Here is a 57,671-nt window from a genome sequence, read left to right as displayed (position 1 = left end):
ATGCGCGGTGGCCGGGTCCTCGGATTTCTTGGGGGCGCGTACCGCGGGAACAGCGCGTGCCGCGGTGCTTTCGGTGCTGGCGGCAGTTTCGGTGCCGGCGGCCCGCGTGCCACTTGCACCGGCCGCGCCCGTGGTTACCTCAGGTTTCTCGCTCATGCTGCCTGTCCTTCCATACGATCACCGGCCATGTAGCTCATGAGCTTTTCCTGGCTCGCGTCTTCGCGCGCGAAGCAGCCCGTGACTTTTCCGGCGTTGAGTGTGTAAATGCGGTCGCAGATTCCCAGCAATTCGGGAAGCTCGGAGGAAATCACCAGAACACCCTTGCCCTGGTCCGCTAGTTCGTTAATGATTTGGTAGATTTCGTATTTCGCACCGACGTCGATACCGCGCGTCGGTTCGTCCAAAATGAGGAGCTCCGGATCGGTGTACATCCACTTGGAGAGCACCACCTTTTGCTGGTTTCCACCCGAAAGTGAGGAGACCAGCGCCCGGTTCGAGGAGGTTTTAATCCGCATCGATTTTCGGTAGCCATCCACCACCCGGCTCTCTTCATGCTCATCGATCACGCCGCCCCGCACGAGTTTGCGCAGCGCAGCGGAGGTGACATTGAGCTGCACATCCTGGATGAGGTTGAGCCCTAAGCTCTTGCGGTCTTCGGGAACGTAGGCGATGCCCGCCTTGATCGCCTTGCCCACGGTGGAGGTGTCGACCTTCTGGCCGTGCATGCGCACCGTACCGGAGATCTTGGTTCCGTAGGAATGCCCGAAGAGGCTCATAGCTAGTTCGGTGCGCCCGGCTCCCATGAGCCCGGCAATGCCCACAATCTCCCCGGCCCGCACGTTAATCGCGGCGCCGTCCACCACTTTCCGCCCGGTGTCGAGAGGGTGGTAGGCGGTCCAGTCCTCCACTTCCAGAAGCATCTCCCCCACGTTCGGGGTGTGCTCCGGATAGCGGTTGGTCAGCTCGCGGCCCACCATATGACGAATAATATCCGCTTCGCTAATAGCGCCCTCGCCCTTCATGGGCCAGGTGCCCACCGCGTGCCCGTCGCGAATAATCGTGACGTTATCGGCAATGTCCGCGATCTCGTTGAGCTTATGGGAAATGATGATCTGGGAAACGCCCTGCGCTTGGAGCTGGCGCATGAGGTTGAGCAGGTGTTCGGAATCGTCATCATTGAGAGCCGCGGTGGGCTCGTCAAGGATGAGCAGCTTGACGTTCTTCGACAGCGCTTTAGCGATTTCGACCAGCTGCTGTTTACCTACGCCCAGGTCCACCACTTCGGTAGTGGGGTCGACGTCGAGGCCCACTTTGGCCAGCAGGATCGCGGCGCGATCATTCGTCTTATTCCAGTCAATGGCCCCGAAACGGGTAATTTCGGAACCGAGGAAAATATTTTCCGCCACCGAGAGGAAGGGCGATAGCGCCAGCTCCTGGTGGATAATCACGATTCCGGAACGCTCCGAATCCTTAATGGTGGAGAACTTGACCGGCTCGTGATCGTAAATAATTTCCCCCTCGTAGGTGCCGTGCGGCCACACACCGGAGAGTACCTTCATGAGGGTGGATTTCCCCGCGCCGTTCTCCCCGCAAATCGCGTGGATTTCCCCGCGTTTCACGTTGAGTGTCACGTCGTCGAGAGCGCGCACGCCGGAAAAATCCTTGACGATCCCGCGCATCTCCAAAATATTCTCGTCTGAATACATGGCGTCCTCCTACTCGAGGCCGATCTCGGCAGCCGAGTAGTATCCGGAATCCACCAGTTTCTCACGGGCGTTCTCCGCGTTAATTACCACCGGTTCGAGCAGGTAGGTGGGAACAACCATCATGCCGTTCTCATAGGTTTCGGTGTCATTAACTGTCACCTCTTCACCCTTGACGATCTGATCCACCATGAGGGCTGCCTGGTCGGCGAGCTTGCGGGTATCCTTCCACACCGTCATGGACTGGCGGCCCTTGACGATATTGGTGACATTGGCCTGGTCCGCGTCCTGCCCGGTAAGGACCGGCCAGGTGTCCTGCGTATAACCATCCGCGTCGAGGGCCTGGGTGATACCCAGCGCCAGTGCATCATTGGGGGCGAGCACCGCATCCACCCGCGTGCCGCCACGGTAGAAGGAGTTAAGGCGCGTTTCCATTTCGGCCTGTGCGGTGGGTGCCATCCACGCCTGGATACCGATGGACTGCCAATCGGCTACATTCGCGGGTGCTTTACCCGAGGGTACCTTGAGCTGTCCCTTATCAAGGTAGGGCTTGAGCTGGTCCCAGGCGCCTTCGAAGAAGTAACGCGCGTTATTATCGTCCGGGGAACCGGAGAAGGGCTCGAAATTGAAGGGGCCTTTGCCCTGGTCCAACCCGAGTTCCTTGACGATATATTCGCCCTGCATCTGCCCCACGCGGTAATTATCGAAAGTCACGTAGTAGGAAACCGCATCGGTATCACGGATGAGGCGGTCATACGCGATGACCTTAATACCGGCCTGCTTTGCCTGGGCAAGCACCGGAGCGAGGGCCGAACCGTCAATCGAAGCCACAATAATGACCGCGGGGCCTTCGTTAATCATATTTTGGATCTGGGAGATCTGCTGTTCCACCTTGTTATCGGCGTACTGCATCGAGGTTTTGTATCCCATATCCTGCAATTGCTTCTGGAGGTAGTCACCGTCACGCGACCAGCGTTCCAGGGACTTGGAGGGCATGGAAATGCCGATGGTGCCACCACCACTGCGACCGTAGTACTCATCGCTTCGCGTGGCGGAGCACCCGGCTGCGGTGGCAAGCACGAGGAACATCCCCGTGATCATCGCAGCTATTTTCTTCAGGGAAATCTTCACCGGAGCCTCCTTGCTCTGTGTGAGAAGTAGTGGGGAACGACGGCGCAGCTCGCGCTATCGTCAATGCGGCGCGCCTGTATATATGTCCGCGGTGGATTCAGGCGCGGGCGGCGTGCGAGCCCGGCAGGGCATGGCACGCCGGGGTAGCGTGGTCAATCTGCGCGGTGAGCCCGGCGTGCGGTGGGGGCGAGGTGCGGCTGCATCTCACCCCCACCAACCGGGGCACAGTGATAGCCAGGAGGTAGGCCGGGATAGCGCAGGCCTACTCCCCGCGGTTCTTAGCCAATAAGGTGGCGCATGGCCTGCTGGTAGAGCTCAACGTAGTGGTATTCGCGCGCGGCCAGCGCGGCGACGTCGAACTTCTCCGCCCGCACATCGTCCAGGCTCTCACCTTCCGCCACGGTCGGTTCGGCCAGTTCGGGAATCGAGGCAGCTTCCATGATTTCCTGGGTGCGCGGGTCGGCGCGGAAGGCCTTCGCCTTCTCCGCGAGCATGAGGTACATTTCCATATTCGCGGCCGCGGATTCCCACACACCTTCCATGCCTTCGGTGCGCGAGGGCTTGTAATCGAAGTGGATGGGGCCTTCGTAGCGCGGACCGCCGTTGGAAAAGCCGTTGACCAGCAAATCCACCGTGAAGAAAGCAGAGGCGAGATCACCGTGGCCGAAGCACTTGTCCTGGTCGTAGCGCGGACCAGCCTGGCCGTTGAGGTCGATATGGAAGAGCTTGCCGGCGTTGAGGGCCTGGGCTAGCCCGTGGGTGTAATTAAGACCGGCCATCTGCTCGTGCCCGGTTTCCGGGTTGAGGCCCACGATATCTCCATTATCTAGTTCGGCAATAATGCCCAGAGCGTGACCGATGGTGGGCAGGAAGATATCACCGCGCGGTTCGTTCGGCTTAGGTTCCAGACCGATCTTGAGATCGTAGCCCTTCTCCTTGATGTAGCCGGCTACCGTATCCAAGCCTTCCTTATAGCGTTCGAAAGCGGCATTGAGATCCTTGGAGGAATCGTATTCGGTTCCTTCGCGCCCGCCCCACATCACGAAGGTGGTGGCGCCAACTTCTGCGGCTAGATCCACATTGCGCAGAATTTTCTGGAGGCCGAAGCGCCGGATCGAGCGGTCGTTATTGGTGAAGCCACCGTCCTTGAAGATGGGATGGGAGAAGGTGTTTGTGGTGACCATTTCGATGGTCAAGCCGTTGGCATCGGCTGCTTCCTTGACTTTGCCCACCCGCTCGGCACGCTCAGCATCGCTGGCGTCAAAAGCGAAAACGTCATTGTCGTGGAAAGTAATGCCCCAGGCACCCAGCTCGGCAAGCTTTTCCGTGTAGACCCACGGATCTAGGGCCGGGCGGGAATCCCCGCCGAAGGGATCGGTTCCGGTCCACCCCACAGTCCACAGACCGAAGGAGAACTTATCTTCTTTTGTAGGCTTTCTCATTATTCCTCCTTGCTTAGCCGAACTCCTTTGTTCTACCTCTAAACTAAAGGCGCGAAAACGGTGCGTCAAGGGGGTGAAAATCAAGGCATTTTGATTTGGCTCAAAACAAAGCCTAAGTCAAGCGCGTTATGAGGCGATTCACATACGGCTTATGTGGCTAGATGCCAGGGAAACCACTCAGATCCTCTATCAAATCATTAAAAATCCATAGACAAGCGCCTATTGCCGCCGATATCTCACCCTTTCGATTCACGATGAGTTCAATATCTTTCCAATGCGACGAAAGCACACGGTACTTCAATTCAGCTTTAAGAATCGTCTCGAAACATGGATATAAATCTACGAAAGTCCCGCCAAAGAAAACCGTGTCCAGATCAAGAAGATTTAGCGTATTTGCGAGCGCTAGCCCTAGGGCGAGAGCTCCGGCGTCCATCGCATCCCGAGCAGTTTCACTTCCCTCTCGGAAAAGCTCAATTAGCTTCGACAGTTCGGTACCTTCAGGAAGACCTGCATTTCGCACTAATCCCGATTCGCCAACATACTGTTCTAAACAACCATTAGAACCGCAGTTGCATTTCGGTCCTGATCGGTCAACGCAAACATGTCCAAATTCCCCAGCCCAACCATGAGAGCCACCCAGACGCCGGCCTTTTTCATACACCGCAGCACCAACACCGACCTCACCGGAAACATAAAGGAAATCCCTATAGCTTGACACTTTTCCGGGAGCTGTGTGGAGAACAGAGTATCCCGCAGCATCAGCCTCGTTAAAAAGGCGGAATCCCTCAAAACATCTTGGCTGGGCAAAGGATAATTCTTTCATCTGAACGCCCGTCCAGCCTAGGTTTGGGGCGGTCAATACCGTTGCACCATCATCGGCAATCAAGCCCGGAACACAAAGCCCGGCACCGAGAACTTTGACAGCTTTGGGCCGCTTCCATTGCCCGTAAATCTTCTCGAGTTCTTTCAATGCACCACTTGGACCTAAGTGACGTGTACTCATTTTTTTGATTTGCGAGTAGAGGAGTTTTCCGGAAAGGTCCATCACAGCAACAGACAAATAAGCCACATTGACTTCGCAACCAACGACAGCATGCCGCGCGGTACGGGGAACAAGAGGGGCTGCGGGACGCCCGATTGCGGATTTCACCGGTGGCAGTTCGCTAATAATGCCGTAATCAAGAAGTGAATCCACCAAGCGCGAGACCGTGGCGCGAGTTAGACCGGTGGAAGCTGAAACATCGGCACGGGATGGGGGGACTTTACTGGAGAGGATCGTCTTTAGGACAAGTTTAGTGTTATCCATACGGAGCGAGGTGGGCGTTTTGCCACTTTTCCCCATCAGCTACCCTCCCGTGTCGTTTTGACAAACTACTAGACAGCATAAACCGCCTGGCTGTTTTTTACGATCACCCCATTCCTAGCCAGTAGCCGTGCCCATGCCACACCCTCGCCATTCTTCGAATGTCTCAGTCCTCTTTCACCTCCTGCGGCGATGCAACAACCACTTTATTTATTATTTTCACGGCAACTACGAGCCCATGAGGCAATTCCTTGTTTCGGCGACATAAAAGGGTAAAGGGTTGCTTGATAAGCATGATAGAGGTCTGGTTGCCCTGGCCACGTGTAGGTTACAGGAGTATTGCTCCTGTCAACTTCATGGAACCACCCGCCACCGGGCCTGTCTACGATTGCCGAATCAATCCAACGCCAAATACGTTCATATAGGTTAGATAGCCCAGCGTCCGGACTTTCCTCGTATAGGAAGCGAGTAGCGCCAGCTCCTTCGGCGGGTGGCCACCAGAATTTTTCCGTAACCACAGGCGATCCATCCCAATCAACGGTGTAAACAAATCCGCCCTCTCGAGTCCACCCGTCTTCGAATGCTCCCTTCACAAGGTTTTTCGCCGCTGGGACCATCCAATCCTGCTCAATTCCCGCACCACGAATTTGCATAAGCAGTTTCGCCCACTCCAGCCAGTGTCCAGGTTGTGATCCGTAAGGACGGAACGCATGTCGCGGATCGTCACGGTTATAGTTACGCAACGGATGCCATTCTTCATCGAAATGCTCCGGGATGCGCCAACTTCCTTGTTCGCTAGATACGGCCTGCCCCACCGTATTCTCCGCAATACGACTAGCACGCTTGAGGAATTGCTTATCGTTTGTAGCCTCATATGCAGCTAGAAACGCTTCAGTCAGATGCATATTTGCATTTTGACCCCGATAGGGGTCAAGGTCTGTAAATGTCCGATCATAGGCTTCGACGCAGCGCCCCTCGTCGTCAAGCCAGTATTTCGTATCGATTAAGTCGATGGATTCTTCGAGTAGTTTTACCGCACCGGGTATGCCTGCAAGAGTTGCCGAGGCGGCAGCAAGCATAATATGGGCCTGACCGTATAGCTCTTTCCGATCCGATGGGGTATTACCTCCCACGGTGGCATACCACCCACCATATTCGCGATCCTTGCCCGGCCCATCTAAGTAAAAACGCACGCCTTGTTCAGCCAGTTTTTCCGCACCTTGCCGACCGAGCATTGCGGCGACCGCAAAACAGTGGATCATTCGCGCCCCAAGATACAGTTCAGCACCCCGTTCAGGCATAGGATTGCCGTCTCGATCCAGATAAGCGAACCCCAGATCCGATGACTGCCACACTCGCGGCTGGAAATGATCCAAAAGCCTCTCCCGCTCACATAAAAGGTACTCCTGGTGTGTTACATCAGAAAACGCTGGAGTTTCAGAGGAATTTAACTGAGATGAGAAAACAGGCATCGTGTCGACTTCCTTGTCCCTAACGACATTGACCTCTCTATTGTATTCCACTCTCGCCCCTGTCGGGCAAAAGACAAAAACATTAGTTCCCGGCGGCAACAAACACTGATAGACTGTTTCTTAGTTAAAGCTAACGTCACCCACAGAATAGTCAAAGGAGACATAGTGGCACTTGTAGCGGGTGTAGATTCTTCTACTCAGTCAACAAAAGTTCTCATTGTCAACACAGATAACGGCGCAATTGTTCGGGTGGGCACTTGTCCCCATCCTTCAGGAACCGAAGTAGATCCTAACGAATGGCTTACAGCTTTGAGAACAGCTATCCAAAAAGCTGGTGGAATAAGCGACGTATCTTCCATTTCCATCGCGGGCCAACAACATGGTCTGGTCGCATTGGATGCGAACGGCGATGTTATTCGGCCCGCGCTTCTCTGGAATGACACGCGTTCCGCGCCAGGCGCTGCCGCGCTTGTTGATGAGTTGGGGCCCGAATTTTGGGCAAAAGCGACCGGTTCCGTTCCCGTCGCTTCCTTGACGGTCTCCAAACTCCGTTTTCTCGCCGATAGCGAACCTCACAATGCCGCTCGGATCAAGGCGATATGCCTACCTCACGACTGGTTAACATGGAAATTATCTGGGTCAGCGAGGCTATCTGAACTTACAACTGACCGCAGCGATGCATCTGGGACAGGATATGTAGACTGCTTAACTGACGAATACCGCTATGATATCCTGGCGCATGCTCTACACATCACCACCGAAAAAGCTAAGGATATAATTCTTCCCCGAATTGTTCCCTATAACCAAAGCGTTGGAACTGTCGCGCAGGAATGGATAACCGACAAACCTTCCAGTCAACAAATTCTAATTGGCCCCGGAATGGGTGATAACGCCGGATCGGCATTTGGTCTTAACCTTCAAACTAACCAGGCATCAATCTCCATCGGAACCTCCGGCGTTATCGCGACGATTTCCGACACCCCTATTCAAGACCCTCGTTTCGGTGTTACCGGGTTTTCAGATGCCACGGACAAATGGCTACCGCTTGCCTGCACCCTTAATGGTGCCCTCATCCAGGACTACTTCCGAAAGATCCTAAACGTGAGCTTTGAAGAGTTAGGCACACTTGCCGAACGAGCACAACCAGGAGCCCAAGGCATTACCCTGGTTCCTTATTTCCAAGGAGAAAGAACACCCAATCTACCTTACGCAACCGCACAGATCGCGGGGCTTACCTCTCATAATTTCACACGTGAAAACCTCGCCCGTGCGGCCTACGAGGGTCTTGCTTGCCTAATGCGCGGGGCGCTCGAAGCTCTTCGCGGCGGAGGAATATCAGTCAATAGTGCCATGCTTATCGGCGGAGGCGCACAATCAGAAACGCTCAACCAGATTCTTGCGGATGTTCTTGAAATTCCTATTAGCGTTCCGCGAACTTCCGAATACGTCGCTAGGGGTGCAGCGCGGCAAGCCGCCGTGGTCGCGGGTATTCCTGAGAATACTAACTCCTGGTCCCCAGACATTACCCAAACATACAAACCTCGAGAGAATAAAAGCGTCTGGGAACGCTATCGAGCCGTCTCTGAGTCAATTCGTAAAAGCTACCCGACTTTTCGTCCTGAATCAGCCTAACTGTAAATCGCAATAGCGACCACACTAATTCATCCTTTATCAATACGGAGAACGTGGGACATGATTCTTTCTTACAATCGCACTTCCACACGCGGACAGGTTACGTTAAAAGTATCTACAATCGGCGCAACCCTTCTCAGCTATCAAATAGATGGGACCGAGTTTATAGACGGTTATCTCAGCGAAGATGAGTTGCAAACACAGGATGGTTTCAGATCTGCAGTGTTGGTGCCCTGGTCAGATCGACTTTGTGACGGACGATATTCTTCCACTATCTACAAGGACGATGGTGTAGGTGACCGTCCACGCATTGGTCAGAGCCCCGGCCCATTCACTGCTGATCACATTTTCTCGGCAAAAAACCCGAAGTATGAACCTGGCATTCACGGTCTTGTTTACGACAAAGATTTCAAGGTTGTCGAGAACAGCTCCGAATCTCTTAGGTTAGAGCTTCATCTGGAATCCGAGCCTGGATACCCCTTTGAACTACTAATCTCTGTAAGTTTCGACATAACACCCGACGGAGACCTCGTCACACGAATAAGCGCGCAGAATCAATCTCTGCTCGCCTGCCCAATCTTTATCGGTTGGCATCCATATTTTCTTCTTGACGGCCCTCTAGGGCAAGCCGACCTGCGCATATATGGATCTTCAGTAGTGGAAACCAACGACGACCTCATTCCACTTCCAGGAAACGCTGCATTTAAACCGATACAAAGTCCCGCGCCTGGGAAAGTCTCGACCTATGCGGACGCGGGGTACACCCACCTGAAAAATATCCAAGATATTGAGCACTGCAATCCCCCGACAGGTGCGATTGCATTCCTTGACGATAGGGCTTTGAGCGATTTTTCGGGTTATGCCCATCTAAACACTGGGAACCGCTCGATTCACATATACGTGGATTTCGGAGCCGATCTTCCGTTGCGCACATTCCATGTGTTCACCGGGCATAACCTCAAGCGAAATCCTCTTACCTCAATCGCCATCGAACCGTGTCAGGCTATTGTCAATGCCTTCAACCGGCATGATGTCGGAAATAAACTTGTACAACCAGGAGATAGCAGGCAAATGGGCACTCTTATCCAAGCCCAGATCCAAGGATCGTATACTACAACCGATCCGACGCGCAGCTAAATTCTCCCGCCGTCACGCTCAAACGTGGTCAGTGCCTCAATTGAGAGTGAATTATTCACCAACATCTCGGCTATTGAGAGCGAGATCGTGACATCATCTGCACCTGCTGCAAACGCCGCCGATACATCATCAAGCTTCCGAAGCGACGCCGCGAGGATACGGGTTTTTGTCTCAGATAGAATCCGAGCCATACGTTTGAGCTCCAATTCCGGATCTTTGCCGATGTCACGCATTCTGCAAAAATACGGAGCAAGTCCCCACAACCCTAATTCTCCAGCAATAGCAGCCTGTGTAGAGTCATAAACCGCAGTAAGCAGCACTTCATATCCTTCGTTGGTCACTTTAGCCGCAACAGCTAACCCCTCAAGTGTCGCCGGAATTTTAACCACAACGTCATCGCCAAGACTTAGAATTCGACGAGCAGACTCCTCAATCTCACTCTCGGTACACCCTGCGGTTTGGAAGAATAATCGATCAAAACCAAATTCTTGGAGAGTGCGATAAAGCTCTGGGATATCCTGCTGGCGCAATCCCTGCCGCGCCAAAATGGTAGGGTTCGATGTCACTCCAGAAAAAACTCCTGCTGATGCATACTTACGCATCTGCGCGCAATCGGCACTATCAAAATAGATCGCCATTTTATCTCTCTCATTCTTGATTGCTATCCGGACTGTTTTGGCGTATCGGCAAAGAACACTCGTGTCATAGTGAGCCACGCTCACTCAGAGACGTTACCTTTTATTCAACGACAATTAGCTTTTCTACTAGCTACCATGTCGAGATAACGCGAGAATCTGTCACTTCGCCCGCGCTCAGCTTTCGGGGTAAATGTAGATGAAATAGAAGGTCGAACCCGAGCCCGAACGGCATCAATCGAATCACCCGTCATCGCCGCCAACGCCTGGACACACGCGCCCCTAGCAGTTGCTTCTGTCAATTCTAGACGGGAGACCGGCTCACCCATAAAGTCTGCCAATAACTGACAGTAGACATCCGACTTTGCGCCTCCGCCCACGGCGACATTTACACCGTTGATACCCGAACCTAGAGCCCGTATTTTTCTTGATCCGGCATATAAACCCATTACAACGCCCTCGAAGGCAGAGAAGGCTAGATCCTCGCGTGTCGTACCGTTTGTTAGCCCCTCAAGCAATCCGGTTGCGTTCGGTATCGACGGAGAACGTTCACCATCAAAAAATGGAACCAGCAGTGGCGTATTACAAGAAACACCCATCGATTCCGCCAGGTTGCCTAACTCCTGAACGGACACTCCTAGCCATTTCGCCACCGTATCCGTCACTTTCGTCGAGTTGAGCGTGCACGTTAATGGCAACCAACCACCTGTGGCATTACAAACTCCGTCAACATCGCCAGAATAATCGCGAACCGGTGTAGGAGATGAACTAAAAGTGACTCCCGATGTGCCAATTGAAAAACACATATCGCCGTCGTCGAGACCTATGCCGACCGCGCCAAGATGCTGGTCGCCACCCCCAACCGCCACAATGACGTCGGAGGCAAGTCCTAGATCTACGGCCACTTCAGGAGATATTGAGCCTACAGCCTCCGACGGTTCGAGAACTTCGGGGAAAACGTCATGCCAAGATCGGGAAGGAATCCCCTTCCCTTCCTTCCCGAACGCGTTGCTTATAACGTCAGACACCAAGTCGAAGAGATAGACGTTTCTTACACCATCGAAATAACCAGTCCCAGAGGCTTCGCTCCGGTCTGTCACAAATTGACCAGTGAGACGATAGGTAAGGTAATCATGCGGAAGCAAGATTTTAGAAATCCGCTCCAACGTATCTAATTCATGACGCGCGAGCCAGAGTAACTTTGAAACCGTGTGCGCGGCATTCGGAACGAAACCGACTTTTTCTACCCAGAATTCTTTACCATACGTTTCAACGAGCATCTCTGCTTCAAGTGCAGAAGTCGTGTCATTCCACAGTTTCGCCGGTCGAATGACTGCGCATTCTCGATCTAAAGGCACAAGTCCATGGCACTGACCTGCAACTGAGATAGCTCCAATTTTGCGCACTTCAAGACCACGCGCATGAAGGAGACGCATCCCTTTTACTAGAGAGTCCCACCAGGTCTCCGGATTCTGTTCCGACACTGGTGGCTGAGTAGCCGGTAGCGGATTAGACACGCAATCAACTACGTGAAATGTCTCCACATCCCGCACTTCTAAGGTTACGGATTGGGTTGAACAGTCAATCCCAAGGACAAAGGACACTTTCATTGCTCCAATCTGTTGAGCTCTTCAGGTGCCGTCTGCATTTTTCCAACTGCGCCCGCCGGATGTATTTCAAGCGTCTCCTTCCATGATCTCTTACGTAAACGCATAAGCACATAAGCCAACGCATCACCCCACACCCCGGAAACCAGCGTTGATCCCATGGCGATAACGTTGCCTGGATCCGCTTGATCGGGCGTGTGTAAGAGGACCATTACATCAGCCAGTCCAGCAAGTTCCGAGGACTCATTCTCAGTCAACGCTACAATTTTCGTTCCCTTTTCTCGCAAAATCGAGCAGAGCTGATTAAGCTCGTCGGATCCGCCTCCTTTAGAAATCGCAAAAACGACATCGTCTTTGGTGATAGCTCCCATGGTGCCATGGAGACAGTCCATCGCGTGAAGGAAGACCGCTGGCGTGCCAGATACGGATAAAAGATGAGCCATTCGGCGACCGGCATGTCCAGAAGTTCCCGCTCCGGTAACTATAACTTTTCCTGTCATGCGCAAACATAAGTCTGCCGCCTCTATAAAAGAGTTGTTCAGCAACTGCGCTACTCCTGCAACTGCCCTAGCTTCCCGTTCAATTTGTTGACATGCAGCTTCCAAAACAGCCTGGTTTTTCATGTTTCATTCTTCCCTAAGTGAAGGTGGGGTGCGAGGGCCATGGTTGAGCAGCCTCGCACCCCACTATCTTTTGAACCTATTCAGAAATCTCTTGCCACGCCATCTCACGGAGTCGCGTAACGTTTAGATCTCCCGCAGGAACTCCCGATTGGACAACTCGGCCATGCGCGAAAACGGTCACATCATCGCAAAGCTCAAGAATCTCTTCTTCCTCGGACGATACGACCATGACAGCAAGACCCTCTTCATGCGCGAGTTCCCGGACGATTCGATGAATTTCAGCTTTGACACCAATATCCACGCCCTTTGTTGGTTCGTCTAGCATCAGAATCTGCGAGTCTTCCATTATGACTCGAGCTAGGAGGACTTTCTGCTGGTTACCTCCAGAAAGCGACTCTATCGACGCCTCGACATTACCTCGCACCTTTAAAGCGTCGAACTGTTGTTTCGATGCTTTCCGTGCCTTCCCGCGGTCGAGGAATCCAGGTTTAGAGTACCGGTCTGTAATTGGGAGTGTGGCATTTCGATAGCTATTTAACTGAGGAACAATCCCATCAAGTTTCCTTTCCTCTGTAAGATAAGAAAATCCAGCTTTCTGCGCGGTTTTCGGGTTCTTAGGCTTATACGAGTCCCCATTAACCGTAAATTCACCCGAATCATATTCGTCAGCCCCGTATATACAACGCATCGCCTCGGTCCGCCCAGATCCGATTAACCCATAGAACCCATGAACTCGACCCGGATAAACATCGAACGATACACCTTTATGGGCTGCTGAACGCAGATTCCGAACAGAAAGTGCAGGTACACCTTCCGGCACCTTCCCTTGCCGTTCACGAACAGTAGCGCTAGTTTCAACGGATACATCTGTACCCGCATTCACTTCACCGGCGATCGCGGTTACAACCTCTGCATGCGAAACTTCGTCCGCACTTCCCGAAATCCTGACTTTACCGTCAACGAGAGCAACGATTTTATCGGCTACGGCGTACAGCTCATCAAGTTTGTGGTTGACGAGTACAATCCCGATACCCTCTTTTTTAGAAAGATCACGCACCCACTCCAGGAAACTCTCTACCTGATCACCTTCGAGCGACGTTGTTGGCTCATCCAGGAGCAAATAGCGCGTGTTTCGAGTTGTAGCAATAGCAATCTCCATCAGTTGCCGAGTCGCAACGGGGTAGCTACCTACCTTACGATCAACATCAACATCAATTCCGTATTTCTCCATAAGAGACCTGGCGGATTTTCGCATAACTGACCGGTCGAGGTTAGGGCCTTTCCTAACTTCTCTCCCTAAGAACGTATTCTCGGTCACCGAGAGATTAGGAAGAAGGGAAAGCTCCTGGTAAACAGTAGCGACCCCGTGTGAAAGGGCATCCGAGGGAGAAGCAAAGGTTACTTTCTCCCCGTCCACTTCAAGGTAACCATCATCATTACGGTATGCACCTGAAAGTACTTTAAGCAGAGTTGATTTTCCCGCTCCGTTATGCCCGACGAGCCCCACGACTTCGCCAGGGTGAACCGTTAAAGAAACACCGGAGAGAGCGGGTGTACCCGCAAAAAGCTTCCAAATATCGACCGCCTTGAGGGACCGCTTGCTCCCCGGCGTTTCCAACGTTGTCATCTTTTACCCCAATTCTCCTTCACCAGGGGTTTGGCCCTTCTCGAACTGCTTAAGCGACTGCAATAGCTCACTCTCAACAGACTTACCTTGCTTATATTCTGCGATTTGTTGCACCAGGATGCGTCCGTACTCTTCAGGCTCTTGGGCGACACAACCAGGGTAAGCATCAGTGAGGGTTTCACCGGCGGCACAGAAACCGTAGACTTTAATGTCCTTACCAGATGCCTGGACAGCCTGCAGTGCGCCGTACGCGGCAGGCCCAGTCGACGCGAAAATTACGTTAATGTCAGGGTTACCCTGAATCATCGCGGATGTAACATTGAGTGAATCATCTGGTTTAACATTGCCGTCGACTTCCGCAACGTCCTTGGCATTCGGGTTACTCTTCATCTTTTCCCGGAAGCCTAGATCTCGCTGGACCACTGGCAATTCATCCGGTTCAGTAACGTACCCAATGTTCAGCTTCGCGTCGGCACCGAAATCGGCAAGAACTTTCTCTGCCATTTGGACGCCACCCTCGTGGTTGTTGGCTCCCACATACTGAACAACGCTCGCGCCTTGGGCGCTTAATGCATCAGGATCGACGATAATATTCACAGTGAACACCGGCACCCCGGCATCATTAGCTGCCTTCACGATTGCAGCCGCGGGTTCTGACTTCACTGGGTTAAGTGCCAGAGCACAGGGATTCTTCTGCAACATGGCCTGAGCTTGAGCAAGCTGGTTTGCATCGTCGTCATTGGCGATCTGGACCTCAACGTTGAATCCTTTAGCCTTGCCTTCTTCTTCGAATCCTCGCTTCATTGCGACGTAGTAAGGATTCTGTTGGTTAGGAAGCAACACTGCGAGGTATGGATTCTCAGCGTTACATGCTTCAGGAATCTGAATACTTGCCTTACCGGTTTCACCAGTGCCACCACTGTTTTCACCGGTTCCGGTATCGACTCCCCCGCAGGCACCCATTGTCGCAACAAGAGCTGTCGCGCCAAGAGTTGCATAGAGCTTCTTTCTCATGTTTTTCTCCTCTGTTTTCCTAGACCTCGTTGTCTCGGTCATGGGTTTGGATACTTTGCTCCCCACTGGACACTCCAGTAGGTTGTTTTTGTGAATGACTAATTTCGGAATTGGTCGTATCCGCAGATGCATGCGATGCCACCGACGTATCTTGCTGCTTCTTGCGGAACAGCTTCGAGAGAGACAGCTGCTGGCGATTAGTATCGAGAAGAACACCAACGAGAATAATTACGCCAATGACAAGCGGCTGCCAATAAGAATCCACTCCAATAACGTTCATTCCATTGGAAACTTCTGCGATCAAAATGGCACCAAGGAACGCTCCGAGAAGGGTACCGACGCCACCGAAAAGCGAAACGCCACCAACAACTGCCGAAGCGATTGAGTAGAACTGCTCAGTACCCGATCCGGCTGTCGGATAGCCGACCATAAGGCGCGATGTAACAATAATTCCGCCGAACCCTGAACAAATACCGGAGATTACGTACACCAGAATGATGATCTTTCCATTATTCACACCGGCGAGACGGGCCGTTTCTTTGTTGCCGCCAACCGCGTAAATATGGAGACCCGTTTTCGTCCGGTGCAAGAACCAAGCGAGAATAACCGCAGCAATAAGCACTAAAACCACCGGAATAGGGATGCCGAAAATACTCCCTCGGCCGAAGAATGCGAACATTGGATCAGCAACAGTTACTGACCGGGCTTGCGTCAGGATCTTCGGAATTGAAGCGGAAATCCCAAAGGTAGCAAACGTGACGATGAATGCTGGCATTTTCCCAAAATGAATAAAAACGCCGTTGAATACGCCAACGAGAGCACCAGTCACAATGGCCAGCAATGCGGCAAGCCACCAGGGGAGACCTCCCTGCATCGCCAGCGCTGCAATCATTCCAGTCAACGCGATATTTGATCCTACAGAAAGGTCAATACCACCAGTTAGGAGAACGAATGTCTGCCCCATTGCAAGGAAAAGCACGACCGTCCCATTGAGCAGGAGAACCTGCATGTTATTCATTGTTAGGAATGCTGGAGAGAGCAGCGCCATAATAGCACCCACTATCAGCACAACACCAAAGATTCCCGCCTCCTGCGGTACGCGGAATTTTTTCATTACATGCTCCTTTGCATGACTTCGCTTTTACAGATCGAGAGACCGGATGCCTAGCCAAAACTTTCCCGGATCTATTGAAGATAGACAGTCATCTGACCGTTGCAAGATATTTTTCTGCAACCTCCTCAAATCTCTCGATAATAAAAGAGTCGTGTTTCGCTTGGTACTGAGACCGGAGACGTGGAGTCCATGCCGGAGGATCGTCTCCTCCCATATAAGTCCATGCCGCCTGTCTTGCTGCGCCATCGGCTGAGTAAGCTGAATACTCAGGAACGCTCACAGGTAAACCGAGCACTGATGCAGCTATCCGGCGCATAGCTGGCGTACGCGACGCCCCACCTACCAGTGTTATACCGGTAACCTCCACACCAAGCCTTCGGAATGCGGAAAGACCTCGAGCTACACTCGCTACGATTCCTTCATATGCCGCACGCGCGAGATTTGGCGCCGTGAGGTTTCGTGACGACACTCCCAAAACCGCTCCCATTCCTTCCGGAAGCCGCGGATTTCGCTCTCCCGCGAAATATGGAATCACCACAAGGCCTTCCGCCCCAGGCGCGGCATTAAGTGCGGCACGTGAGAGTTCCTCTAGTGTCATTCCAAGTAGAAGTGCAACGTCATCGAGAACACGGCTTGCATTAAGCATCCCGACTAAAGGAAGATACCGTCCAGTCGCATCCGCAAAACCAGTAACCTGACCAGTCCTATCCTTAATCGGACTGTCCGAAACCAAGGAAGTAACACCAGAAGTTCCGATAGAAACACACACCTCACCTGGAGGCAAATCCAGCCCCAGCGCCGTGGCTGCGTTGTCAGCGCAGCCGGGACCCAAAACGATTGCCTCACCCTTAGCTTTCAGTTCTCCTACCGATTCTGCTTTTCCAACGACACGTGGCAAAACGAGTTTCTTAGATAATTCACTTCTTGCCGCCAAGTCAATTAGGTCGTTGCGGTACTCGTTCTTTTCCGCGCAGTAATAACCGGTACCCGAAGCCTCCGAGCGGTCTGTAACAAGTTCCCGAATATCCCGCTTTGTCTCTAGGCCGTCTCGGGAGCCGTCAGTACCCATAAGTTGCCACGTGAGCCAATCATGAGGCAATGCAATGGCACATAATCGTTTGAATAGCTGAGGCTCATGATCAACGAACCACCTCAGCTTCGAAACTGTCAACGACGAAACTGGCACGCTTCCGACACTGTCAGCCCACAGCTTACGCCCCTCAGAAACATCGCCTCGGCCTAATTCTCGAATCAGATCTTCGGCATCTTCTTTAGAGCGATTATCGTTCCAAAGAATCGCTTGACGCAGGACATTCCCGTCAGCGCCTAGACCAACGAAACCATGCTGTTGTCCGGCAACAGACATCGCCACTACATCATCTAATCCGCCAGCAAGTTCGACCGCTGAACTATAAGCCTCCATCCATGTCCGCGGATTGGTCTCTGTCTTAGTGCGGAAAGATGCAGTTGCGCCGCGAACCAGCTCACCCGTTTCCAGATCACGAATTACTACGTGGCAGGAACGTGTAGACAAGTCAATACCAGCGACATTGCTCTTTTTCATTGCACCTCCAACCCCAGCGTTAGATTTTGTTGCTGTTTGCAATATACCCGTCCAGTTGCATTAAATGCAACAATGCGCACGTCGACACTTCTGTGTCACGCACCACAAGCTCGGCTGATAGCATCCTCTATCATTAAGTGGTGACCACCCCTTTCGGAACATCTACGGAGACTTGCTGTGCGAAAAGCTGCTGAGACCTCTCATGGTGCTGTACGCAACCAAAATTTAGCTTCTTTAGCAAGTCGGATTATCTTCACTAATTCAGCCCCATCAAGGGCGGATCTAGCCCGCTCAACCGGATTGAATCGGTCCACTATTTCACGACTAGTTGACGAGCTTGTTAACCGAGATATCGTGCGGGAAAACGAAGTTGAAGTCTCTGGCCCTGGCAGGCCCGGGGCACCCTTAACGCCAGCCCCAAGAACATACTGCGCCCTCGGGATCAATGTTTCTGCTGAAGCGGTAGAGGCATCTCTAATAGATCTGACGGGAAACGTGCTGATTGAACGACTAATTGACATGCCCCCAGACTCAACCTCTCAAACCCTCGATGATATTGCCGCAATTCTGCGATCCGTATCAACGCAATGCAACGTTGCCGGGCTCTCACTTAAGCAAGTTGTAATCACGTTTCCTGGAATCGTAGATCCAGCCACCTCCACCGTAGTAAATTCCACCCCCCTTGGTTGGATAAACGTCGAATTATCTCGAATTGTCGAGGGAATAATTGATTGCAATATCGTCATTTCCAATTCCACAACGGCGGGAGCGAGCGCAGAAACGGTCTATCTTCATCGTAATGACGAGCAGCTTGACAATTTTCTTTACGTCAACCTCGATTCGGGCATCGGCGCCGTACATATATTGGACGGAGCACTTTCACCCGATAGCACCGGCTGGAGTGGGTCTTTAGGTCACATCTACGTTTCAGATCAAGCGCGCATTTGCACCTGCGGACAAAACGGCTGTCTTGAGGCATTTGCTACCAGATCTGCAATTATTGCAGCCAGCAACCTACCGGCTGAAACAACGATTGGAACCCTTGTTTCCTTGCTTAAGCGAAACGAAACCCCCGTTACCAAAGTGGTCAAGGAAGTAGCTACTCTAATTGGCCGGGCAGCTGCTAGCGCAATTAATCTGATCCACTCCCCTACTTTGATTTTTGGCGGGCAACTCGCCGATATTTATGATTTTTTGCTCCCTAATATCCAAAAGGAAATTAGTTCCCGCGTAATTTGGAGTGGTCAGACTCCTTTAGATATTCGGGCTACCCTCGCTCGGGGAGCACCTCTTTCCCGCGGCGCTGCCTGGTTAGCAATCGCCAACTTCTTAGGAAGGCCCGAAACCTGGAATAGGGAGCACACGGATCACGATAATCCGGTAGATGCCTCTTCACTGCCGGAAATCCAGTTAAAGATCGACACATAATCCATTTACTGAGTAAACTCCTGGCCCGCCTACCGGGCCTTGGCGGGTACCCTGGAGAACGTGGGCAGCTAAAGGAGGCGCCCGCGGCTGCGGCGTCGTCGTACCTGGGACTACGAGGAAGAAGGACCATGATCGTCACCACTGAACGCGAGTGCGCGGGCCGAACCGTTACGCTGCGCGCGGCCACCCGCGGCGCCACCCTGCTCAACTACCGCCTCGGCGATACCGAGATTATCGACGGCTACCGCGGCCCCGCTGAGCTGCGTGAGCTCAATGGTTTTCGCAGTGCCGTGCTGGTGCCGTGGTCCAATCGCATCCGCGCGGGGCGCTACCCGACCGCGCTCTATCATGGTGACGACGCCGCCGTGCGCACTCGCCTCCACGTCGAGGTTCCAGTAAGCGGCGTTCACAATGTGCCGGCGCCGCTTCCCGATACGGAACCGGGCCTGCACGGCCTGGTCACCACCCGGGAATTCGAGGTTATTCGCGCAGGCGACGGCGTTCTTGAGTTCGCCACCCGCGTGGATGCAAACGGTGTTTACCCCTTCGAGCTTGCCGTAAACATTGTTTACAGCATTGGTGCCGACGGCTCCTTGCACGTGCGTCTACGCGCCGAGAACCTCAGCGAAGTAGCGGCCCCGGTCGCTCTCGGCTGGCATCCGTATTTCCGGCTCGCCGGTCCGCTGGGGGAGGCACGCCTGAGCCTGGACTGCCGCGCGCGTATCGCCACCGATACCACGCTTATTCCGTACGACGGCGCCGGCGCTTTCGCGCCGTGCGAGCCGCTCGCGCACTCCCCCATCGACCCGGCCACGGATTGGGCCTACGCGCAGCTTGCCGATGACGCCGGACCGGATGCGGGTGCTGTCGGCGCTGGCGGAGGTGTGGACGGTAGTGCGGACGGTAGTGCGGACGGAAACGGTGGCGCCGGGACTAGCTGGAATGTGGCGCGCTTGCACACCGGTAACCGCGAGGTGGCGCTGTGGGCGCGCCTGGGTGACTGGCCCTCGAAGAATTTCCATATTTTTGCTGGCGCCGGGCTGGCGCGCGATCCCGGGCAGGCGGTAGCTATGGAGCCGTGCCAGGCGCTCCCTAATGCTTTCAACCGGGCCGAGGGCCGCGAAATGCTGCTGGAGCCGGGCGCCAGCCGAGAGCTCGAAGCGCGGGTTGTGGTGACGGAGGCGGGTACCGCGTAGCTGAGCCGACACAAGCTGTGGATGACACGCCGCTACGAGTCCTCCTGTGGATAGGCTCTGGGCGGATGCAACGCGACTGTTAACGTGGCGCCATGAACGTACTCATAACCGGGCGCCGTGCCGGAATTCTTGCCAGCCTCTGTTTCCTTCTCAGCAGCTGTGGGGCAGGGGCAGGCGCGCCTCCCCCTGGGCTCTCCCCCGGTAACTTTTCCGGAATGCCAGCAGCTAGCTCCGCCCCAGCCGCTGCGAACTCACCCTCGTCTACCATCAGTTCTGGCTCTGTCGCGCCCTCGGTTCCCCCATCCTCTCCCCCCACCTGGCCGGTCCAGATTCCAGTGCCCGCACCACCCGCTCAGATGTCCGAAGATTCCGTAGCGGGAGCCATCGCGGCCGGGCAGTATCTTTTCACCCTCCTCGATTACGCAACTATCACCGGCGATATCGCGCCCCTCTCCCCACTGGCCGGAGAACAATGCGATTGGTGCCAACACCAGATCGCGAAACGTGAAGAAACTGATTTCCGGCCCCGGCAAGCCACCGTTTTTAGTTTTAGCGATGCGCGGGGGCGCTGGAATGATCCCATAGCCGCTTATACCGTGCAGTTCTCCGTTTCCCATCCACCCAATCCAGTGATGAACCGCAAAGGCGCCGAAAAAACAGATCGTGCCGAAGAATTCTTTGTGACCATGCGGATTTTCCGCTCCGGTAGTAACTGGATCGTCGATGCGGTGGGGATGAACGATGACATTTTGGATGGAGGCGTGTGATGAGGCCATACACCAACCCCAGGTTCAGACCGCGCTGGTTCCTGCGCGCCTTCATCGTAGGCGTGGTCGCAGTGATATGCCTTGGCTCGTGCACGGTGAGCGCTCCTGCCCTCGCCCGCGAATATGCGGATGGTGAGGAACGCATTTACACCGCCCGCACCGATGCCGGCGGAGTGACCGTGGAAGGTCAGGTGAGTTACACCAGGCGTTCGCCCGGCGAGGCAGCCGGAGTGTCATCAAGCTCAGGTGCCCTTGCCAGCGGGAGCGCCGGACTCTCCAGCGGGCCTTATGGACTGCCGTGGTCACGCAGTGCACTAGTAGCCGCGGTGCGTGATGCGTCTCTACCGGGCCATGTGCGCGGCGCGGCAGGAATTCTCAGTTGGATACTGGGTAATGGCACTCCGCCGGCCGGCACTCAAACGGGAGCGCCTCCCACCCCCGCGCAGCTGGAAAGGCTTATCCATACGGAAAGTATCCGGATCGCGGTAGCGAGCGCTGAGGCGCGGATGGAACCGGCGCGCGGCTGGGTGGCGATCAACTACCCTGTTCGCCTGCATTATTCCGCTCCGGCTCAACGGCATCCGGTTGTAGTGCTCGGCGCGGAGGTTGTTATTGACCTGATTCCCGTGCGGGCAACTTGGGAGGTGCCCGGCGCGGAAAGCACGGCCGCAAGAAACTCCGGAAACGCCACGCCCAGCGGCTCGCTCCTCGCTCACTCAGCACAGCTCATCCCGGCCCGTCAGCCCTGTACAGAAGTCATCTACCGCCAGGCCAATAAGGAGGTGAAAGCCACGCTCGTCATGGAGTGGGAGGTGCACTACACCGTTGCCGGGCAGCGCCGCACGGTATCGGAGTTGCTCACTACCCGCTCCGAAACAGCCCCGGTGATAACGCGAGAGCTCGAAGCGCACCTGATCGGTTAGCTTCGAGCTCTCGGTATCAGCTATTCCTTGCTCGCGGCCCTAGCCGGTGCCTGAGCGTGGCCGCCCCTAATGTGGGTGGGGCTTTAGCTCGCGGCCCCGCTTGGGACGCAGCAATCCTAGTTCGCTGCGGCCAGGCCACCTCCGGAAGTCGGCGCGCCGGCACCGGCTACCGACCCGCCGCTGGGGCGAGTATTCACCCCGGAAGCCAGGCCTTCCATTTGCGCCGGTTCTTCGGCTTCGATCACACCATCCGGTAGCGGCTGGTCGGGCGACTGGCCGGTGAAGGTGAAGGACATCGGAATATTTTCCTTATCCACATCCACCACGATGATGTCCCCCTTGGCGAATTCGCCATAGAGCAGCTTCTCGGAGAGCACATCTTCCACGTCACGCTGGATGGCGCGGCGCAGCGGGCGTGCCCCGAGCACCGGATCGTAACCACGATCCGCCAAGAGTTCCTTCGCATCCTTCGTCAGGGCGATCGACAGGTTCTGATCCCGCAGGCGCTTATCCAGCTTGCCGATCATCAGATCCACAATCTGGAGGATTTCCGGGCGGCCCAGCTGCGGGAAGACGATAATATCATCCACGCGGTTGAGGAATTCGGGCCGGAAATTGTTCTTGAGTTCTTCCGCAACCTTCGTCTTCATGCGCTCGTAGGAAGACGTGGTATCGGCATCGAACTGGAAACCAGTTTGCACACCCTTCGCGATATCCTTCGTACCCAGATTGGTAGTCATGATGATGATGGTGTTCTTAAAGTCCACCACCCGACCTTGCGAGTCCGTGAGCCGCCCTTCTTCCAAGATTTGGAGAAGAGAATTGAAGAGATCCGCGTGGGCCTTTTCAATTTCGTCGAACAGCACCACGGAGAAGGGCTTGCGCCGCACTTTCTCAGTGAGCTGGCCTCCTTCTTCATAACCCACATATCCCGGAGGCGCACCAAAGAGCCGCGAAACGGTGTGCTTCTCCGAATATTCGGACATGTCCAAAGTGATCAGCGCGGATTCATCCCCGAAAAGGAATTCCGCGAGCGCCTTAGCGAGCTCGGTTTTCCCCACACCGGTAGGCCCGGCGAAAATGAAAGAGCCACCGGGGCGGTTCGGGTCCTTGAGTCCCGCGCGGGTACGGCGAATTGCCTGGGAAAGCGCGGTCACGGCTTCATGCTGGCCGATAACCCGCTTATGCAGCTCGTCTTCCATACGCAGCAACTTCGCGGACTCCGCTTCGGTGAGCTTGAAGACCGGGATACCGGTAGACATGGAGAGCACCTCGGTGATGAGATCTTCATCCACCACCGAGACGACATCCATATCCCCGTCCTTCCAAGCCTGCTCACGGGCATCGCGTTCTTCACCGAGCTTCTGCTCTTCATCACGCAGGCCAGCGGCCTTCTCAAAGTCCTGGGCGTCAATAGCCGCTTCCTTAGCGCGGCGCGTGGAGGCGATTTTATCGTCCAGCTCGCGCAGCTCCGGCGGCGCGGTCATCTTACGGATGGCCAGGCGCGCCCCCGCTTCGTCGATGAGGTCAATGGCCTTATCGGGAAGGAAGCGGTCGTTAATATACCGATCCGCCAGGGTGGCGGCCGCCTCCAGGGCGTCGTCGGTAATAGTCACGCGGTGGTAGGACTCGTACCGGTCCCGCAAACCACGCAAAATATCAATGGTTTGTTCCACGGTGGGTTGTTCCACCTGGATGGGCTGGAAGCGGCGCTCAAGCGCGGCATCCTTTTCAATGTACTTACGGTATTCATCGAGGGTGGTTGCCCCGATGACCTGGAGTTCCCCGCGGGCCAGCATCGGCTTGAGCAGCGAGGCGGCATCCAGGGCACCTTCCGCGGCACCCGCACCCACCAGGGTATGGATTTCGTCAATGAAAAGAATAATATCCCCGCGGGTATTAACTTCCTTGAGGATCTTCTTCATGCGTTCCTCGAAGTCGCCGCGGTAGCGCGAACCAGCCACGAGGGAACCCATATCCAGGGAATACAGCTGCTTATCCTTGAGGGTTTCCGGCACATTACCCGCGGCGATGGACTGGGCCAGGCCCTCGACCACCGCGGTTTTACCCACGCCGGGTTCCCCGATCAGCACCGGGTTATTCTTGGTGCGCCGGGAAAGCACCTGCATAACCCGCTCGGTTTCGGTATGCCGGCCGATCACGGGATCAAGCTTGTGATCGCGCGCGGCGGCCGTGAGGTTACGCCCGTACTGATCCAGAATCGTGGAGCCGGCCTTGGTGCCTTCACGCGGGCCCCCACCCACCCCAACGGCTTCCTTACCTTGGAAACCGGAGATGAGCTGGCTGACCTGGTTCCGCACGGTGGGCATATCCGCACCGAGCTTGATGAGGACCTGCGCGGCAACACCATCCGCTTCGCGGGTGAGACCGAGGAGGAGATGTTCGGTTCCGATATAGGAGTGGCCCATCTGCAGCCCCTCACGCATCGCGAACTCAATGACCTTCTTGGCGCGCGGCGTGAAGGGAATATGACCCGAGGGTGGTTCCTGGCCTTCGCCGATAATATCGATGACCTGCGTCCGGACGGACTCAAGCGTCACCCCCAGGGCTTCCAAGGCCTTTGCGGCCACCCCTTCGCCCTCGCGAATGAGGCCGAGCAAGATATGTTCGGTCCCCAGGTAGTTGTGCTTGAGGTTCCGTGCCTCTTCCTGCGCGAGCACGATGACTCGCCGGGCGCGGTCAGTGAACCTTTCGAACATAACTCTCCTTGCACTTGCAATCTTCTAAAAGAGTAACGGCCCGCGGCCCGGGAGCCGTCCCCTGTTCGCCAGTGGCATGAGTGTGTGGCTCACATTTTGCTGAGGGAAAAAGCCGAATTAGCGCGGAAATCGCTGTTCTTGATGAGATTTCTGAGCTTATTTCACTATCCCTAGGCCCTTAGACCTAGGAATATGGGGCGCCGCGGCGAGTTAGGCGCTGGCCGGTTCCACCTCAACCAGGAGCGTAAAGGGGCCGTCATTAACGAGCTCCACATCCATCATGGCCCCGAATTGCCCGGTGGCTACCTCCAGCCCGTAGGTCTCACGCAATTCGCGCACCACCGCCTCATAGAGCGGATCGGCAATTTCCCCGGGCGCGGCCTTGGACCACGAAGGCTTGCGACCCTTACGCACATCCGCGTACAGAGTGAATTGCGAAACGAGCAGCACAGGAGCCTGCGCTTCTTCCGCGCTGCGCCGACTATTCGGCTCATCGGTTCCATCCGCGGCGCGCAGTACTTTCAGCTGCGCGATTTTCCGCGCGATTTTCTCCACTTCCGGGGCGCCATCCCCGTGCGTTACGCCCAGGAGCACGCACAGTCCCGTGCCGATCTGCGAAATCACACTGCCGTCCACCGTGACGGATGCGCGCGTGACGCGCTGAATAACTGCTCGCATTCTTCCTCCTTCGTGGTGCGTGTAGTACGACGACGCAGCTAAGGGCCTGCGCTTACCCCGCTTTACCAGGACCCTTTCCCGCGCCCGCGCGAACTGCGGCGCGGCCCCATCCGCTGTTCTTCGGGACCCAGATAGTAGAGCGCGCCGTAAGCCGCCCCGAGCATGAGGAACGGCTGGAAAGGTAGGCGAATGGGTGTAAAAAGCACGATCCCCGTGACGAGAGCGCAGCCCAGCAGCACCCCGCTCCAGAACTTTTTATCCTTGCGGGCATAGCGAAAATCCGCATCCGGGCGGCGCAGGCAAGCCACCAGCGCCCACACCATAAACGCGAGAATCGCCAGCTGGATCACAAAAAATATCCCGTTGCAGATATCTGTGACGAGCCGCAAGGTTGTTAGGTTCATGGTTCTCCGTCCTCGTGGTGAGCGTGGTGCTCGCCCTCATTCTAGTCACGGCCTACGACACTTTTTTCGCCGCTTTCACGAATGGTCACCACAACGGGAGCGCGAGTAGGCAGAGGAATAGGTTCGACGCCGCAGCGGAATTCCCCTACCCGCACCGCGCCCAGCGCCGCTGGCTCCCTGATCAGCGCGAGGGCAAGCGGACCTTCTTCCCAATGCCGCACCGCCGACAGCACCAGGCCCACAGCCACCCCCTCGGGCTGATTCGTTTCCGTTTCGACCGCCGCAATCCCGCTCGCCCCACCCGCACTCACCGCATCGGACCGCTCCGCGAGTACCGGCGTGCCAGCCTCGGGTAAGTCGGCCGCGTCCGGGCCTTCCAAATATAAGCAGGCCAGGCTCCGGCCTGCACCGCCGAGCTGGCGGGTGCTCCCTTCTCCGGATCCGCGAGCGCTTACTTCCCGGGATGCGCAGCTGCCCGCTATCCCAGGTCCGTATATCTCAGTCGGGCCCGCCCCGGCGCGCGGGGGGGGGGGGGGGGGGGGGGGGCAGCCAACCCCCCCCCCCCCACGGGCGTCGTCGTACCACCTTTCCATCTTGCCCCGCACATCAACCTAAGGAAGAAAAATGCCTGAAAAGCCTCTCAACCCGCGCCGTGTGGCCCGCCCGCACGTTGGTGAGCTGCCCGAACGCAGCCGCTGCCCGATTCCGGGTGAACCCGTGGACGTGCAGTGGCGGCGCATGGTGGAAGGCCGGCTCTACCGCTGGGGGCCAACGCAAGCCCGGGTGCGCGAACGCGCCATCGCGCTGCTGGAAGAATTCAACGCCGAGGCCGCTTGGGGCAGCCCGCGCGCCACCGAAATCCTGGGCGAACTACTCGGTGAAATCGGGGCCGGCTCCCAGATCGTGCGCCCCTTCACCTGCGATTACGGCGTGAATATCAGCTTGGGGGAGGGCTCCTTCATTAATACCGGAGCGGTTATCCTCGACCTGTGCCCGGTGCGCATCGGCGCCGGGGTCCTCATTGCCCCGCACGTCACCATGTCCTGCGCGTCGCACCCCATCGACCCAGCTCTGCGCGCCACCCGCCTCGAATACGGCCGCCCCATCACCATCGAAAATAACGTTTGGATCGGCATGGGTGCCTCCATCGCGGGCGGCGTGACCATCGGTGAGAATTCCGTGGTGGGCGCCGGCGCCGTGGTGCTGCGCGACGTCCCGCCGGGGAGCGTTGTGGGTGGAGTTCCGGCCCGCGTGCTCCGTTCCATTAATTCCGACGACGCCGCCTTCGCGGCAGCACTCCTCGCTGACTACCAAGCGGACGTAAGCGAGGAGCCTCTTTTGCAGTAGCCCAGATGCGCGGGCGGCGCATTATCGCTACCCTGGAAAGGCGCCGAAGGAAGGAAGTTTTGTGCCGCATCGTCACCGTCGATCGCACCTGGCATCGCTCACCCTGCTCGCCGTCCTGGCCCTCGTTCTAGCTCTCGGTCTCAGCTCATGCAGCAGCGCCCCGAGCGCCCAAGAACGCGGTCCCATTGCCGTGCACCGCGCTCCAACGGCGGACCTGGTGCTCCCCGTCGCGGATATGGAAGGTGCCCTTGCCGCCTCCGCCACGCTTTTTGCCAGCGCCCGGCTCGCGGTAGTGAGCGGCCCGGACTCCGTGGAACAGGCCGGTGAGCTGGCCGAATCTCTCGGGGTGCCGGTTTTCCCGGTGGGGAATGCGCAAGCGCACGTCGCGCCTCTCGCGCCTCAAGGAGGGGCGCAGCCCGAAGCCCCGATTGCCGAGAGCGCCCTCGCCGCGGAATTTGAGCGGCTCGGAGTCACGCATACTCTCCTGGTTGGAACCGCGGCCCCGGCCTGGTTTAGCGGCACGGTCGAGGAGTATCGGTACCCGCTCACGCCGGCCGATTTCCACTACCTGCCGGCCACCACCACCGCGCCATTCCCCGTCATTACCGACGGTGCGAATTCCGCTACTCTGGCCACGGTGCGTGCGGCAGGTGGCGCCGTCGTCGAATCTGGGCCCGATCCGCGCGCACGCAGTGCAACTATCCGCGCGCTCGCGGGAAGCGAGGCGGCGGTGGCCAGCTTCGGCGTCGACCTTCCGAATCTTTCTTGGCAATTAGCGGCGGCGCGCACCGGAACGGAACTGCCCGGCGGCGGGCAGCTGGTGCTGGACGGCAAGCGCTACGTAGCGCTTTACGGTTCGCCGGTCACGGCCGCGCTGGGGGTGCTCGGCGAGCAGGGCGTGGAGGAAACCGTGGCGCGGGCCGCAGCGCATGCCCAGCCCTATCGCGCCCTCACGGAGGATGCCGTTATTCCCGCGTTGGAACTCATCGTGACGGTGGCGGCCGGGCAGGCCGGTGACGATGGTAATTATTCGCACGAATGGGATCCGGATATTTTCATCCCCTATATTGAGGAGGCCGCGCGGCACGGCCAGTACGTGGTCCTCGATTTCCAGCCCGGGCGTTCCAGCTTCCCGGAGCAGGTCAAACGCTACGAGAAGCTGTTGCGCTACCCGAATGTGGGTATCGCCTTGGATCCGGAATGGCGCCTGGGCCCGGATGATTTCCCGCTCGAGCGCATCGGCCACGTGGAGATCAGCGAGGTCAACGAAACCATTAATTGGCTCGCTGATTTTGTGCGGGAGAATCAGCTACCCCAGAAAGTCGTGATTCTGCACCAGTTCCAGGTGCAGATGCTGCGCGACGTCGATCAGCTCGACCGGTCCCGCGCCGAAGTCGCGCTGGTGATCCACGCCGACGGCCAGGGTAGCCAGGCCGCCAAGCAGGACACCTGGCACACCCTGCACAGCTACGCGCCCGCGGGTGTGGCGTGGGGCTGGAAGAACTTTTACGATGAGGACACCCCCATGCTCACGCCGGAGGAAACCTACACCCAGGTGGAGCCAACCCCGGCTTTTGTGAGCTACCAGTAAGCGCGGTCGAATCCGCGCGGGGCACGGGCCCGGAAACGAAAGGCGTGACATGCGGAGCAAGAACATGATGGCGGTTGCCGCGGGCGTGATGGCTGCGCTTTGCGGCGTGGCGGGCCTGGGCGGCTGCAGCGGTGATACGACGACGCCGCCACCGGCCACGCCCCTCCCCGGCGGCCCCGGGGATACCGAATCCGGTCCCGCTGCGGCTATTGCGCACGGGACCGGGGAAGTGAAAGTACGCGGCGGGGTGATTATTAGCGGCGGGGTGGCCACCATGTGTGAGGTGTTTATGGCGAGCTACCCGCCCCAATGCGGGGGAGCGCGGGTGACTATCGCCGGCCTGGAAAGCTATTCGCCCCAGCGGCTCGGCTTGCAAACCGTGGATCCGGCAGTGGTGACGCGCCCGGGTGAAACTCCCAAGCCGGCCAGCCCGGATCCGGCCTGGGGTGAGCTGGCCCTGACGATTGATATCACGGAGATCGCCAAGGATGGCCAGTCCGCCACCGCGCAGCTGGTGGAAATTCACGGGAAAGAAACGGTGAGCCACCGGTAGCGGGCGGTGTCGGCGGCGGGTGTGGCGGCGGGTGTGGCTGCGGTGATGCCGGCCGCGCGGCCCACCCGGAGCGCGCGCGAGTAGCGTACCGTGGAGATATGGCTATTCATCTGGACCTGGAAGCAGAGCTTCCCGCAGACCTTCTCACCATTGACGCGCTGGCCCTTGATTTGGACGGCACCCTGGCGCGCAATGACAAACACGTTTCCGATGCCACGATCACGGCACTGGCCCGGCTGCATGCCACCGGCGTCGCGATTATCGTAGCGACCGGCCGGGTATACCCGGCTACCGTGGGGATTTACGAGCGTGCCAATATTGACGGCCCGCTGATCGCGGCTAGTGGCGCTATGGCGGTGGCCTCCGTGCGGGATTATGCGCATGGTGAGGTAGGCGCGGCGTCGTACGAACCTATGGATGATGAACTCTACGAGCGCATCCTCGACTTTTGCCGCAAGCATGCCCTCCAGCTGGTTATTTTTGGACGCGACCACCTTTTCGCCAAGGAGGACGGCGAAGCGGTGCGGGTGCTCGCCGAACGCAACGAAGGCGAGCAGCCCATCGTGGCGGATCTGGAGGAGCTGCCCCGCGAAGACCGCCTCAAGGCCGCGCTTTTTGCTAACGACGCAGAGTATGAGCGTATCCGCGCTGATCTTGCGGCGGAATTCCCCAACGCGGCGCGCTCCTATGACGGCACTATTGAGGTGACCAGCCCGGCTACCGATAAATGGGTAGCGCTGCGCACCATCCTCGAGGGGCTCGGCGCCCCGGTTGCTCGCACCGCCGGCATCGGCGATTCCGCGAATGACCTGCCCTGGCTGCGCGAAGTGGGTGTGGCGATCTGCCCGTCGAATTCGGTAGCGGCGGTCAAGGACATTTCCGCCTATGAGATCGGCTCCAATGACGAGGATGCCGTGGCTGCGCTGTGCAATCGGATCGCGGAGGCGCGGGAGGCACGCTGACGGAGGTGTGGGAGTCGCGCGAAAGGCACGGAGGCGCGCTGATCAGCAAGCCTACGGACCTCCCGAAAAAGCTAATAAAGTGCGGGCGGCTTGATGAGTGCAGTCAAGCCGCCCGCGGTTATCGCAGCGGCGTTCCTTTGCTTAAGTGACCTTGACTCAAGTCCCGGAGCTGGCCCAGCGCCCTCGGTATACTATGCCCATACCCCCGCCTCTGTGACGCGATTCTTTGCGTGCTAACGGCGCGAGACGGTGGGCGAAGAGTGTGTTCATTGGATTCCAAGGAGTCGCCGTGGCCGTCACCGGTTCTCTGCTTAAGCGTCGTCGTGCTGCTTTGCGTGACGAGGTGTATTCCACCATACTCGATATGCTGCTGGGCGGCGTGTTCCAGCCGGAAGAATCTTTGAGCATTGACGGCCTGGCTCGTGATCTCGATGTCTCTCCTACCCCGGTACGCGAAGCCATGGTGGAAATGGAGCATACTGGCTTGGTGGAGCGTCTAGCTCGGCGCGGCTACCGGGTGGCGCCCCCCATCTCTACCGAGCAAATTCGCAAACTCATTGATGTCCGTAAGCTTCTGGAACTCCAGGCGGTTGACTGGGCTTATCCGCACGCCAAGCGACTTCTTCCGGAATTGCGCCAGGCCCACGCCGAACACGAAGTCGCGTGGCAGAATCTCGAACATGAAAAAGGGCACCTTGACCTCGCCCATATCCGCCACTATTTCGATGCTGATTGGAACTTCCACCGCGTTATTATTCGCTACGCCAATAATTCATACCTGGAATCGGCGGTGGATAACCTCGCTTTCCAGGCTCACCGCATTCGCCAAACCGTTGGGGAAGGAAGTTCTGACGGTGCGCAGGCCACTGCGGAGCATCATGCTATTTTGGAGGCTTTCGCCTCGGGTGCGCGCGAGGATGCACTAGCTGCTATGGAAGCCCATCTCAACGGGGTGCTGCGCCGATCAATTTCTGACGCGGAATAAATCGTTTATTAGCATCCACGGCCGGCTTGGCGAATGCGCCGCGCGGCAAGCGCGAGGCTGATAAAGATCCACGCAGGCCAAGCCCAGCAAGTAGCTAAGGCGAAGTAGGTGGTTCGCCGTGCGCCCCGATCCAGCTGCGAGTGGGGATCCTTTGCTGCGTGGCGCAATCCGCGTACCAGGTTAATAGCCCAGAGCACCGCGACACCTAGGTAGATAACAATCCCGACCGTGATGAGAATCTGCCCCATCGCTCCTCCTTCGGCATCGGTGTGACGGCTGAGAACGTCTCGCTTTTGTGTAGCTTCGGCATGTCACAGTACCGCGCGACCCTTGTCACAGAATCCTATACGATATAGGATATTGGAAACTTAGTAGCGCGCGTCACTGTCGATGTCGGTTTCAAAGCAGAAACGTCATCCCTACCACAGAAGTGCACTACCAGAAGGAAAGGTTGCTCGATGAGGAGTACAACGGTGAAGACCGATGGAGACCCTGGGATGCACCCACCCGGCGCGGTTTCTCCGAACACCACGGGTGCCACCACAAGCGCGCCGGCACAAGCCCAACGCCAGTGCGGAAATCGGGATATCGGCGCACTGGCTTTCCGCCTCGTTATTTTAGGTATCGGCATCTACGTCATTGTGTCGGGATGGAATTACGGACTATCAGAAACCAATGGCGAAGTTGGTGCCGGGCTCATGCCTTTCGTCGCCGGTTGCGTTATTGTCCTCGCCTCGATTTGGGATCTCATTCGCTCCAACATCACGAAGCCCGCGCCGGAAACTGACTCAGAAGATGACGAATCCGTCCAGCTGATGGAACAGTATGCGGCAGAAGAAACGCCCGCGGAAGGTGAACGCACCGAACGCCAGCGTCAGCTCGCGGTAGTCTACGTCTTCCTCGCAATGCTTGGCGCAATTATCCTCACCCGCGTGATCGGCCTGCTGTTTTCCGTCACGCTCATGGTCTTTGTCCTCGTTGTTTTCGTGGAACGGCGCAAATGGTGGCAGGGGCTCCTCGCTGCTATTCTCACCTTCCTCTTCGGCTACGTGGTTTTCTCTGTGCTTCTCCAAGTGCCGCTTCCTACCGGGATGCTTGACCTGGTGTAAGGGAGGAACGAACATATCATGATTGAGAATCTTCTACTCGGTTTCCAAACATCTCTCACCCCAGACAACCTGCTCTGGTGTTTCATCGGGGTACTTCTCGGTACCGTTATTGGGATGCTCCCCGGACTGGGGGCCACCACGGGCGTGGCAATTCTGCTGCCTCTTACCCTCACGATGGAACCGGTCACCGCGCTCATTATGCTCGCGGGTATTTACTACGGGTGCCAGTACGGCGGCACGATTGCTGCGGTCCTCATTGCCACTCCGGGAGATGCGAGCGCCGTCGCAACAGTTATAGACGGCTACTCTCTAGCCCGAAAAGGAAAAGCTGGTAAGGCGCTCGCGATTGCTGCCATCGGCTCCTTCTTCGCCGCCATTGTTTCCCTTATTCTGCTCTGCTTGGTGGCAGCTCCTATTGCTCAATTCGCGCTGCGTTTCGGCCCGGCTGAAATGCTCGCCATTATGATCATGGGCCTGCTCACCATCATCTCCTTCTCCGGCGATAACCTCGCCAAGGGCCTCATGATGGCCGGTATTGGCCTAGTGCTCTCCACCGTGGGAATGTCCTCGGCCTTCGCGGCTTCGCGCTTCACCTTTGGAAGCGTGAGTTTGCTGGGCGGCATTGATTTCGTCGTCGTTATGATCGGAGTATTCGCCATCGGTGAAGTAGTGTCCCAGATCGGTGCGGGCACCGCGAAACCGATTCGTGCCCGCATGCGTGACATGGTCATTAAGCCCTCCGATATTAAGCAGGCTTTTCCGGCCATTACTCGTGGTACCGGGCTTGGATTTGTACTCGGCTGCCTGCCCGGTGCGGGGTCCACTCTTGCCTCCCTGGTTGCCTACGGCGCGGAAAAGCAGGTCTCCAAGAACTCCCGCAACTTTGGTAAGGGCGCTATTGAAGGCGTAGCAGCCTCCGAATCTGCAAATAACGCCGCGGCCAATGCGAATTTCGTTCCGACTCTCGCGCTGGGCGTTCCCGGTGGTACGACGACGGCAGTTCTCCTCGGCGCATTTGTCATGTACGGGATCCAGCCGGGGCCCCTCCTCTTTGAGAATCAACCTACGTTGGTGTGGGGTTTGCTAACGTCTTTCTTCATCGGGAACGTTATCCTGCTCGTCCTCAACCTGCCCATGGCACCCGTCTTTGCCCAAGTTCTGCGCCTGCCTTACTCCTACCTCTATCCCCTCATTATCTTCTTCTCGATGTTTGGGGCATTTGCAGTAGAGAATGGTGTTTTCGCACTCACGGTTCTTTTCGTTGCTGGCTTGGCTGGGTTCTTCATCAAGAAATATAACTATCCGACGGCGCCGCTCATCCTGGGCATGGTGCTTGGGCCCATGGTGGAACGTTATCTGGTGCAGACTTCTGCTTTCAGTCAGGGCGATCTCACCATCGTATTCCGTCAGCCCCTAGCCTTGACCATCCTTGGCATCACCCTTGCCATCATGGTGGTCCCGGGCCTCCTCAAGCGTTTTTCACGTAAATCCAGCCGCAAATCCGCGGCGGCCGAAGTTCCCGCAGAAGCGACTTCCGCGATTGAGCCTGTGCCGTCCGTGGATGCTGCGCAACCTGCTGCCGTGGGGGAGTGCACCGGCTCGGCCGCGCGCGGAACCCGCGCTCTCGACACGACAACCACCCCACCGCCGGGTCTTGCGCTAGGCGGTGACATCCCCCAATCCGGATCAACGACGATCAACTCTAAGGAATAACAATGAAAATATCACGACTCATGAGCGGTATCGCCGCTGTTAGCTGCGCGCTCCTTGCCCTCTCCGGCTGTCAGGATAAGGGCGGGGGTTCCTCCGCGGGAGGAAGCGATTTCGATCCCGGCGCCCGTATCACCATGGTGGTACCTATGGCCCCCGGTGGTGGTTCCGATATGTCAGGCCGTGCCATCGCCTCCGGCCTGGAGAACGTCACAGGTAAGTCCATCTCGGTGGAGAATCGCCAGGGTGCCGGCGGCGCCGTCGGCTATGCTGCGTTCCTGGGCGAAGAAGGTGATAGTTCCAAGCTCCTCGCCACCGAAACCGCCCTCATAAACCTTCCTCTCACCGAAAATGTGCCCTTCACGTGGCGTAGTTTCACCCCGATCATGAAGGCGGGTCAGGACTCGACGATCATGGTTGTAAAGAAGGGCTCTCCTTACAATTCCTGCCGTGCTGTGGTGGATGCGGCGAAGGCCGGTCCTGTCAAGGTTTCCATATCCGGTGGTGTGACCGGTAACGACGCTATCCAATTTGGCCTTATCGAAAAGGACCAGGGTGTGCAGTTCCAACGCGTGCCCTACGAATCCGGAGGTGAAGCCGTGACTGCGTTGCTCGGCGGACACGTTGATGTCGCCCTGGGTAATCCCAGCGAAGTGATGGGCCAGCTGGAAGCCGGCGATCTTGTTCCCCTGTGCGTGATCTCCGAAGATCGCTATAGCTACGATGCGCTCAAGGATATCCCCACCACCGTGGAGGAAGGCATTAACGTGACCTTCTCCCAGTTCCGCGGCCTTATCGCGACAGGTGGGATCAGCGAAGAAGCCCGCGAGTACTGGATTGATGCAGCAAAGAAGTACAGCGAAAGCAAGGACTTCACCAACTACATGGAAACCAATTTCATGCAGATCGATCCTCTCTTCGGCGATGATTTCGTCAAGTACCTCGAAGGGTACGAAGCAGATCTCAAGAAGGGACTCGGGCAGAGCTAAGGCTCGCTAGCAATAAGCAGATAAGCGCCGGCCCCGGAACCGGGGCCGGCGAAAGGAGTGATGAGGTGTATACGGCGGATACCTGGCCAATTGCGGCCAAGATGAATTTCGGATCCCGCACAGAAACAGGGGAGGATATAGGAACCGCACCGGTAAGCATATGGGAAGACCAGCTTCTCCAAGTCAAGGAGCTTGGTTTCGGTGCCATTGATCCGATGGATGATTGGGTTCCCCTTGTTGAGATATCCGAGGAACGCTTCGCGTCTTTCCGGGATATGTGCCGCGATCTCGACCTCAGCATTCCCGCTATTTCCGTAGGTAGGCGTTCCGTCGTCGATGTTCGCAACGGAGATACCAATCTTGCCTTCGTACATGACCTCATTGACCGCGGGCATGAGCTCGGGGCACAGGTCATCAATATCGGCTTTATGGAGGCCCTCACCCCGGCGCAGGAAAAAGCGCTGTGGTTCTGGCTAGCACCCGGGCACGTATGCGATCCGCAATTGCGTCCGCTCGCGGTGGAACGGGTGCGGGAACTAGCCCGGCACGCCGGCCAGCTCGGAATGCACATCAGCCTGGAAATGTACGAAGACACCTACGTGGGAACCCACGACGGCGCGGTGAGTTTCGTGCGTGATATTGACCGTGACAACGTGGGGCTTAATCCGGATATCGGCAACCTCATTCGCCTGCACCGGCCCATGCCCAGCTACCAGGACATGTTCGATGCGGTTCTTCCCTACGCCAATTACTGGCATATCAAGAACTATATTCGCGATGAGGACCCGGAAACTGGCACCTATATGTCCGCGCCGGTTCCCCTGGAAAGCGGACTTATTAACTACCGCGCCGTGATTCGGCAAGCTTTGCGGGGTGGCTTTACCGGAGCATTCATGGTGGAACACTACGGCTCGGACTGGCTGGGAGTGGGAGCAACAAATGCCCGCTATATCCGCCAGGTACTGCGCTCCGCACTGCGCACCATTGATCCTTTCAACGCGAATCTTTCCGCCACGGGCCAGGGTGCCATTGGACAGATTACTCGTGAGTCGGCCCCCGCACCGTCGTACTAATCCCCGAACCTATTTACCCCAGTTATCCGTCCGTCACTGGCCGCACGAGCGACCACAGCTACAAAGGAGAAAACAATGACTATCGTTCCCAATCTTGCTATGACTATCGGTGATCCCTCAGGCATCGGCCCCGAACTGGCGATGAAGTTATGTGCCGATGAGGAGAACCGTCAGAAGGCCAATATTAAGCTGCTTGCATCGGCTTCCGAAGTAGAGAAATACTGCGCGGAGCTCTCTCTGAGCTTCCCCTATTCGGAAGAAGCAAAGCCCGGTGAGGTGCAGATCGTGGGATCCGAGCTCCAAGATCAGCCCGTTAAACGCGGGGAGCATTCCGTGGAAGGCGGTCGGCGTGTGAAATCCGATCTCCTCAAGGCTATCGGCATGTACAAGGACGGCAAAGCGGATGCGATTATTTTCCTCCCCCTCAACAAAGCCGCGCTCCACGAAGCCGGCATGCATGAAGAGGACGAGCTGCGTTGGTTCGCCAAGGAACTCAATTACGACGGCTTCACTTCCGAACTCAATTTCATTCCCGGGCTCACCACTTCGCGCGTTACTTCGCATTGTGGAATCTCGCAAGTAGCCGCCCGTATTAACGCCCGAGCGGTTCGCGATGCCATTAACCTTCTCAACGATGTTATTAAGGGCATCGGAGTAGAAGAACCGCGTATCGCGGTATGCGCGCTCAACCCGCACGGTGGAGAATCCGGGCAGTTCGGCCGGGAAGAAATTGACCATATTGCCCCTGGGGTGGAACTCGCCCAGTTTGATGGTGTTAATGTGCAGGGTCCCTTCCCGCCGGACACCACCTTCATGCGAGCCCAGAAGGGGAATTTCGACGGCGTTGTCACGATGTACCACGATCAGGGCCAGATTGCTCTCAAGACCATTGGCTTCGATAAGGGTGTGACGGTTCAGGGAGGTTTGCCCGTGCCGTTGGCCACCCCGGCCCACGGCACCGCCTACGAAATCGTGGGCCAGGGTATTGCCTCCATCGGTCCCTCCCAGCGAGCCTTTGATATTGCTACTTCCCTCGGGGTCAAGACCGCAGAAGCGGCCCAGGCATAGAAAGCCGGTTCACCATGTCCGTTAATAAGCACGCAGTGAGCCACCCACGCAAGGGTAAAAAATCGAAGATTCGCATTGAAGTCTTCATGATTTTGTGGCTCATTATTCTGCTCAACTACATTGACCGCACCACCCTGTCCATCGCCCTGCCCTTTATCGATAAGGAACTGGGCATCGATGAGGATATGCAGGGATGGATTCTTTCTACTTTCTTCTGGACCTACCTCATCTTCCAGGTTCCGGGTGGTTGGCTCCTCGATAAATTCGGGCCACGCCGCGTTATCGGTGCGGCCGGAGCACTTTGGGGCGGAACCCAGATGGTTATTGGTTTTATCCACACCGGCTTGGGCTTCGGGGTATCCCGCTTGCTCCTCGGTGCATTGGAAGCACCGTGTGCGCCCTCGGGCTCCAAGCTCAACTCTTCTTGGTTGCCTTCCGGGGAACGTGCCCGCGGCGCCACTTTCGTGGATATGGCCGGGGCCTTCGGCTCCGCTGTGGGTGGCATTATGGTCACCGCAATAATTGGATTCTTCGGGTCCTGGCGCTGGGCTTTCTATATAACCGGCGGGATCACGGTGATCGTTGCGATTATCTACTACATCTGGGTGCGTGACACTCCGGAAGAACACCCACGGGTGAGCGCGGAAGAACTCGAACACATCCGCGAAGGTGAGGTAGGTCAGGAAGGGGCCGAACTCACCGCAGAAGAAAAGGCCAAGGTCCCGCGCATCGTTGACTATGCACGTTCCACCTCCTGGTGGGCCTTCTGGTTCGGGCGTCTTGGCTGGGCCACAGTATGGTGGGGCCTCATTTCCTGGACCCCGTCCTATCTCTCGCGTGCCCGCGATTTCGATTTAGCCGGCCTAGGCTGGGGCACCTTCTTCATGTTCATGATGGGCGTGGTGGGCCAGCTGGTAGCCGGGTGGCTCGCGGACTGGGGCCGGCGCACCTTCAACGATTACAACAAGGTTATGAAGGCACTGCTGGTCGGCTCCGCCCTCGGCATGGCGGTATGCGTGGCAGCTATCCCCTTCGCCCCCTCCGGAATGACCGCCCTCTTCCTACTCTCCGGCGCGGTATTCTTCACGAACTTCGGTGGGCTGTACTGGGCTATTCCGGCTTGGCTCGCCCCGAAGAGCCAGGTGGGAACGGTTGGTTCTGTCATGAACATGGCCTCATCCCTGGGCGGTGCGCTTGCTCCCATCATCATGGGCTACGCGATCAAGGCAGCCGGGGGCTCCTTTACTGGAGCGTTCGTATTCCTCGCCTGCGCGGCAGGACTGTACATGATCGGTTCTGCCCTCATTAATTTCAATCGTCCCTTGGCGCAGCGGCGGCTTATCGCCTAAGCGCGCCTCGTAGCGACGAATTTTTGGGTGCGGTGGGGGGGGGGGGGGGGGGGGGTCGGGGCGCGCGCCCCCCCCCCCCCCCCCCCCCCCCCCCCCGGACCAAGGAGGAAACAATGGAGTTATACACAGGTCCAGTTATTGACGCGCATCATCACTTTTGGGAGCCGCATCTGGGTTACCAACCCTGGTTGCGCCCCGATGCGCATATCCCCTTCCGCTACGGAAATTACGATCCAATCAAAGTTGATTTCGTGCCGGCGGATCTCACCGATTTAGCCGCGAGTATTAATCTCAACCTCGTCGGTTCGGTAACGATGGAAACCGAATGGGAACTCGATGATCCGGTTGGCGAAATGCGCTACACCCAAAATATCGCGGATCGCTTCGGCCTCCCCAACGCCGGGGTGGGGCACGCGATTCTCAAAGACCCGCAGGTGCAGGGTACTCTCGAAGAATTAGCGGAGATTCCCATTGTGCGCGGGGTTCGTAATAAGCCCGGGCAATCCGATTCGCCGGCCAGCGCGGAAAGCAACCCGAGCCTGCTAACTGACCCGCAGTGGCAGAAGGGCTACGCCGCGCTGCGCGCCGTCGGATTTAGTTTCGACCTGCAAGTGGCCTGGTGGCATATGACCGAGGCGAAAACCGTTCTGGATCAGAACCCGGATATTCCCCTCATTATTAACCACTCCGGGCTCCCCGCGGATCGCCACCCGGATATGATTGCCGGCTGGGCGCGCGCCCTGGAATTCATGGCGCAATATCCGCAGGTCTCCATCAAGATTTCCGGAATCGGGCTGAAAGATCAGCCCTGGACCGTGGAAAATAATCGTCCCATCGTGGAAAGAATCACCGAGATTTTTGGAACCGAACGCATTATGTTCGCCTCGAATTTCCCGGTCGATTCCATCGCCGGAAGCTTCGCCGATATTTGGAATGGCTTCCGTGAGATCACGAGCGGATGGTCCCAGGCGGAACAACGAGCCGCCTACGCAGAGAACGCGGTGCGGATCTACCGCCTCCCGCAGGCTCTGCTCAACACAACATCGGAAGCCGTGCGCACCGCCGCGCACGCCGAAAAATAGGACAACTACCATGGGATTTTTCGATCACTATCGCGTCGTCGACCTGTCGATGCTTATTGAGCCGCATTGGCGTTTCGCTCCGGAGTTCGCCTTCAAGGAACTTCCGAAACCGGAATTCACCTTCCGTTCCACCGTGCTCAAAGATTACGGTGCCCATAATTTCTCCCATTGCGATGCGCCCCAGCACGTTGATCGGGCCTTAGAAACCATTGAGATGCTCCCCATCGAACGTTTCTGCGGGGAAGCAAGCCTGATCGACGTCGCAGATTTGGGTGATAACGCCGCACTTTCCCGCGAAGTTCTTGAGGCCCGGGCCGGCGCGGTACGCGCCGGCGACGTCGTACTTATCCGCAGCAACCAGGCACTGCGCCACCCCACAACCGAAGCAGAATTCTGGACCATGTCCCCGTGGATTACGAAGTCCGGCGCGGAATACCTCCTCGAGCTGGAGGCCAAGGCAATCGCTTTTGATTTCCCGCAGGACCGCGCGATCCGCGAACCGTACCTCACAGATTTCGAACATCACGAACCCATCGAAGACTGGGCCTGCCATACCGTGCTGCTCCCCAAGGGAATCCTGCAAATCGAATATCTGGCCGGACTGGAACAGCTTAGCCAGGATCGCTTCCTCTTCTTTGCCGCACCGTTGAAGATCAAGGGTGCGGATGGCGGCCCCGCGCGTGTCTACGCGCTCGAAACAATCGCCGAGGAGGCCTAAATGACAACTCCGGTCCACGTTCCCACGTCAGCGCGGCGCCGCTGGAAAATTCTCATTCCCGTCATTATCACGATCTACATCATCGCGTATATCGACCGTGTCAATATTGGCTTCGGCATGGAAGGCATCCGGGAAAGTCTCAATATGGATGCTTCCCAGGCCGGATTCGCCGCGGGAATCTTCTTTATCGGGTACCTGGTGCTCCAGGTTCCGGGCGGCTACCTGGCGCAGAAGTGGAGTGCCCGGAAAGTTGTCTTTGTGCTCATGATCGGGTGGGGAGTCTGCGCGATTCTGGCCGGTTTCGTCCACTCGTATACGCAGCTACTCATCGCACGCTTTATGCTCGGGGTCTTTGAGGGCGGGGTGCAGCCAGCACTCATGGTCCTCATTTCCCGGTGGTTCTCCAAGGCGGAACGCGGGCGGGCTTTCTCGCTGTTCATCATGCACAATCCCATCGCCACGATCATCACCGGCCCCTTCGCCGGCCTCATCCTCATGTACGGGAACTGGCGTGAACTCTTCATTATTCAGGGTGCGTTGCCGCTGGTCATCGGCGTGGGGCTGTGGTGGTACTTCGCCGCCGATAATCCGGATACCGCCAGATGGATTGACCAGGATGAAAAGGACGAAATCCGCGCCTTGCAAATCATCGACGGTAGTGAAAAACCGGTGGAATCGGATTGGCGCCTCGCGGTGCGCAATCCCTTCACCTGGTACCTGGCCTTCCTGGGGATGTTTGTGTGGCTGGGCTTCTACGGGCTACAGATCTGGCTGCCCACCCTCCTCAAACAGTCCTTCCACGGCTCGCTCACGGTAGGCTTGGTCTCCGCCATCCCGCCCGTCTGCGCCGGGATCGCCATCTGGTTCAACGGCAAGGGCGCGGACCGAGACCAGCGCTACTGCACCCGCGTGGGCATTCCGCTCATCCTCGGCGGTATTATCCTGGCGCTTTCTTCCTTCGTGACGGCGGACCAGCGGTGGTTGGTGGTGGTCGCGCTCGCGGCGGCAACCGCCTGCCAGCTCTCCTTCTTCGCCCCGTACTGGACGATCAACTCCCTGCTGCTACCCCCGGCAGCGGTAGGCGCCGGCTTCGGTATCATTAACGGTATCGGGAACCTCGGCGGCATGCTCGGCCCGTACCTCGGCGGGTGGCTGCAAGATCTCACGAACGGAAATATGTTCGCTACCACGGTGTTCTTCGGGGTATCGGTCGCCGTTGCCGGGCTCATGGCTTTCGGCCTATCCGGTGCGGTACGAGCAAAAATCGCTGAGGATCGCGCCCGCCAGAGTGCAATCCTCAAAGATCAACCAACGGAGTAACAATGACGTTTATCTACAACGATCCCAAACAATTCCCCGCTGAAGCCCTCGCGGGTTTCATCGCCGCCAATGAGCGGTACGTGGAAGGGGTGCACGGCGGTGTCGTCCGTTCTACTACCTCCCCGAAGGGTGAAGTGGCCCTGGTGATCGGGGGTGGTTCGGGGCACTACCCGGCTTTCCCCGGCTGGGTCGGCCCAGGTATGGCGCACGGCTGCGTATGCGGGAACGTTTTTGCTTCCCCCTCGCAGTCCCAGGTCACCGCGGTGTCCCAGGCTGCTGATAACGGCGGCGGCGTGCTTCTCATGTACGGCAATTACGCCGGGGACGTCCTCCACTTCGGGAAAGCCGCCAGCATTATGCGTGCAGACGGTCTGGACGTGCGCGAAGTACAGATTTCTGACGACGTCGCATCGGGAACCCCAGAAAAACATCGCGAACGCCGGGGTATCGCGGGCGATATCTTCGTCGTGAAAGTAACTGGCGGGGCGATTGCTGCTGGGTACAACCTGGACGAAGCTGAACGCATCGGCTGGCATGCTAATGATTCCACTCGCACCCTCGGGGTGGCCTTCACCGGCTGCACCCTCCCGGGAGCAGGTGAACCGCTCTTTACCGTGCCGGATGGGAAGTTTGCGCTTGGCTTGGGCATTCACGGTGAGCCCGGGATTTCCGAACACGAGCACGCCACCGCGGATGAGCTCGCGGCCCTGCTGGTAGACGGTGTTCTTGCCGAAGAACCCGAACGCCGCGAGGGTGGCTATAACGGGCGCGTGACCGTGATCGTCAACGGGCTGGGCGGAGTGAAGTACGAAGAAATGTTCGTGCTCTACCACGCCGTTTCCGCACTCCTTGCCGAGCGCGGCCTGGAGATCGTGGCACCGGTCGTGGGCGAACAGGTGACCTCGCTCGATATGGCCGGGGTTTCCCTCACGGTGGCTTTCCTTGATGAAGAGCTGGAGAAGTTCTGGTTGGCCGGAGCGGATACCCCCGCTTTCCGTACCGGAAATGTGGAGAACCAGCAGCGCCGCGAACGCCCCGTTGCTGAAGCACACGCAGTGGAGCTCAGCGCCGGCGCGCCCGAATCAGCGGCGCAGGCGGAACGCATCGCTACCGTTTTCACCGCTTTCGCCGATGCCGCAATCGCGGCTGAAGCGGATCTGGGCAAGCTGGATTCTATCGCCGGAGATGGCGACCATGGTCAGGGCATGACCCTCGGCTCGGTGGCCGCGCGCGATGCGGTGCGCCGGGCGCTTTCCGCGAAAGCCGGAGCGGCCAGCATGGTAGACGCGGCCGGTAAGGCGTGGTCTGAAGGTGCGGGCGGGACTTCGGGCGCGCTCTGGGGAGATGCTATCTGCCAAGCCGCTACCCACCTTGACGATGACGCTGCGGTTTCGGCCGAAACATTGGGCGCAGCCGTGATCGATGCGGCGCGGAATGTGGCGCGGGACGGTGGCGCCGTCGTCGGAGATAAAACGATGGTGGACGCAACCGAACCCTTTGCCGATGCGCTGGAAAAGGAACTGGCCGGGGGTGTGGGCCTTAAGGAAGCCTGGACGCGCGCGGCCGAAGTAGCTCGCGAAGCCGCTGAAGCCACCGCGGAACTAGCCGCGCGCAAGGGGCGGGCCAAGACCCACGGCGACGCGTCACTCGGACACCCGGATCCGGGCGCGGTGTCCTTTGCCCTGCTCATGGCTGCAGCGGCGGTGGCGCTCTGAGACCAATCTGCACGAACCGCGCAAGAAGGTGGAATAAAACGGTGAAAATACACCAAAATATGGCTTTTTGCACGGTTCGTGTGGTGGAATAGCGATGAGTGACCGTCACCTCACTGTCACGCAACCTCGCAAGAACGTACCAACCCGTATACATGTCGAGAAAAGAAAACAAAGGAGTAGATATGGGATTTCGTGTGGTGGTGCTCGGCGATTCGGCCGGGTACGGATACAAGGACCTCATCAAGGCTGACCTGGAAAAAGACGAGCGCATCGACGAAGTGATCGACCTGGGCCTCAAGGAAGGTGAATCCGCGCTTTATCCCAATCTCGCCACCGCGGGCGCGGAAATGATCGCGCGCGGCGAAGCGGATCGCGGCATTTTCGTATGCGGGACCGGGATGGGCGTGGCGATGTCCGCTAATAAGGTCAAGGGAATTCGCGCCTCCACCGCGCACGATTCCTACTCGGTGGAACGCCTGGTGCTGTCCAATAATGCGCAGGTGCTGTGCCTGGGGCAGCGGGTGATTGGCGCGGAGCTCGCGCGGCGACTCGCCAAAGAATTCTTCAATTATGAATTCGATCCGAGTTCGCATTCCAAGGCCAATGTGGATGCGATCTGCGCTTATGACGGCTCGCTGGAGGAATAATGCTCTGGGTTGGAACCAGCTGGAAAATGAACGGCACTCGCGCTTTCGCGCGGGACTACGCCCGTACTCTCGCCGGCCTTGATGCGGTTGGCCTCGGTGACATCCAGCCCTTTATTATCCCTTCGTTTACTGCCATCGATGTAGCAGCTAGCGAGCTTGAGGGAACCGGGATCCTGGTGGGTGCGCAAAACGCGGCCTGGGAGGATGCCGGGGCGTGGACGGGCGAAGTGTCGATTCCGCAGGCGATGGACGCCGGAGCCACCATCATCGAAATGGGGCATTCCGAGCGGCGCGAATACTTCGGGGAAACGGACCGGACCGTGAATCTCAAGGTCAAAGCCGCGCTGCGCCACGGGGTTATTCCGCTGGTGTGCTTCGGCGAGCCGGCCGAGGTATTCGAGGCGGGGGAGACCCTTCCCTTCATCACCGCGCAGATTAATGCGGCCCTGGATGGGATAGCGGATACTTCCCGCGTGCTCCTCGCCTACGAACCGATCTGGGCAATTGGGGAACATGGGCGCCCACCGCGGCGCGAGGACCTGGTACGTACCTTTGCCGCGCTCGCGGAGCGTTACGGGGATCGCGTGGAGGCCATCCTCTATGGAGGCTCCGTCAATCACGATAACAACAAGGATATTCTGGGAATCCCGGGCGTGGGTGGCCTGTTTATTGGCCGTTCGGCATGGACCGCGGAAGGATATATTCGCAACCTCGAACTCGCTGCGGAAGCGATGCGCGAGTAGCGAGAAGAAGGTGTGGTGTCGCGGGGCTCTTTCTATGCTTTGCGAGTACCTGCGTTGGGGAGGCTGCCGTTGGAAACAAATTCTGGACGGCAGCTTGCCCGAACGTAAATTAATTATCTAAGGTTGTCCGTGATCCTCGTTGACCCGTTCTGCTTGGAGAGCAAACTTATCGAAATCTGATTCATAGGTGAGATCCTGCACCACTCGATATTTGGAGAACTCCTCTAGTGCGTGTTCATCGGCAAGGTTCTTTGAAATTTTTCCCGCATTGTTCAGCAGTTCACGACTATCGAGGGTAAGAACTTGGTCGAGGAACTGTACCCAGTCGTTCATAGTAGTGGCAATGTGACGGCGTGCGCGTGACTCTGCAAGGTTTAAATACGCTTCTACCAACCGCCCCAAATCATCAAGCTCGTTCTTGGTGAGGTAGTTTTTGCCGATGGTCACGTCACCCGCGAGCACTTTACCGTCAGGCGAATTTTTCCACGAAGTTAAACCCATATGTGGTTTCTTAGCATCGGCTCTCTCGGTGATGAGTTCCGCCGCGGTGTGTCCGTGTACAGCATAGTGAAGCTTGTTTTGGACAGTAGCGAAGAAAGTCCGGGTTGTGGGCGCTTTGGCATCATAATCGACAGCTGTTGAATAGATGTCGGTTATCTTCTGGTAGAAACGCCTCTCTGAGAGCCTGATTTCCCGCACTTCTTGGAGGAGTTGCTCAAAGTAGTCCTCGCCAAGAATGTCGCCAGTTTCCATACGTTCTCGGTCAATCACGTAGCCACGTAAAGTGAAATCACGCAGGATGCCAGTGGCCCACTGCCGGAATTGAGTGGCGCGTATTGAATTGATCCGGTAACCAACCGAGATAATTGCGTCCAGGTTGTAGTGCTGTGTGAGGTAGTTTTTTCCGTCAGTAGCAGTTATCCGGAATTTCCGGATAACTGCAGAATCCGACAACTCCCCCGATTGGAAAATATTTCGCAAGTGTTCGCTTACGGTTCGGACGTCGACGTCAAACAATTGTGCCATCAACTTCTGGGTAAGCCAGATGGTACTTTCTTCGTACCGTACTTCAACGCTGTTAGCCGCATTGGTCGTAAACACCAAAAACTTAGCAGTGCTGTGCCGAACAAGCTTCTTAGACATCTTCAACTCTTTATGCTTCATAAAACTGAATGACTATCGCATGGGTGCGTAAGTACCTACTGTGTACTCCCGCATTGTTACGAGCAGCCTCTTCGCAGCCTGCACGCGCATCGGTGGTGGTGATGGCAAGCTGTGGAGAGTCAGCTATAGACATGCTTTAGTTTACCGTATCGGTGAGGTGGAGCAAATACCCATGGACTCTAAAATTGAGTGCAACAACTTTTACGATTACAGGTGTCCAGTCCGGGGCGCCTCGAACCGTTTACCCGATCCGTTTCACCGATGCACGCGTCACCACATGCATGGGGAAAATATGTCCGCTGGGTGCCTGTCCAGTTGCGGTGTCAACAATAGCGCGCAAGGCAGCTTGTGCCATATCTGCAATGGGTTGTTGTACTGAGCTCAGACCCGGATGAATCCAATCGCACAGGCTAATATTGTCGAATCCGATGACGGAAAGGTCATCGGGAATATGCAGTCCACATTGCTCTGCGGCACGGATAAGACCAATGGCCACCACATCCGAACTTGCGAAGACCGCAGTAACAGGATCCGGGGCGGTTAAAAGCCGTGGTAATGTGGACGCACCAAAAGCCTCGGAGTAGGGACCGTGGAAAATGTAGCGCTCATCCACCTTGAGCCCGTGGAATGTTATGGCTTTCCGGTAGCCGAGTTCTCGTTGATGTGCGGAGAGAAGTCCCTCAGGTCCACCAATGAACGCCACGCGGCGATGCCCGAACGCCAGAAGATGATTCGTTGCCTGGTAGGCGCCATTAGCGTTGTCCGCTACAACGTAGGGGATAGAGCTCGGGCGAATATTGGTGTACCCCAAGGCTGAATTTTCGAGAGCTGCATCCACATTGAGAACCATCTCGTCAAGCATGACGAAGGGTTTAGTTAGGCTCACGGAATTGATATCTCCATCGAGCGAGTTATTTCCAACCAGGATGATCGCGTCAACTGTAGGATTTGCGAGGGCTTCCTCGATGAGTTCCACTTCGTTATCAATTTGCCCTCCCGAAACGAATACAGCCACTGTTTTCTGTGCAGCGTCACCCGCGGAGATAACTTCGGCCCCTAGCTTTGCGAAAAACGGGTTAGTTAGGTTGGGGATAATCAGGGCGATTGTGCGCAATGAAGTGTTTGTCAAAGTGGGAGCTTGCCAGCCTACTTGGGACATCGCCTCTTGGATTTTCTCTGCGGTTTCCCCTCGAACATTGAGTTCCCCACGCACGAACCGAGAGACTGTCGACGGTGAAACGCCAGCAATTCGTGCTATTTCGCTTAGAGAAGCTGCCATGGGACTCCTGATGTAAACGAGGGTCTTGTGTGAAACACCTCAAGCCTATAACATAACAACCAGACGTTGCGTAACGTTGCGCAACGCTCGTGATGGTTGTGGTGGTGAAAGTCGTTTCTGACGGCTCTGTCGCTACCTTGAGCGAAACATAATTGGTAGTCGAAGGAGACTGGAATGGTAAAAGTTCTGCTTGCAGGCGAGTCGTGGGTCAGCGATATTGTTGACCATAAAGGCTTCGATCAATTCCCGCACACTCAAGTACATATCGGTTGCGCAAAACTTCTCGAATGTTTGCGCAAAGCTGGGCATGAAGTGACCCATATGCGATCGCATGATGTGGCGGTCGAGTTTCCTTTTACGGAAGAGGAACTCAATGAGTATGACGTCCTCATTTTGTCGGATGTTGGAGCTAATACCCTCCTTCTCCCGCCGCAAGTTTTCGAAGAGGGAAAGCGTGTTCCGAATCGACTCACTCTCATTCGTGACTGGGTGAAGAACGGGGGCGGATTAATGATGGCGGGCGGCTATCTCAGCTTCCAGGGATTCCAAGCGATGGCGAATTATGCGGGCACTCCAGTTGAGGATGTACTCCCGGTTACTATCCACCGCTATGACGACCGTATTGAAGCGCCTGAAGGTGTCCGCGGAGAGCTCACGGATGTCAATCACCCCATTACTCAAGGAATAGATAAAACGTGGCCGTATCTGCTCGGTTTCCAAGACCTCGTGGCGAAAGAAGGCGCGAGTGTCTTGGCAACTGCGGCGCATAAGCCGCTCTTGGTGGCACGTGAATACGGGCGAGGCCGGTCGGTAGCTTTCGCCTCGGACATCTCCCCGCATTGGGCTCCGCAGGAGTTCATGGAGTGGCCCGGCTATTCCACCCTTTTTGGCAATATCGTCACCTGGCTCTCGGGAAAGTAGGCAATGATGTCTTCATTAAAATCTGATTCGTGCGTTGTGGATACTGGCGACGCAGTGACTAATTCTCAACAAACGGAAACTCATGCGGCGGAGAAGCGCGTGCGTGCACACGGAAGTGCTGCGCAAGGAACTGCCATTGTGCTGTTTACCTTCCTCACCGTTCTGGCGGGCATGCTCGGTCCCATGCAGAGTTCCGTCAACGGGCGGCTCGGTGTTGCGGTCGACGACGGACATCTGGCCGCGTGTATTTCATTCTTCTCGGGACTTGTCGTCATGTTCATTATCGTGCTGCCGCAGCGCCGGCTGCGGAAAGCCCTCATTTCGATTCCGGGGCATCTGCGGCATGGAACCTTGCCGTGGCCGTACTTCTTCGCAGGTCTGTGCGGAGCCGTTATCGTTCTCTCTGAGGGTGTTTCCGTCGGAGCGCTCGGGGTGGCGACGTTCCAGACCTCATTGATTGCAGGCATGGTTATCTCCGGAATTATTTGTGACCGTTTCGGTATCGGAGTTGAGTTCAAACAAGCGCTGAATATCCCCCGTATTTTGGGGGCACTCCTCGCTATTGCAGCGACCGTGCTGGTGGTATCGCCGAATTTCACGGCTCCCCATATGATTGCGTTGGCAATTCTGCCGTTCTGTGGTGGTCTCCTTGCTGGATGGCAACCGGCGGGTAACTCCAAGATCGGCTATCTTGCGGATTCTATGCTGGTATCCATTACCTGGAATTTCATCATTGGGTTTTCCGCGCTCGCTCTTGCGTTCATTATTCGATTGGCGATGGGTGCTGCTACTTTCCATCTTCCGACTCAGTGGTGGATGTACCTCGGCGGTCCTTTGGGTCTGCTCTCCATCGCACTCATGGCACTGCTGGTTCGCAAGCTTGGTTTGCTGCTCCTCGCTCTTGCTTCAACTGCGGGTCAGCTTATCGGATCCATCCTCATTGACCTCATCCTCCCGCAAGAAGGGCACGTCATTTATGCCGTTACGGTTGCGGGCGCTGCGGTAGCGCTGGTTGCCGCAGGAATCGCCATGGTCCCGTCTCGCAAGCTCGGAGCAGGTACCGAACATAAAACTGAAGAATCTCACTAGGCAGCGAAGAAAGGACAGCTGCAATGTCTCAACTGAAGAACGGCGAACTGCAAACCGTTCGCGGAATTATCAAGGCTCAAGATATGGGGATGACACTTCCCCACGAACACCTTTTCAATGACTTGTCCTCGGTTGTGGATGAGCCCTATTACGAGTTCTCCAAGGAAATAGTCGGCAAGAAAGTCACGCCGGATCTTATGTATGGCCTGCGCCAAGATCCGTACTGCAACGCGGATAATATGGCGGATAAGCCGGCTCAGGATGTGATCCTGGAAGTCCGTAAATTCGCTGAGCTCGGCGGGCAGACTATCGTTGACGCAACTGGAACCGTCAGCATCGGCCGTAACCCGGCGCGCTTACTAAAAGTTGCGGAAGTGACTGGACTCAACGTTGTTATGTCGACCGGGCCATATCTTGAAAAGTTCGAAGGTGAACGCATTACCGCGCGTAGCGTTGACGCCATTGCGGAAGAAATTGATGCCGATATCAATGAGGGTATTCCGGCAATTGATACCGCTCCGGGCAGTGCGGCGGAAAAGTCGGAGGGTGGCGACCGGAAGATTAAAGCCGGCATGATCGGTGAGATAGGGGTATCTCCCTTCTTTACAGAAGGGGAACATGCGTCCTTGCTTGCCGGAGCCCTTGCTCAAACAAATAATCCGACCGTAGCGCTCAATATTCATATGCCCGGGTGGCAACGGCGCGGAGATGAGGTTCTGGACCTGGTCTTTGCGCAGGGCGTGGCGCCGCATAAGGTTTCCCTTGCCCACTCGGATCCTTCCGGTGCTGATAAGGATTACCAGCGTCGGCTCCTCGATAGGGGAGTGTGGCTGGAATTCGACATGATCGGCCTGGATATCACCTTCCCGAAAGAAGGTGTATCTCCGTCAGTTAACGAAACTGTGAGTGTTCTTGCTGACCTCATAGCTGATGGGTACGCGGATCAGATTATCCTCAGTCACGATCTCTTCCTCAAGCAAATGTGGACTCAGAATGGCGGTAATGGATTTGCCTTCGTTCCAACGGTCGTCATTGACCTGTTGCGCCAGGAAGGCGTGAGCGAAAGTGATCTGCACAAGTTACTGTACGAGAATCCGGCCAGGGTGTTGACAGCTTAAGCGGGCACCGGGCAGAAGATAGTGCAGAAAATAGAGACGGGGGAGCAGTCATAATGATTGTTCCCCCGCAATTCTGAAATGACATAGAAATGTAACTAACTTGGCCGCAGGGCCCTATGCTGGAGGCGGCAGGAAGATATTGCGGTTTATCTCCGCGTGGTATTAGAAGACGGCGATCCAGCGCTTCTTCAAACGGCGTTCAAGGACATTGTGAAATCTCTGGCCTTCAGAGAGATTGCTCCTAACGCCCGGCAAACGCAGTCGCAATAAACTCACTTATTCGCGCGCGTACCTGCTCCCACACCTTCGTGCCGGGGGAACATAGCATCGCATGGAAAGTACCCGGATACATGTGGAGTTCCACGGCCGCGCCGGCGTCCATGAGGTCGCGCGCCCAGTCGAGGCCCTCGTCGCGCAGCGGATCAACCGGATTGACCACAAGCAGCATCGGCAATCCCGAATACGGGCCGCTACCTGCGGAAAGTGGCTCGGCGCGGTACCCGGAATCGTCAGCGTAGGCGTTCCACGCCGCGGCCGCGGCCTCCCGCGTCCATACGGGGCCGTCGCAATAGGTTCGATAGGAGAGCGTATCGAGGCGCGGGCTCACGCACGGTTCTAGGGCGACGACGCCGCACAAGCCCGCCAGTTCCTCTGGCTGCGCGAAGCGCAGCACCTGATCGGCCAAGCCGGCGCCGGCCGAATCTCCGAAAACCAGCACGGGTGCACCCGGGAAAACCCGCGTAATATAAGCGAGCGCAACCCGGCAGTCGTCCACCGCTGCCGGGAAAGGATGCTCGGGTGCCAGCCGGTAATCGGGAACCACCACGGTGACTTCGGCCAGCTGGGCGATCTCAGCATTGCGGGCGTCGTCGTAGCGGGCGCGGCCCGCAACGTAACCGCCGCCATGCAAAGACAGCACCACGCGGGGCTGCGGCGGCGTCGTGCTATCGGGGTGGAAGATACGCAGCTCCAGGCCGTTCTCCACCACAACCTCGCGGCGGATACCCGCGGGCAGTTCCGGTTCGGCACCCAGCAGCGCTTCGCCTTCCGCGCGCATCGCCGGAGCATCCCAGGTGGTTTGCTCGGGCACGCCCGCGAGCAAAGGCGTGAGCTGCGGATCGAGGTAAGGCTGCGGGCGCTTCTGCGCCTTCGCGCACTCGGCAAGGAAGGGGTCCACCGCGGCGTAGAAAGCGCTCTCCTGGTCGCGGCGGACCGTATGGGTGGAGTGCGGGATGACCGCCCCGCGCAGGTGCGGATTGTGATGCTCAGTCAGTGCCTCGATGCCGGTGGCGCCGAAGAGCACATCGTCGCCGTCGCCGGTCACGAGGAGGGTGGGCATGCTTAGCTGGCCAAGCACCGCGCGCCCGGGGCGGCCCACCACGCCGGTGGCAATGAAATCGAGGTCCACCTCGGTCTTACCCTGTGCCCAGCCGGCGTATTCGGAGGGGGTCCAGGTGGTATACGATTCGCGCAATGACGCGATAGCTTCGGGTAGATACTCGCGCACGCGCTCCTGGGTTTTGCCAAGATCTTCGGCGGCCTCGCGGTAGGTACGGGCCTGCTCCGGGGTGAGGAGCGCGGGGTCTTCAAGCACCAGACCCGCGATGAGCGCCGGGTGAGCTGCGGCAATATGCGCGGCGACCGCACCGCCTAGGGAGTGCCCCATGAGGAGGATCTGGCGTGCGGGAGTGCCGGCGGCGGCGCGCACCACCACATCGGTTGCGCTGGCAACGAGGGCGGTGAAGGGATCGGCCAGGTCGTCCTTGGCGAAACGGGCCGAGAGTCCGTGGCCGAGCAGATCGCAGAGCACCACTCGGTAATCACGCCCGTAATGCGCGGCGAGGCTGTGTAACGAGGCGGCGCAATCTGTCACCCCGTGAAAAGCAACGATGGTGCCCTCGATGGGAGCCCCGGAAACTGAATACGATAACGCGGAATGCCTCATTGCGCTCCTTTGCTAGCGGGTACTTGCGTGCGTGTTGTGGCCAGGGCTGCGCGGGATAATAGCCTGGAGTGTCACAAAGGGAGTGGCGTTTTCGGGTGTGGCTTTCTTGGAAGAATCAGAAGAGTTATTCGGGCGGGTTGCCGCGCCCGCCTCATTATCCACCCGATATTCTTCCACGAGTTCATACATTTTCTTGGAAAGATCGGCGGCCTGCTCACGTGTGAGAAGGACTTCCGCCGGGTGCAAACTGGTGAACAGCGGCCGCTCCTCCGGGTGGTTAGTGCGGGCGGTCATGGCGGCCAGCCACAGTGAGGTGGCCCATTCCAGAATCGCGGTGCCGGCCGCGGTCACGCTTTTGGAATACTCCGAATTGGGCAGGCTGGAATCGGTGGCCATGCGCGGGGAAGTGAGGGTCCACACCCGATCACGCTTATCGCGCGCCCGGGTCGGATCCTCGCGAATCAGCCCACCGCGGGCCAAAATTCGCAGGTGATAGCTCATGGAATTGGCGGGAAGCTCCAGTTCCTCAGCCAAATCCGCGGCGCGCGCGTGGCCTAGTCGGCTGAGAGTGTGGAGCAGGCTCAAGCGGACCGGGTGAGATAGGGCCCGCAGCTGCTCCCGGTTGAGGCGAGCCACCGTTTCCGGCGTGGTGGTTCCCGTGGTGGTGCCCGCGGTGGGCGCGCTGCCCGAATCGGCGCTGGTCATTTCGGGAGTGTCACGTGATTCGGCAGTGCTGTCAGAAGAAGCCATAGAATCATTGTAGCTGGAACAACGGACTTGCCCACATACGCAACAAATGTTGCGCAATAATTCTTGCGTAATTATAGTGGGAGGTGGAGGCCGAGGTATTCGGCTCATCAGCACGTAAGGAGACCTCATGTCAGGTACGGACAATGGGACAGTTATAGCAACGGAACAGGTGACCGCATCAGAGCGTGAACCTGCCACCATCTGGGCATCCCGTGAATACCGGGCCTGGTTTACCGGCGATCTGCTCCAGGACCTGGGCGCGGGGATCGCGATGTTCGCCTTCCCGCTGGTCTGCCTGGCGGTGACCGGCTCTCCTGTACACGCCGGAACGGTGGGATTCTTCCAAGGCGTAGGTACGTTGCTGGGTATTCTTCCCGGCGGGGTATTGGCCGACCGCCATAACCGGCGTACCCTCCGCTTGGTCTCGTCTGGCCTAGGGGCGCTCGCGCAGGTTGCGCTGGTAGCTCTGTTGCTCAGTGGCACCGCGAACGTGCTCAATCTTGCCGTTCTTGCTTTCCTCGACCGCCTGCGTAACTCCCTGCTTTCCCCGGCCTCAAATTCCATGCTCAAACAGGTGGTTCCCGGGCGACTTCTTCCCAACGCCGTGGCTGCGAATCAGGGGCGCGATGCCGCGGTCACCCTCGCCACCGGCCCGGCCGGCGGAGCGCTTCTTGCCATCCACCTCTACGTCCCCGCTCTCGCGCAAATCGTCGGGCAGCTGGCGAGCATGGGGGCTACGCTCCTCATGCGCGGGGATTACCGGCCCGGGCGTTCCGGCGGCGCTGAGTGTTCCGGCGGCGCTGAGTGCTCCAGCAGTGCCAGGTGCCCTGAGAACTCGGACAACTCTGCGCGCCCTGTTCGTACCGGCCGCATCTCCCGTGCGCTCGCGGAATTCAACGAGTCGCTACGGTGGATGTGGGAACGCGCCGTGGTCCGAGTGCTTCTTATCTGCGCCTGCCTGCTCAACCTGGGGTGGGCAGGCATGATGATGAGCGTGACCCTCGGCCTCGCCGACCGCGGGGTGGAGCCGGCGCTCATCGGCCTGCTCGCCACCGCGCTCGGGTGCGGGGCGCTTGCCGGGGCGGTGGTTGCCGCGCGTCTCGTCGCGCGGGTCCCCTCCGGAATTCTCATCATCGCCGGATTCCTCATGTGCGCCGGCGTCGTCGCCATTGTTCCTTTCCTTCCCGGTTTGGGGTGGATCGGCGCGATGTACGCATTAATGGGCCTGATTATCCCCGCCGTCAATGCCGCGGTGATGGGCCTGGTCACGCTCATGACGCCCAATGAGCTGATGGGCCGCGTGGGTTCGGTCAGCCAGTTCTTCGCCTCCGGAGCCGCGGCTTTCGCCCCCGCGCTGGCCGGCTGGGGGATTGGGATGATCGGATGGGAACTCACCCAAATCTCCTTCGCGATTCCCACCGCGCTCGCGGCCGTGCTCATGCTGGCCTCCCGGCAGGTCAGGCAGGTGCCGGCTTCACCCCATTGGGAGAGCTACCTGGAAGAATCCGGTGCCCTGAGCGCGCGGGATTAACGGCGACGCCGCGGCGCGTTCCGCCCTGGCAACCCGGGCGCTGCTACCGACCTTGCGGTGAACTCAGGGGAGCCGGTGCGCCTTCCACCGCGCGCTCCCACAGCTCGCGTTCCACGGCGTGGAGCAAGCGGCGGCCCACAGGCTCAAGATAACCCGCCTTTTCCAGCGCGTCATCGACTTCATCGCAGGCGGCCCGGTAGCCCTCGAAAGAAGAAAAACGCTTGAGAATCGACTCGCGCGCATGCAAGGTCATGAGGCCGTACACGGGATTTTCGGGCGCTCCGGGGAGGAAATCCGCGATCGGATGAGCGAGGAGTCCCAATTCAATCCCACCCGAAAGCAGCCCGGCGCCATCTTTTACCCACTGCCCATTTTCGGCATCGAACCAGGTGGAAGGTGCAGCCGGTACCCCCTCCGCTGCCCACTTTTCTACCGCGGCCATGGACCCGGTAATAATCGGTTCAATGGGAAGCGCACTGAGGGATTCGAGGAACGCGGTATCCATCTGGCGTGGGCGCCGCTTCGCCTTGACCACTTCCGAATTTTGTGGGATAACACGCGAACGGGCATCCGAATGTGGTGAACGCTTCACATGCCAATGCCGGCGCAACGGTCCGTCCCCTAGGCGGAAAGATTCGGGACCAGCGCCGAAGAGGCTCACATCAGCCTCCGAGGAGGTGCTGATAATCGGAACATCAAGTTGGGCGGGCTCAACGAGGTAGGGGACAAAGGCTGCTTGTTTCTCCCCAGTCCCAGGTGCATCAAGATCTACGCCGCTCAGCATTTGCGGCGGGATCCCGGACTTGTGCTGGTTAATAGCTTTGACAAACACAGATCCGACCCCGGGAGCATAACCGTCATAGGTAGGTGCATCGTCGGCTAGCCGTAACAGATTGTGGAAGTAGGTGAGATATGTATTGGTATACACCGAGGATTGGGACTGGCCGATAAGGAAGACGCGCTCTAGGCTCACAGGGCTGTTCGAGGATCGTAGCCACGCGGACACCTGCGCGATCACATCCCAGGCCAGGCCCTCTTCGCACTCGTCAAGCTGCATAAAAGGATTCCATCCCGGCTCTGCGGCATCGATCTGGCGCGGTTTTCCGCCCCAGTTGAGCTGTCTGTAGCGCTCCGGATCAAAGGTGTGCAAGGCGGAGATCTGGATGGGTTTGGCCGTCACGGCAACATAGGTGTGCCGCTTGTCCATAAGGTAGTCCCAGGCCCGCCTCCAATCGTCTTCGATGTCGTATCCCTGCGAGGCATTCAAAATAGATACCCATGCGGTCGGTGAACTTTCCTTAGCTGGGCGCCGCACCAGTACGCGGGTACAGTATGGAATTCCCTCTTTTTCGACGATTATGCGGGTGTCTTCCTCCGGAGTGAAACCATAAACGTTTGCGGTACCGGAAAGGAAATACTCCTCCTCAACGTATCCGTACGAGGCTAAATCTAGTGGTTCGCGTGCGAACCGCATTGCAGAAAAGGGATAGCTCTCATTGTTGACTGCAATTGGGCCTGTGGCAGCGGGAACTGGTACTGACAATGTCGGTGCGTTCATCATTTCTCCCTCGAAATAATCTCCTGTGCGATTAAGTGCCAGCATAGAGTCCAAACGCTGAATTAGCTTGTCCCATTGGGGTGAAAACGCCTTCCAGTAGCTGTTAGGGACTAGTCTCTCTACGAGTTCGATAGCATTCCATAGCGTTCCGCTGTGTCAAGAAGCTCCACTACATTGTGTGCTCCGAGTTTTCGCATGAGGGTGCGGCGATGGCTGCGCACCGTATTGATAGATACATGCAGAGCGCAGGCTGCTTCGGAATTAGTAAGTCCCAATGCTACTTGCGTTAATACCTCCCTTTCGCGGGGCGTAAGCGCAGGTGCGTGTCTCGATTCGGTTCGTGGTGGCGTACTTTCAGGGGTCGAATTCTCAGGTGTGTCCGCAGTGAGCTGAGTGGGGGTGGTAAGAAGTACATCCCATACCTCCGCTAAACCGTCAGAATTGAGAATAGTTGCGTGAGGTGCGGTGCGCAGAAGTAACGCCGCAAGGGTGGAAAGCTGGGAAATGCGCAACCGATCTGTTGTCGAAAAAGCTCCGGCTCGCGAGTGGGATTCCAGCCAGATAGTTCCCTCTAATTCTTCCCCGATGATGCAGGGCTGAATAACCGCGGACGTGTGAGTGGCTGCGGAAGCCGAGTGGAATAGCGGTCGGGTTCGTTCGTAGGCAAGCGAAGAATCATCCGGGAAGGAATACAGGCGAGCTACCTCGGCCGGAGTACGGGCCCAGTACTGTTCGCGGCAGTCAAGAGTTCTTCCGAAGGGTGAATCAGCTTCCACCAGGAGAGTCGAATTATAATGGCGTAGACCGTATACACCCAGTACCGCAAAGATATTCTGGCGTGGCAAGAATACGTGGAAAGAAATGTAGTCTGAATTAGGTGCCACATCCGCAAGTAAGGCAACGAAATAGCGTGCGATGGCCCGCCGGTCATCAGCTGCGTGGAGCGCCTGAATTGCATCCGTCAAACGCTGTGAGAATTGTAGGTTTGTTCGCATTCCGCCCCGCCATTCGCTACACGGATTTTTGAGTATTACTTCCGGTAATTACGGACTAGTCTACTCGTCTGATGGTACGAAGAGAGAACGTGTAATTCACCCGCAGTGAGGCGGTTTTAATCACCATGCTCGAGGGTGTCAAATAGTTTGTGTAAATGCTTGATTTGAGTAAGAAATTGAGGATTAACTATGACTATGACTGATGTTCCTGATACTGCTAATGGCTCTACTGCTGATGCT

General features: G+C 57.2%; 51 protein-coding genes (1 of these 51 running past the window's edge). 27 read left to right on the top strand and 24 right to left on the bottom strand.

Annotated elements, in window-relative coordinates; all coding sequences use genetic code 11:
- From mmsB to PWJ82_RS02895, 6 genes are all read right to left on the bottom strand, one after another.
- Positions 1–156: the 5' end (the start) of a multiple monosaccharide ABC transporter permease gene (mmsB, locus tag PWJ82_RS02920; RefSeq protein WP_274733671.1), read on the bottom strand. Its footprint begins 1,176 nt before the window's first position; 156 of the gene's 1,332 nt are visible here — the first part of the coding sequence; it begins with the start codon at positions 154–156; the stop codon falls past the left edge of the window.
- Positions 153–1,706 carry a multiple monosaccharide ABC transporter ATP-binding protein gene (gene mmsA / locus PWJ82_RS02915; RefSeq protein ID WP_274733672.1) on the bottom strand — a complete coding sequence of 518 codons (1,554 nt, stop codon included), beginning with the start codon at positions 1,704–1,706 and terminating at the stop codon, positions 153–155. The genes mmsB and mmsA overlap by 4 nt, the downstream gene beginning before the upstream one ends.
- 9 nt (positions 1,707–1,715) lie before the next feature.
- Positions 1,716–2,834: a multiple monosaccharide ABC transporter substrate-binding protein gene (chvE, locus tag PWJ82_RS02910; RefSeq protein ID WP_274733674.1), complete on the bottom strand. Its 1,119-nt coding sequence runs from the start codon at positions 2,832–2,834 to the stop codon at positions 1,716–1,718.
- A gap of 278 nt (positions 2,835–3,112) precedes the next feature.
- Entirely contained in the window at positions 3,113–4,276 is a 1,164-nt protein-coding gene (gene xylA, locus PWJ82_RS02905; RefSeq protein WP_274735253.1) for a xylose isomerase, read from the bottom strand.
- 157 nt (positions 4,277–4,433) lie between these two features.
- On the bottom strand, positions 4,434–5,582 hold the full coding sequence (locus tag PWJ82_RS02900) for an ROK family protein (protein WP_274735251.1): 1,149 nt from the start codon (positions 5,580–5,582) through the stop codon (positions 4,434–4,436).
- Positions 5,583–5,785: 203 nt separating this feature from the next.
- Positions 5,786–7,102: an AGE family epimerase/isomerase gene (locus PWJ82_RS02895; RefSeq protein ID WP_274735249.1), complete on the bottom strand. Its 1,317-nt coding sequence runs from the start codon at positions 7,100–7,102 to the stop codon at positions 5,786–5,788.
- A 114-nt stretch (positions 7,103–7,216) separates the two neighbouring features.
- Between PWJ82_RS02895 and xylB (PWJ82_RS02890) the strand changes: the two genes are divergently transcribed.
- Both xylB (PWJ82_RS02890) and PWJ82_RS02885 read left to right on the top strand, forming a co-directional pair.
- On the top strand, positions 7,217–8,683 hold the full coding sequence (xylB, locus tag PWJ82_RS02890; RefSeq protein WP_274735247.1) for a xylulokinase: 1,467 nt from the start codon (positions 7,217–7,219) through the stop codon (positions 8,681–8,683).
- Between the two features lie 60 nt (positions 8,684–8,743).
- Complete coding sequence (locus PWJ82_RS02885; RefSeq protein ID WP_274735245.1) at positions 8,744–9,820, top strand: aldose 1-epimerase; 1,077 nt, start codon at positions 8,744–8,746, stop codon at positions 9,818–9,820.
- On the opposite strand, the gene PWJ82_RS02880 is transcribed toward PWJ82_RS02885, so the two are convergent.
- From PWJ82_RS02880 to PWJ82_RS02850, 7 genes are all read right to left on the bottom strand, one after another.
- Positions 9,817–10,458, bottom strand: a complete 642-nt coding sequence (locus PWJ82_RS02880; RefSeq protein WP_274735244.1) for a transaldolase family protein — start codon at positions 10,456–10,458, stop codon at positions 9,817–9,819. The genes PWJ82_RS02885 and PWJ82_RS02880 overlap by 4 nt on opposite strands.
- Positions 10,459–10,562: 104 nt before the next feature.
- On the bottom strand, positions 10,563–12,065 hold the full coding sequence (gene xylB, locus PWJ82_RS02875) for a xylulokinase (protein WP_274735241.1): 1,503 nt from the start codon (positions 12,063–12,065) through the stop codon (positions 10,563–10,565).
- The gene (locus PWJ82_RS02870) at positions 12,062–12,685 is read right to left on the bottom strand and encodes an SIS domain-containing protein (RefSeq protein WP_274735240.1); all 624 of its coding nucleotides are present in this window, start codon (positions 12,683–12,685) and stop codon (positions 12,062–12,064) included. Before PWJ82_RS02870 ends, xylB (PWJ82_RS02875) begins: the two co-directional genes overlap by 4 nt.
- A 76-nt stretch (positions 12,686–12,761) precedes the next feature.
- Positions 12,762–14,312, bottom strand: coding sequence for a sugar ABC transporter ATP-binding protein (locus tag PWJ82_RS02865; protein WP_274735239.1), 1,551 nt, complete (start codon positions 14,310–14,312; stop codon positions 12,762–12,764).
- Positions 14,313–14,315: 3 nt separating this feature from the next.
- The gene (locus tag PWJ82_RS02860; RefSeq protein WP_274735238.1) at positions 14,316–15,326 is read right to left on the bottom strand and encodes a substrate-binding domain-containing protein; all 1,011 of its coding nucleotides are present in this window, start codon (positions 15,324–15,326) and stop codon (positions 14,316–14,318) included.
- A gap of 19 nt (positions 15,327–15,345) precedes the next feature.
- Positions 15,346–16,440, bottom strand: a complete 1,095-nt coding sequence (locus PWJ82_RS02855; protein WP_274735237.1) for an ABC transporter permease — start codon at positions 16,438–16,440, stop codon at positions 15,346–15,348.
- Between the two features lie 88 nt (positions 16,441–16,528).
- On the bottom strand, positions 16,529–18,004 hold the full coding sequence (locus PWJ82_RS02850; protein WP_274735236.1) for a xylulokinase: 1,476 nt from the start codon (positions 18,002–18,004) through the stop codon (positions 16,529–16,531).
- A gap of 177 nt (positions 18,005–18,181) precedes the next feature.
- Here PWJ82_RS02850 and PWJ82_RS02845 point away from each other — a divergent pair, with 177 nt between their 5' ends.
- From PWJ82_RS02845 to PWJ82_RS02830, 4 genes are all read left to right on the top strand, one after another.
- Positions 18,182–19,432, top strand: coding sequence for an ROK family transcriptional regulator (locus tag PWJ82_RS02845; RefSeq protein ID WP_338129337.1), 1,251 nt, complete (start codon positions 18,182–18,184; stop codon positions 19,430–19,432).
- A gap of 128 nt (positions 19,433–19,560) precedes the next feature.
- On the top strand, positions 19,561–20,628 hold the full coding sequence (locus PWJ82_RS02840) for an aldose 1-epimerase (protein WP_274735234.1): 1,068 nt from the start codon (positions 19,561–19,563) through the stop codon (positions 20,626–20,628).
- Between the two features lie 92 nt (positions 20,629–20,720).
- Positions 20,721–21,395 carry a DUF6318 family protein gene (locus PWJ82_RS02835; protein ID WP_342455161.1) on the top strand — a complete coding sequence of 225 codons (675 nt, stop codon included), beginning with the start codon at positions 20,721–20,723 and terminating at the stop codon, positions 21,393–21,395.
- Positions 21,396–21,490: 95 nt separating this feature from the next.
- A complete protein-coding gene (locus PWJ82_RS02830; RefSeq protein ID WP_274735231.1) occupies positions 21,491–22,318 on the top strand; it encodes a hypothetical protein in 828 nt (275 codons plus the stop codon).
- Positions 22,319–22,434: 116 nt separating this feature from the next.
- Here PWJ82_RS02830 and PWJ82_RS02825 read toward each other — a convergent pair whose 3' ends face one another.
- The 4 genes from PWJ82_RS02825 to PWJ82_RS02810 form a co-directional block, all read right to left on the bottom strand.
- On the bottom strand, positions 22,435–25,038 hold the full coding sequence (locus PWJ82_RS02825) for an ATP-dependent Clp protease ATP-binding subunit (protein WP_274735230.1): 2,604 nt from the start codon (positions 25,036–25,038) through the stop codon (positions 22,435–22,437).
- A gap of 210 nt (positions 25,039–25,248) precedes the next feature.
- Entirely contained in the window at positions 25,249–25,716 is a 468-nt protein-coding gene (gene dtd, locus PWJ82_RS02820) for a D-aminoacyl-tRNA deacylase (protein WP_016442270.1), read from the bottom strand.
- A gap of 62 nt (positions 25,717–25,778) precedes the next feature.
- Positions 25,779–26,120 carry a DUF2516 family protein gene (locus PWJ82_RS02815; protein WP_126135454.1) on the bottom strand — a complete coding sequence of 114 codons (342 nt, stop codon included), beginning with the start codon at positions 26,118–26,120 and terminating at the stop codon, positions 25,779–25,781.
- A 41-nt stretch (positions 26,121–26,161) separates the two neighbouring features.
- Positions 26,162–26,500, bottom strand: coding sequence for a hypothetical protein (locus PWJ82_RS02810; protein ID WP_274735227.1), 339 nt, complete (start codon positions 26,498–26,500; stop codon positions 26,162–26,164).
- A 244-nt stretch (positions 26,501–26,744) separates the two neighbouring features.
- Here PWJ82_RS02810 and PWJ82_RS02805 point away from each other — a divergent pair, with 244 nt between their 5' ends.
- From PWJ82_RS02805 to PWJ82_RS02785, 5 genes are all read left to right on the top strand, one after another.
- Positions 26,745–27,467 carry a sugar O-acetyltransferase gene (locus PWJ82_RS02805; RefSeq protein ID WP_274735225.1) on the top strand — a complete coding sequence of 241 codons (723 nt, stop codon included), beginning with the start codon at positions 26,745–26,747 and terminating at the stop codon, positions 27,465–27,467.
- A 61-nt stretch (positions 27,468–27,528) separates the two neighbouring features.
- Positions 27,529–29,058: a hypothetical protein gene (locus PWJ82_RS02800; protein WP_274735224.1), complete on the top strand. Its 1,530-nt coding sequence runs from the start codon at positions 27,529–27,531 to the stop codon at positions 29,056–29,058.
- 49 nt (positions 29,059–29,107) lie between these two features.
- The gene (locus tag PWJ82_RS02795) at positions 29,108–29,611 is read left to right on the top strand and encodes a hypothetical protein (RefSeq protein ID WP_274735222.1); all 504 of its coding nucleotides are present in this window, start codon (positions 29,108–29,110) and stop codon (positions 29,609–29,611) included.
- 98 nt (positions 29,612–29,709) lie between these two features.
- On the top strand, positions 29,710–30,573 hold the full coding sequence (locus PWJ82_RS02790; RefSeq protein ID WP_274735221.1) for an HAD family hydrolase: 864 nt from the start codon (positions 29,710–29,712) through the stop codon (positions 30,571–30,573).
- A 289-nt stretch (positions 30,574–30,862) separates the two neighbouring features.
- Positions 30,863–31,558 carry a GntR family transcriptional regulator gene (locus tag PWJ82_RS02785; RefSeq protein ID WP_274735219.1) on the top strand — a complete coding sequence of 232 codons (696 nt, stop codon included), beginning with the start codon at positions 30,863–30,865 and terminating at the stop codon, positions 31,556–31,558.
- Positions 31,559–31,566: 8 nt separating this feature from the next.
- Here PWJ82_RS02785 and PWJ82_RS02780 read toward each other — a convergent pair whose 3' ends face one another.
- On the bottom strand, positions 31,567–31,806 hold the full coding sequence (locus PWJ82_RS02780; protein WP_274735217.1) for a hypothetical protein: 240 nt from the start codon (positions 31,804–31,806) through the stop codon (positions 31,567–31,569).
- Positions 31,807–32,016: 210 nt separating this feature from the next.
- Between PWJ82_RS02780 and PWJ82_RS02775 the strand changes: the two genes are divergently transcribed.
- From PWJ82_RS02775 to PWJ82_RS02720, 12 genes are all read left to right on the top strand, one after another.
- Positions 32,017–32,667 (top strand): tripartite tricarboxylate transporter TctB family protein, encoded by a 651-nt coding sequence (locus tag PWJ82_RS02775; protein ID WP_274735216.1) that lies wholly within the window; start codon positions 32,017–32,019, stop codon positions 32,665–32,667.
- An 18-nt stretch (positions 32,668–32,685) separates the two neighbouring features.
- A complete protein-coding gene (locus PWJ82_RS02770) occupies positions 32,686–34,380 on the top strand; it encodes a tripartite tricarboxylate transporter permease (protein WP_274735214.1) in 1,695 nt (564 codons plus the stop codon).
- A gap of 2 nt (positions 34,381–34,382) precedes the next feature.
- Positions 34,383–35,366 (top strand): tripartite tricarboxylate transporter substrate binding protein, encoded by a 984-nt coding sequence (locus PWJ82_RS02765; RefSeq protein ID WP_274735213.1) that lies wholly within the window; start codon positions 34,383–34,385, stop codon positions 35,364–35,366.
- A 65-nt stretch (positions 35,367–35,431) separates the two neighbouring features.
- Positions 35,432–36,439, top strand: coding sequence for a sugar phosphate isomerase/epimerase family protein (locus tag PWJ82_RS02760; protein ID WP_274735211.1), 1,008 nt, complete (start codon positions 35,432–35,434; stop codon positions 36,437–36,439).
- Positions 36,440–36,514: 75 nt separating this feature from the next.
- The gene (locus tag PWJ82_RS02755) at positions 36,515–37,507 is read left to right on the top strand and encodes a 4-hydroxythreonine-4-phosphate dehydrogenase PdxA (RefSeq protein ID WP_126135471.1); all 993 of its coding nucleotides are present in this window, start codon (positions 36,515–36,517) and stop codon (positions 37,505–37,507) included.
- Between the two features lie 35 nt (positions 37,508–37,542).
- Entirely contained in the window at positions 37,543–38,856 is a 1,314-nt protein-coding gene (locus PWJ82_RS02750) for an MFS transporter (RefSeq protein ID WP_274735210.1), read from the top strand.
- Positions 38,857–38,969: 113 nt separating this feature from the next.
- Complete coding sequence (locus PWJ82_RS02745; protein ID WP_274735209.1) at positions 38,970–39,938, top strand: amidohydrolase family protein; 969 nt, start codon at positions 38,970–38,972, stop codon at positions 39,936–39,938.
- Between the two features lie 10 nt (positions 39,939–39,948).
- Positions 39,949–40,656: a cyclase family protein gene (locus PWJ82_RS02740; RefSeq protein ID WP_274733971.1), complete on the top strand. Its 708-nt coding sequence runs from the start codon at positions 39,949–39,951 to the stop codon at positions 40,654–40,656.
- The gene (locus PWJ82_RS02735) at positions 40,657–41,976 is read left to right on the top strand and encodes an MFS transporter (RefSeq protein ID WP_274733970.1); all 1,320 of its coding nucleotides are present in this window, start codon (positions 40,657–40,659) and stop codon (positions 41,974–41,976) included.
- A 2-nt stretch (positions 41,977–41,978) separates the two neighbouring features.
- Positions 41,979–43,691: a dihydroxyacetone kinase family protein gene (locus PWJ82_RS02730; protein WP_274735207.1), complete on the top strand. Its 1,713-nt coding sequence runs from the start codon at positions 41,979–41,981 to the stop codon at positions 43,689–43,691.
- A gap of 182 nt (positions 43,692–43,873) precedes the next feature.
- Positions 43,874–44,338 (top strand): ribose-5-phosphate isomerase, encoded by a 465-nt coding sequence (locus PWJ82_RS02725; protein WP_126135477.1) that lies wholly within the window; start codon positions 43,874–43,876, stop codon positions 44,336–44,338.
- Positions 44,338–45,081 carry a triose-phosphate isomerase gene (locus PWJ82_RS02720; RefSeq protein ID WP_274735206.1) on the top strand — a complete coding sequence of 248 codons (744 nt, stop codon included), beginning with the start codon at positions 44,338–44,340 and terminating at the stop codon, positions 45,079–45,081. The genes PWJ82_RS02725 and PWJ82_RS02720 overlap by 1 nt, the downstream gene beginning before the upstream one ends.
- 117 nt (positions 45,082–45,198) lie before the next feature.
- Here the strand turns inward: PWJ82_RS02720 and PWJ82_RS02715 are convergent, their stop codons facing one another.
- Together PWJ82_RS02715 and PWJ82_RS02710 are read right to left on the bottom strand one after the other, a co-directional pair.
- Positions 45,199–46,224 carry a virulence RhuM family protein gene (locus PWJ82_RS02715; RefSeq protein ID WP_274735205.1) on the bottom strand — a complete coding sequence of 342 codons (1,026 nt, stop codon included), beginning with the start codon at positions 46,222–46,224 and terminating at the stop codon, positions 45,199–45,201.
- 262 nt (positions 46,225–46,486) lie between these two features.
- The gene (locus PWJ82_RS02710) at positions 46,487–47,524 is read right to left on the bottom strand and encodes a LacI family DNA-binding transcriptional regulator (protein ID WP_274733964.1); all 1,038 of its coding nucleotides are present in this window, start codon (positions 47,522–47,524) and stop codon (positions 46,487–46,489) included.
- 174 nt (positions 47,525–47,698) lie between these two features.
- Here PWJ82_RS02710 and PWJ82_RS02705 point away from each other — a divergent pair, with 174 nt between their 5' ends.
- Genes PWJ82_RS02705 through PWJ82_RS02695 form a run of 3 tightly spaced genes read left to right on the top strand, consistent with a single transcriptional unit; the run spans position 47,699 to position 50,652 of the window.
- Entirely contained in the window at positions 47,699–48,445 is a 747-nt protein-coding gene (locus PWJ82_RS02705; protein ID WP_274733963.1) for a glutamine amidotransferase, read from the top strand.
- 54 nt (positions 48,446–48,499) lie between these two features.
- Entirely contained in the window at positions 48,500–49,534 is a 1,035-nt protein-coding gene (locus PWJ82_RS02700; protein ID WP_274735204.1) for a DMT family transporter, read from the top strand.
- A 23-nt stretch (positions 49,535–49,557) separates the two neighbouring features.
- Positions 49,558–50,652: a phosphotriesterase family protein gene (locus PWJ82_RS02695; protein ID WP_274733960.1), complete on the top strand. Its 1,095-nt coding sequence runs from the start codon at positions 49,558–49,560 to the stop codon at positions 50,650–50,652.
- A gap of 241 nt (positions 50,653–50,893) precedes the next feature.
- Here PWJ82_RS02695 and PWJ82_RS02690 read toward each other — a convergent pair whose 3' ends face one another.
- On the bottom strand, positions 50,894–52,597 hold the full coding sequence (locus PWJ82_RS02690) for an alpha/beta hydrolase (RefSeq protein WP_274735203.1): 1,704 nt from the start codon (positions 52,595–52,597) through the stop codon (positions 50,894–50,896).
- A 12-nt stretch (positions 52,598–52,609) separates the two neighbouring features.
- Positions 52,610–53,347, bottom strand: a complete 738-nt coding sequence (locus tag PWJ82_RS02685; RefSeq protein WP_274735202.1) for an ArsR/SmtB family transcription factor — start codon at positions 53,345–53,347, stop codon at positions 52,610–52,612.
- Positions 53,348–53,474: 127 nt separating this feature from the next.
- On the opposite strand from PWJ82_RS02685, the gene PWJ82_RS02680 reads away from it, so the two are divergent.
- A complete protein-coding gene (locus tag PWJ82_RS02680) occupies positions 53,475–54,878 on the top strand; it encodes an MFS transporter (protein ID WP_274735201.1) in 1,404 nt (467 codons plus the stop codon).
- A gap of 43 nt (positions 54,879–54,921) precedes the next feature.
- On the opposite strand, the gene PWJ82_RS02675 is transcribed toward PWJ82_RS02680, so the two are convergent.
- On the bottom strand, positions 54,922–56,436 hold the full coding sequence (locus tag PWJ82_RS02675; protein ID WP_274735199.1) for an alpha/beta hydrolase domain-containing protein: 1,515 nt from the start codon (positions 56,434–56,436) through the stop codon (positions 54,922–54,924).
- A 119-nt stretch (positions 56,437–56,555) separates the two neighbouring features.
- Entirely contained in the window at positions 56,556–57,401 is an 846-nt protein-coding gene (locus PWJ82_RS02670; RefSeq protein WP_274735198.1) for a helix-turn-helix transcriptional regulator, read from the bottom strand.
- Positions 57,402–57,671 lie beyond the last annotated feature (270 nt).

The organism is Actinotignum schaalii (assembly GCF_028864145.1).
Lineage (GTDB): Bacteria > Actinomycetota > Actinomycetes > Actinomycetales > Actinomycetaceae > Actinotignum > Actinotignum schaalii_B.
The sequence above is the reverse complement of the archived record's forward strand: the minus strand, read 5'-3'. Positions and strand labels throughout refer to the sequence as shown.

Excerpts from the sequence above, each read along its gene's own strand:
- PWJ82_RS02880 (WP_274735244.1), bottom strand. The coding sequence starts at position 10,458 with ATGGCGATCTATTTTGATAGTGCCGATTGCGCGCAGATGCGTAAGTAT.
- PWJ82_RS02715 (WP_274735205.1), bottom strand. The coding sequence starts at position 46,224 with ATGTCTAAGAAGCTTGTTCGGCACAGCACTGCTAAGTTTTTGGTGTTT.
- PWJ82_RS02805 (WP_274735225.1), top strand. The coding sequence starts at position 26,745 with ATGCCTGAAAAGCCTCTCAACCCGCGCCGTGTGGCCCGCCCGCACGTT.
- xylB (WP_274735241.1), bottom strand. The coding sequence starts at position 12,065 with ATGAAAGTGTCCTTTGTCCTTGGGATTGACTGTTCAACCCAATCCGTA.
- PWJ82_RS02705 (WP_274733963.1), top strand. The coding sequence starts at position 47,699 with ATGGTAAAAGTTCTGCTTGCAGGCGAGTCGTGGGTCAGCGATATTGTT.
- PWJ82_RS02720 (WP_274735206.1), top strand. The coding sequence starts at position 44,338 with ATGCTCTGGGTTGGAACCAGCTGGAAAATGAACGGCACTCGCGCTTTC.
- PWJ82_RS02900 (WP_274735251.1), bottom strand. The coding sequence starts at position 5,582 with ATGGATAACACTAAACTTGTCCTAAAGACGATCCTCTCCAGTAAAGTC.
- PWJ82_RS02675 (WP_274735199.1), bottom strand. The coding sequence starts at position 56,436 with ATGAACGCACCGACATTGTCAGTACCAGTTCCCGCTGCCACAGGCCCA.
- PWJ82_RS02755 (WP_126135471.1), top strand. The coding sequence starts at position 36,515 with ATGACTATCGTTCCCAATCTTGCTATGACTATCGGTGATCCCTCAGGC.
- PWJ82_RS02685 (WP_274735202.1), bottom strand. The coding sequence starts at position 53,347 with ATGGCTTCTTCTGACAGCACTGCCGAATCACGTGACACTCCCGAAATG.
- PWJ82_RS02795 (WP_274735222.1), top strand. The coding sequence starts at position 29,108 with ATGCGGAGCAAGAACATGATGGCGGTTGCCGCGGGCGTGATGGCTGCG.
- PWJ82_RS02695 (WP_274733960.1), top strand. The coding sequence starts at position 49,558 with ATGTCTCAACTGAAGAACGGCGAACTGCAAACCGTTCGCGGAATTATC.
- PWJ82_RS02775 (WP_274735216.1), top strand. The coding sequence starts at position 32,017 with ATGAGGAGTACAACGGTGAAGACCGATGGAGACCCTGGGATGCACCCA.
- xylA (WP_274735253.1), bottom strand. The coding sequence starts at position 4,276 with ATGAGAAAGCCTACAAAAGAAGATAAGTTCTCCTTCGGTCTGTGGACT.
- PWJ82_RS02815 (WP_126135454.1), bottom strand. The coding sequence starts at position 26,120 with ATGAACCTAACAACCTTGCGGCTCGTCACAGATATCTGCAACGGGATA.
- PWJ82_RS02765 (WP_274735213.1), top strand. The coding sequence starts at position 34,383 with ATGAAAATATCACGACTCATGAGCGGTATCGCCGCTGTTAGCTGCGCG.
- PWJ82_RS02680 (WP_274735201.1), top strand. The coding sequence starts at position 53,475 with ATGTCAGGTACGGACAATGGGACAGTTATAGCAACGGAACAGGTGACC.
- PWJ82_RS02855 (WP_274735237.1), bottom strand. The coding sequence starts at position 16,440 with ATGAAAAAATTCCGCGTACCGCAGGAGGCGGGAATCTTTGGTGTTGTG.
- PWJ82_RS02835 (WP_342455161.1), top strand. The coding sequence starts at position 20,721 with ATGAACGTACTCATAACCGGGCGCCGTGCCGGAATTCTTGCCAGCCTC.
- PWJ82_RS02710 (WP_274733964.1), bottom strand. The coding sequence starts at position 47,524 with ATGGCAGCTTCTCTAAGCGAAATAGCACGAATTGCTGGCGTTTCACCG.
- PWJ82_RS02745 (WP_274735209.1), top strand. The coding sequence starts at position 38,970 with ATGGAGTTATACACAGGTCCAGTTATTGACGCGCATCATCACTTTTGG.
- PWJ82_RS02740 (WP_274733971.1), top strand. The coding sequence starts at position 39,949 with ATGGGATTTTTCGATCACTATCGCGTCGTCGACCTGTCGATGCTTATT.
- PWJ82_RS02730 (WP_274735207.1), top strand. The coding sequence starts at position 41,979 with ATGACGTTTATCTACAACGATCCCAAACAATTCCCCGCTGAAGCCCTC.
- dtd (WP_016442270.1), bottom strand. The coding sequence starts at position 25,716 with ATGCGAGCAGTTATTCAGCGCGTCACGCGCGCATCCGTCACGGTGGAC.
- PWJ82_RS02865 (WP_274735239.1), bottom strand. The coding sequence starts at position 14,312 with ATGACAACGTTGGAAACGCCGGGGAGCAAGCGGTCCCTCAAGGCGGTC.
- PWJ82_RS02735 (WP_274733970.1), top strand. The coding sequence starts at position 40,657 with ATGACAACTCCGGTCCACGTTCCCACGTCAGCGCGGCGCCGCTGGAAA.
- PWJ82_RS02790 (WP_274735221.1), top strand. The coding sequence starts at position 29,710 with ATGGCTATTCATCTGGACCTGGAAGCAGAGCTTCCCGCAGACCTTCTC.
- PWJ82_RS02870 (WP_274735240.1), bottom strand. The coding sequence starts at position 12,685 with ATGAAAAACCAGGCTGTTTTGGAAGCTGCATGTCAACAAATTGAACGG.
- PWJ82_RS02780 (WP_274735217.1), bottom strand. The coding sequence starts at position 31,806 with ATGGGGCAGATTCTCATCACGGTCGGGATTGTTATCTACCTAGGTGTC.
- PWJ82_RS02850 (WP_274735236.1), bottom strand. The coding sequence starts at position 18,004 with ATGAAAAAGAGCAATGTCGCTGGTATTGACTTGTCTACACGTTCCTGC.
- PWJ82_RS02770 (WP_274735214.1), top strand. The coding sequence starts at position 32,686 with ATGATTGAGAATCTTCTACTCGGTTTCCAAACATCTCTCACCCCAGAC.
- PWJ82_RS02725 (WP_126135477.1), top strand. The coding sequence starts at position 43,874 with ATGGGATTTCGTGTGGTGGTGCTCGGCGATTCGGCCGGGTACGGATAC.
- PWJ82_RS02885 (WP_274735245.1), top strand. The coding sequence starts at position 8,744 with ATGATTCTTTCTTACAATCGCACTTCCACACGCGGACAGGTTACGTTA.
- PWJ82_RS02860 (WP_274735238.1), bottom strand. The coding sequence starts at position 15,326 with ATGAGAAAGAAGCTCTATGCAACTCTTGGCGCGACAGCTCTTGTTGCG.
- mmsA (WP_274733672.1), bottom strand. The coding sequence starts at position 1,706 with ATGTATTCAGACGAGAATATTTTGGAGATGCGCGGGATCGTCAAGGAT.
- PWJ82_RS02825 (WP_274735230.1), bottom strand. The coding sequence starts at position 25,038 with ATGTTCGAAAGGTTCACTGACCGCGCCCGGCGAGTCATCGTGCTCGCG.
- PWJ82_RS02840 (WP_274735234.1), top strand. The coding sequence starts at position 19,561 with ATGATCGTCACCACTGAACGCGAGTGCGCGGGCCGAACCGTTACGCTG.
- PWJ82_RS02690 (WP_274735203.1), bottom strand. The coding sequence starts at position 52,597 with ATGAGGCATTCCGCGTTATCGTATTCAGTTTCCGGGGCTCCCATCGAG.